Below are 57,671 nucleotides of genomic sequence, written 5' to 3' on the forward strand. Positions count from 1 at the left end.
AGACGTTCGTCCCCAAATTCGCCGATGCAATGCTCATCCCTGAGCAGTTCGAGAGAAGCCATGGCGACCTCCATTGAGTCCACACTTCAATGATTCAGCATACGCCAAATAAATGTTGAAGATGTAGGCTCAGCGTAGCGCGCAGGCGGGGACCCAAGTCTCATGCACTCCACTGAAGCAAACCTTAGTGGCTGCGCTGATTAACTTGGGTCCCCGCCTTCGCGGGGACGACGTTTTTGGGCCGACAATGTGAATCGCAGCCCTGGCTCGGCACGCTCCGCCGCGAGCCGCCAGCCGTGGGCCCGCGCCACCTCCTGGCAGATCGACAGCCCCAATCCCGCCCCAAGATCGCGCCGGTGCGGCCCACGCCAGAAGCGGTCGAACAGCAGCGCCAGCTGCGCCGCCTCGACACCCGGCCCGTGGTCGCGCACGCACAGGGTGTCGGCTGCGATCTCTACGCTGACGGCCGAACCGGCCGGCGCGTGCTCGATCGCATTCTCCAGCAGGTTCTTCAACAAGGTGAACAGGGCGCCGCGGTCGGCCCGCCACGCGAGCGAATCGTCCTCGGCCGACACTGCCAGTTCCACCCGCGCCCCTTCGGCCATGCGCTGCAGGTAGCCGACCGCCTCGTCGGCGGCCTCGCGCACCCGCACGGTGCCGAAGTCGTAGTTGGTCGCTTCGCTGGCCTCGGCCAGCAGCAGCAACTGCTGCACCTGGCGCGACATATAGGCGACGTCTTTCAACAGCGCGGCGCGGTCCGCTTCGCTGTCGACGCCCAGCTCCACCTGGGCCCGGATCATCGCCAGCGGCGTCTTGAGTTCGTGCGCCGCATTGCCCAGGAATTCCTGCTGCGCGCGGTAGGCCTGCTCCAGGCGCTCGAGGACACGGTTGAAGCTGCCGACCAGCGGCGCGATCTCGGTCGGCACCGCATCGGTGCGCAGGCGCGCATGCATCGAGTACAGCGAAATGCCGGCTGCCGAGGTCGACACGTCCTGCAGCGGCCGCAGGGTATAGCGCAGCGTGATCCAGGTGCACAGGCCGAAGGCGACCAGCAACACCAGCGTAAACAGGGCGATGCCGGCGCCCACCAGCGGCATCGCGACCCGGTGCAGCAGGTGCATCATGCGGTTGCTGACGGCCACCTGCACGAACCAGGTATTGTCGCTTGCGGCGATCGGCTCGGTGGCGGCGAAGAAGATTACCCCATCGCGCTCGAAATCGAAACGTTCGGCGCCATTCCCGCGCGGTAGCAGGCCGTCGGGCCAGAATTGCCTGCCGGCGTCGGACAACAGCGCCACGCTGCCGCTGCCATCGACGACCCGGTAGGCGACCTCGCGTCCCAGGCTCTCGAATGCCCAGTCGATGTCGGGATGATCCTCGGTTTCCAGGACCGGCCGGCCCTCGCGGTCGATCACGATCTTGGTTGACAGGTCCTGGGCCATGTCGGACATGTCCATCCGCGCCAGCACATCGCTGCGCAGCGCCAGGCACACGATGAGCACGATCAGCACCACGCTGAGCAGGGTGCCGGCGATGAAGGCCATGACGACCTTGATGCGGATGCTATTGAGCCGCATCGTCTTCGCGCAGGGCATAGCCCACGCCCCTCAGGTTGACGATGCGCTGGCGCGAACCGATCGCCGCCAGCTTGCGGCGCAGGCGGTGCAGGGCGACGTCGAGCGCGTTCGGGGTGACCGCCTCGTTCAGGCCCCAGGCCGCGGCTTCCAGCGCGCCGCGGCGCACGGTGGTATCGTGCTTGCGCAGCAGGAGCAGCATGATCTGCATTTCGGCCGGGGCCAGCGTGATGCGCTCTTTGCCGCAGCACAGCAGGTCGCCCTCGGGCAGCAGCGCCAGGTCGCCGTGGGCGTGTTCGATCGGACGGAACTGCGCCGGCCGGCGCAGCAGGGCGCGCACCCGCGCCACCATCTCGTCCATGGCGAAGGGCTTGGCGAGATAGTCGTCGGCGCCGGCCTCGAGGCCCTGGACGCGGTCGTGCAGGGCTTCGCGCGCCGTCAGCACCAGGCAGGGGATGCCCAGGCCGGCCGCGCGCATCCTGGCGAGAAGGGCCAGCCCATCGCCATCGGGCAGGCCGCGATCGAGGATCAGCGCCTGGTAGGGCATCTGCTGGAGCGAGGCCCAGGCGCCGTCGATGCGCGTGGCCACATCGGCGGCGATGCCGGCCGCAGCCAGGCCCTTGCAGACCAGCTGGGCCAGGCGTTCGTGGTCTTCGATCAGGAGGACGCGGCTCATTGTGTGCTCATCCCTGGCTCACTTGAAGCGGTACAGGTAGCCGACGAACACCCGGTTCTCGGTCGAGCGGTCGACCAGCGGGCTGTCCTTGATCTCCTTGGCCAGGCGCGACACCTCGAAGTCGACGAACATCGAATGGCGCTGGTCGAACATGTAGATGCCGCGGATGCCCACCTCGGCGTTCACCCCCGACTCGCCCTGGTAGGCGGCGCGGCCGGGGCGCGCCTCGTCGGCGCGCACGCCATAGTAGTAGTCGACGTATTTCTTGTCGTTCCAGCTCGCAGTCACGCGCGGCGTGATCATCACGCGCTCGCCGATATGCCATGTCTTCTCCACGCCGAGGTTGAAGCGCTTGCCCTTGCTGTTGCCGGAGGCGTCACCCAGCGCTTCGGCGCTGACGTCGACCCAGCCGGTTTTCCATTCGATTCTAGCACCGGCCCAGAAGCCGCCTTTCCGCTCGCGCATGCCGGCCAGGATCGGCGTGTCCTCGATGTCGTCGTCGTCGTAGCCGCTGCCGTCATAGCGGGCGATCAGGTCGAAGTTCAGGCTTTGCGTCGGTGTCACGTCGAGGCTGAGCAGCTTGAAGCCAACCTGCGGGCCGGCGATCGAGACCCAGCGATTCTCGTACTGGAAGAAGGGCAGGGCCATATTGTCGCGGTCGATGTCGGTATAGGCCCGGTCGCGCGAGATGGCGCCGACGCCCAGCGCCCAGGACGAAGACTGCGCGCCGTTGCCTGGCTGGGCCAGGGCGGGCAGGGAATACAACATGGCGGCGGCGATGACGGGGATGTGGACCAGGCTGGCGACGCGTGACAGGAAGTGGGAAGTAAAGCGTGGAGCAGGCATGGGGGACTCTCTCGAGGTTGTTGGAGACGCCATGCTCGGGCCTCTCGTCTTACGCAACACTTACCGTCGCGACGTCTCGACGACATCGTCTCAGTAAGTATTCGGAAAGACGACTGGCCCGATAGTCCAGGCATTCCAGACCACGATGAAGGTTCCTGTGTTCCCGATAAAACAATCCATCGCCCTTGCCGCAGCGCTGCTTGCAGCCGGTTGCGCCGCTCCGCTGCCGGCGCTGCCAGGACCGGATACGCAGCCGGCCGCCAGCTGGCACGCGCCGCTGCCCCACGGCGGCAGCGTCGCCGATCTGCGCCGGTGGTGGGAGCGCTTCGACGATCCACTGCTGCTGGCCCTGATCGACGCGGCCCAGGAAGCGAGTCCGACGCTGGCCCAGACCGGCGCCAACCTGGCCGATGCCCGCGCCGCCAGGGTGGCCGGCGGCGCTGCGCTGCTGCCGTCGCTCGATCTTGCCGCCAGCGCCAGCCGCGAACGCCCCGAGTCCACTGCTCCGGTCGCGCAAGTCTCGTCGCTGGGCCTGCAGGCGGCCTGGGAGCTCGACCTGTCCGGCGCCAACCGCGCCGGCCGGGATGCGTCCGCGGCGCGCCTGGACGGCGCCAGCGCGCTGTGGCACGAGGCGCGTGTTTCGGTGGCGGCCGAGACGGCGCGCCTGTACGTGGAACTGCGCTCCTGCGAAGCGCACCTCGCGCAGGCCGGCATCGATGCCCGTTCGCGCGGCGAGACCGCGCGCCTGACCGAAGCCGCCACCGCTGCCGGCGTCCAGGCGCCGTCGGCCACGCAACTGGCGCGCGCCAGCGCGGCCGAGGGCCAGGTGGCGCTGCTGCGCCAGCAGGCGCAGTGCGAATTGCTGGTCAAGGCGCTGGTGGCGCTGGCGGCGCAAGACGAACCGGCGTTGCGGCGCCAGCTCGAGGCCGCGACCGCGCGCCTGCCCGAGCCGGCCGCCATCGAGGTGCGCACGGTGCCGGCGCTGGCGCTGGCGCAGCGCCCCGACCTGCACGCCGCCGCGCGCGACGTCGAAGCCGCCGCCTTTGACGCCGCGCAGGCGCAGGCGCGGCGCTGGCCGCGCGTCACCCTGGCCGGCAGCATCGGCGCCTTGCGCTCGTCCAGCCTGGGTGTCAGCAGCGAGGGCGGCACCTGGAGCGTGGGACCGGTCGCGGTGACTTTTCCCCTGTTCGACGGCGGCGTGCGGCGCGCCGACGCCGCCGCCGCGCGCGAGCGCTATCGCGCGGCCACGGCCGTGTATGCGGGCCGCCTGCGCACCGCGGTCCAGGAAGTCGAGGGCGCCATGGTGACCCTGGACAGCAGCGCGCGGCGCGGCTCGGTCGCCGTCGCCGCGGTCGATGGCTACGGGCGCGCTTACGCGGCCACTTTCGCCAGCTACCAGGTCGGCGCATCGAGCCTGTTCGACCTGGAAGACGCGCGCCGCAGCCTGCGCGCGGCCAACAGCGCCCTGGTCGACCAGCGCAGCGAGCGCCTGCTGGCCTGGATCGCGCTCTACCGTGCACTCGGCGGCGGCTGGTCGCCGACCGACGCCATCGCATCTTCAGTTTCCCCATCCGACGCACCGACCGACCCGAGGAACCCATGATGAAGACATCCCGCAAGCTGGCGCTGGTCGCCGCTACCGCACTGGCCGGCGCCGCCTTCGTGGCCGTCTTGAGCCCGGCCAACGACGCGTCGTCGGCCGTGACCGACGCCACCCGCGGCCCCGGCCAGCCGGCCCTGGCCGTGGCCGTGACCACGCTCAGCCAGCTCACCATCCCGACCCGCATCGCCGCCAGCGGCAATATCCAGCCGTGGCAAGAGGCCAGCATCGGCGCCGAAGCCAACGGCCTGCGCCTGGTCGAGGTCAAGGTCAATGTCGGCGACCGGGTGCGCCGCGGCCAGCTACTGGCGCGCTTCGCGGCCGAGACCGTCGAAGCCGAACTGGCGCAGGCACGCGCCGCGCTGGCCGAGGCCGAAGTCATGCTTGGCGAAGCGGCCGGCAACGCACGCCGCGCCAGACTGCTGGCCGAGAGCGGCGCGATGGCGGCGCAACAGATCGAGCAGCAGGTGAGCGCCGAACGCGCTGCCGGGGCGCGGCTCGAGGCGGCGCGCGCCGTACTGGCGACCCAGTCCCTGCGCCTGGCCCAGACCCGCATCGTGGCGCCGGACGACGGCATCGTCTCGCTGCGCGCGGCCACGGTCGGCGCGGTGGCGTCGGCCGGGCAAGAACTGTTTCGCCTGATCCGCGGCGGCCGGCTCGAATGGCGCGCCGAGGTGGCTGGCCGCGACCTGGACCTGCTGCGGCCAGGGCAGCGGGTGACGATCGCGCTCGCGGGCGGCCAGCACATCGCCGGCGAACTGCGCATGCTGGCCCCGGCGATCGACCTGCAGACCCGCAACGGCATGGCCTATGTCGACCTGGCGCCGCATCCGGCCGCGCGCGCCGGCATGTTCGCGCGCGGCGAGTTCGACCTGGGCGAGCGCGCGGCCGAGACCCTGCCGCAAAGCGCGACCCTGTTGCGCGAAGGTTTCAGCTACGTGATGCGGGTGGGCGACGATTCGCGCGTGGAGCAGACCCGGGTGAGCCTGGGCCGGCGCAGCGGCGACCGGGTCGAAATCCTGCAGGGCATCAAGGCCCAGGACCGGGTGGTGGCCGCGGGCGTCGCCTTCCTCGGCGACGGCGACCTGGTGCACGTCACCAGTGACACCGACAATATCGATGCAAACAAACAGGCCAGCCGATGAAACTGAACGTCTCCACCTGGTCGATCCACAATCCGATCCCCGTCATCCTGCTGTTCGTCCTCATGACCCTGGCCGGCCTGATGGCCTTCGCCGGCATGAAGGTGCAAAACTTTCCCGACCTCGACCTGCCCACGGTGACGGTGTCGGCTTCCTGGCCCGGCGCTTCTCCATCGCAGGTCGAGACCGAGGTGGCGCGCCGCATCGAGAATGCGCTGGCCACCATGCAGGGCGTCAAGCACATCCAGACCAGCGTGACCGATGGCGAGGCCAATATCACGATCGAGTTCAGGCTCGACAAGCCGGTACAGCTGGCGGTGGACGACGTGCGCGACGCCATCTCGCGCGTGCGCGCCGACCTGCCCCCGGACCTGCGCGATCCCATCGTCAGGAAGGTCGAGCTGGCGGGCACGCCGATCGTCAGCTATGCGATCGCGTCGACGCGCATGGATGCCGAAGGACTGTCCTGGTTCGTCGACGATACCGTCGCCCGCACCTTGCTGGGCGTGCCCGGCGTGGGCAGCGTCGCCCGCGTCGGCGGCGCCAGCCGTGAAGTGCGGGTCGAACTCGATCCCGATCGCCTGCTGGCCCTCGGCGCCACGGCGGCCGACATCTCGCGCCAGTTGCGCCAGGTGCAGCAGGAAGCATCCGGCGGGCGAGTAGGCTTCGGCGGCGCCGAGCAATCGGTGCGCACCATCGCCACGGTCCAGACGGCGGCCCAGATCGGCGCCATCGAGCTGGCGCTGGCCGACGGCCGCCGCATCCGCTTGGGCGAGGTCGCCAGCGTCAGCGACACCGTGGCCGAGCCGCGCGCGGCAGCCTTCCTCGATGGCGCGCCCAGCGTCGGCTTTGAAATCGTGCGCGCCCGTGGCGCCGGCGAACTCGAGGTCGCAGAAGGCGTGCGCGCGGCGCTCGATGGCCTGCGCGCGCGCCACCCCGACGTGACGATTTCCGAGGCCTACAACTTCATCGACCAGGTCGAGGAGAGCTATTCCAGCTCGCTGCGCATGCTGGTCGAAGGCGGCCTGCTGGCGGTGCTGGTGGTGTTCGCCTTCCTGCGCGACTGGCGCGCCACCCTGGTCGCGGCGGTGGCGCTGCCGCTGTCGGTGATCCCGACCTTCGCCCTGATGCAGGCGATGGGATTCACGCTCAATATCGTCACCCTGCTGTCGCTGGTGGTCGGGGTGCTGGTCGACGACGCCATTGTCGAGGTAGAGAACATCGAGCGCCACCTCTTGATGGGCAAGGACCCGATGCAGGCGGCGATCGATGCCTCGCTCGAAATCGGCCTGGCGGTGGTCGCCACTACCTTCACCCTGATCGCGGTGTTCCTGCCGACCGCCTTCATGAGCGGCACCGCCGGCAAGTTCTTCGTGCAGTTCGGCTGGACCGCCGCCGGCGCCGTGTTCTTCTCGCTGGTGGTGGCGCGCATGCTCACGCCGATGATGGCCGCCTGGCTGCTGCGCGCGCCAAAGCAGCATGCACGGCGCGAACCGGCCTGGATGTCGCGCTATCTTGCCTGGGCCGGCTGGTGCCTGCGCCACCGCCGCGCCACCGTCGGCGCCGCCGCCATCCTGTTCGCCGCCGGCATCGGCCTGGCGGCCATCCTGCCATCCACTTTCATCCCGGCCGACGACGACGCCCAGACCCGGGTGACCCTCGATATGCCGCCGGGGAGCGAGCTGCGCGCGACGGTCGCCATGGCCGAACGCGCGCGGGTGGCGCTGGCGCGGCATCGCCACGTGCGCCAGGTGTACACGGCGATCGGCGGCGGTGGCGGCGGTGGCGATCCGACCGATATGCAGGCGGCCGCCGCGGCCGATGTGCGTACCGCGCAGCTCACCCTGACGCTGACCCCGCGTCCCGAACGCGACGGCATGCGCAAGCAGCAGATCGAACGCGAGCTGCGCGCGCTGCTGGCCGAACTGCCCGGGGTGCGGATCCAGGTCGGCGCCGGCGGGTCCGAGGTGTACACGCTGGTGCTGTCGGGCGAGGACGGCCAGGCGCTGGCGCGCCACGCGCCGCTGGTCGAGCGCGAACTGCGCAGCGTCAAAGGCATCGGCGCCGTGACCTCCAGCGCCAGTCTGCTGCGGCCCGAACTGGTGGTGACGCCGGACTTCGCGCGCGCGGCCGACCTGGGCGTGACGTCAGGCAGCATCGCCGAAACCTTGCGCATCGCCACCGTCGGCGACTACCAGGAAAACCTGCCGAAACTGAACCTGGAACAGCGCCAGGTGCCCGTGCTGGTGCGCCTGGGCGAGGCCGCGCGCGGCGACCTCGATACGCTCAAGCGCCTGCCTGTACCGGGTGCGCGCGGGCCGGTGCCGCTGGAAAACGTCGCCACGCTGGAACACGGCAGCGGCCCGGTCGAGATCGCGCGCCTGGACCGCCGGCGCAATATCAGCTTCGACATCCAGCTCGACGGCCTGGCGCTGGGCGACGTCGAGCAGGCGGTGCTGGCGCTGCCCAGCGTGCGCGACCTGCCGCCCGGGATCGAGCGCACGGCGGTGGGCGATGCCGAGGAGATGGGCGAGATGGCGGCCGGCTTCGGCATGGCCATGCTGACCGGCGTGCTGTGCATCTACATGGTGCTGGTGCTGTTGCTGCGAGGCTTCATGCAGCCGCTCACCATCCTTGCGGCGCTGGTGCTGTCGGTGCCGGGCGCCTTCCTGGCGCTGTTCGTGACCGGCTCGGCGCTGTCGATGCCGTCGATGATCGGCCTGATCATGCTGATGGGGATCGCGACCAAGAACTCGATCCTGCTGGTCGACTACATCGTGATCGCGCGCCAGGAGCACGGCCTGGGGCGGCACGAGGCCATCCTCGACGCCTGCCGCAAGCGCGCCCGGCCCATCGTGATGACGACGATCGCCATGGGCGCCGGCATGCTGCCGGTGGCGCTGGGCTGGCTGGGCGATCCGAGCTTCAGGTCGCCGATGGCGATCGTCGTGATCGGGGGCTTGCTGACCTCGACTTTCCTCAGCCTGCTGGTGATTCCGGTGGTCTACAGCTATGTGGACGATTGCGTGCGCTGGCTGCGGCCGGGCAAGGCTACCCTCACGCAGCCCGCTTGAGCGCCGCCCCGACCCGCTCCAGCAAATCCTGGTGCTGATAGGGCTTGGACAGCACGTCGAGCGTGCCGCTGGGCTTGCCGCGGCCGGGCAGTTCGTCCATATAGCCGGTGGTGACCAGCACCGGCAGGCCGGGACGCTTGGCGTGCACGCGTTCGATCAGTTCCAGCCCGTTCATCCCGCCCGGCATGATCACGTCGGTGAACAGCAGGTCGGCCTGTTCGCCGCTTTCCAGCAGGCCGAGCGCGCGCTCGCCGCTGGGGGCCGACAGCACCTCGTAGCCGGCCATTTCGAGCATGCTCTCGGCCAGCTCGCGCACGTCGTCATTGTCTTCGACCACCAGGATGCGGCAGCGCCGCTGTTGCGGTTCGGCGGGCGTGCCGCCGCGCCGTTTGGCCTGCGAAGCATCGTCGCTGGCGGCCTGCTCGGCGACCCGGAACACCATGCGCACCAGGGTGCCCCGGCCCGGCTCGCTTTCGATGTCGAGCTTGCCGTGCGATTGCTGGACGAAGCCGTGCACCATCGCCAGGCCCAGGCCGGTGCCCGGCCCCTTGGTGGTGAAGAACGGTTCGGTGGCGCGGCGCCTGACCTCGGGCGTCATGCCTTCGCCCTCGTCCTGCACGCAGATGCAGACGTAGTCGCCCGGGGAGAGGCCCAGCAGGCGGCGGCGCTCCTCGCCCAGCACGGCGGTGCCGACGGTGACCGCACCGCCGCCCGGCATCGCGTCGCGCGCATTGAGCACGACGTTCAGGAGCGCCATCTCTAGATAGGTCGGGTCGATCGTGCTGGCCGGCAGGCCGGGCTTGAGGTCGAGCCGCAGGTCGATCTTGTCGCCCAGGGTGCGCACCAGCATGTCGGAAAACTCGACCACCAGGCTGTTCAGGCTCAGGCGCTTCGGTTCCAGGCGCTGCTTGCGCGCGAAGGTCAGTAGCTGCTGGGTCAGCTTGCCGGCCTGCATGGTGGCGCGCTGGGCGCGCCGGATCGGCTCGGCCGCCTTGTGCTGGGGCCCGGCGCCGAGCAGGGCGACTTCGAGGTTGCCATTGATGACCTGCAGCAGGTTGTTGAAATCGTGGGCCATGCCGGCCGAGAGCTGGCCGATGGCTTCCATCTTTTGCGCCTGCAGCCAGGATTCCTGGTTGTTGCGGCGCTCGGTGATGTCCATCTGCGAGGCGAAGAAGTACAGCAGCTTGCCGTCCTGGTCGAAGATGGGGCCGAAAAACAGGGCGTTCCAGAACGGCGTGCCGTCGGCCTTGTAGTTCAGGATGTCGACCGCCACCGCGCGCTCTTCGTCGACCGCGCGGCGCAGCTCGGCCACGGTGGCGCGGTCGGTGTCGGCTCCCTGCAGGAAGCGGCAGTTGCGGCCCAGGATCTGTTCTTCGCCATAGCCGGTCAGGTCGGTGAAGGCGCCGTTGGCGAACACGATCGGGTTGTCGTTCTGGCGCGGATCGGTGATCAGCATCGGCATACGGGTCATCTCGACCGCGGCAAAGAAAATATTGCCGCGCTCGTCCAGGCCACCGTGCTCGATGTAGCCGGATTGCCAGTGGTGGACGCCGGGATTGTCCTCGGGCGGACCCATCGGGTGGACGGCATTGCCTTCGACTTCGGCGTTCGCCGGCACGCCGCGGCTCTGGCCGCCGCCCTGCACGTCCAGCGCTTTCTTGAGTGAATCGTCCTTTGGCGGTCCGAGTACCATGGGGTGTCCTGGGGGAAGTCTGGCATGGCGGCATTGCCATGCACCGGCATGTGGACTCCACTGTAACGGGACGGGCCGTCAGGACTCCGTTAATGCGCGCACAGAAGCGCTCACGGCGTTGCCGCCGCGCTGCGCGGAGCCATGCGCAGCAGGGTGAACTCGTCGGTCCGGCGCACCGCGGTTGCAAACGGCGCGGGGTGCACTCCCATGATCAGCAACCAGGTATGGCCCGGTGGCAATTGGTGTTCGGATACCGGTGCGCCTTCTCCAAGGGTCAGCGCGACGCTGTCGGCATGGTCGATATGAAATTGTGCGCGCATCAGTTGCGGCAGGTCCTGCGCGCGGCCGACCAGGGTCACCCTGCCTCGCTCCGCCGCAGGTACCGTGTCCAGCACCAGTGCGCCGGCGCGATCCCCCGGATTGCCGTCGCGGTGGCCCGCGGCGAAGCTGCCGATGCGGTCCTGGGCGACGAGGATGGTGACCGGGAGCAGGCACAGCACGAACAGGCGGGCCGCGTTGCCGCGTCCGGCCGCCCAGGCAAGCAGCAGAGCCGCCTGCAGCACGACCGTCACGTGGCCCGCGGTCCTGCGCATGTTCATGGCGGCGATGTCGGGGCCGTCCACGACCGACAGCGAATAGGTCGGCAGAGAAACGGCCGCCGCGATGACGAGCATCAGGACGGGCACCGCGACCGTCCAGCGCAGCCAGCGCGCGCCGCCGTCGGGCACCATGCCGTGCGGGGCCGCGCTGACGGCGGTGACCAGCCACAGCAGGGGGAAGACGAAGCTGTAATAGCGCAGGTGCAGGCGCACGCCTTCGCTGGCCTCGCCCGCTGCCAGCGAGGCGGTATAGGCGACGGCCAAGCCGGCAGCCGAGCCCAGCATCAGGAAGGTCCAGGCCAGCAGGCGGCCGGTCGGCGCACTGCGCCGCGCCAGCGCGCCGCTGGCCAGGCAGTGCAGCAGGATCGCCAACGGCAGGCCGAGCAGTACCGCCAGCGCCATCAGGTGCCCCATGGCGCTGACGGCGACGGGTCCCAGCAGCGCCAGGCGCGGGCTGGTGCTGCCCGAGTCGACGTTGCCCTGGTAAAAAGGTCCCAGCAGGCTGAGTCCGGCGTCGCCGGCCAGCAGCCAGCCCAGTCCAAATTTGACCGCCAGCAGCGCCAGTGTGGCGATGATGGCGGACGCCAGGCCGCGCCCAAGCCAGGCGGCGCCCTGCAGCCAGGCGGCGACGAGCAGGTACAGGCACAGCGCCGGAAGCAGGAACAGGGCGTGCACCTTGACCAGGCTCATGGCGCCGAGCACGAGGCCGCTGGCGACGGCCTGCTGCGACAGGCGCCAGTGGTCCTGGGCCAGCACGATCCAGCTCAGCACGCAGAAACCGAACCAGTAGCTGGCTTCCGGCATGAAGTACATGGTGTAGGCATTGAGCGGCGCCGCCGCCGCGAACAGCGTCAGTAGCTGGGCCAGCGCCTGGGTCGTATGGCGCCGCGCGGTCAGGTAGAAGAACGGAAGGGCGGCGAAGTAGAGGGCGAGATTGCCGATGCGCACGCAAGCCAGGAAGGCGGCGCCGCAGGCGTTGCTGGCGCTAAACAGCCATAGGTACAGGTAGGAAGGCAACAGCGCCTCGCCCAGCGGCGCCAGGCGCGCCATCTTGCTGTAGTACCACTCGTCGGCGAACACCGCCGGATACAGCCCGTGGCCGCGCAGGTACAGCCAGGCGAAGACGCCGCCCAGCGCCAGCACGAAGGCGGCGCGCCAGGCGCCGGGCGAGCGCTCGAAGGTCGAAGGCATGGCCGGCTGCATGGATGCCGCCCGTCTTACTGGACGGCCTGCTTGCGCGCGTCCACCGCGCCGTTCCCGGAAAGGGCGGCAGGTGCATGCGGCGTAGCCAGCGCGATATCGGTTATCCAGATGCCGAGCTTGCGCTCGTCGCCGGGCGTGCCCATCTCGGCAGGCGACATCGGACGCGGCACCTCGAAGGTGATGCTGTCGGCGCCGCCGTCGGTGTCGAAGGTCAGGCTGATGGGCTGCATGTGCCAGCCGATACGGAACTCGCGGCTGGTGTTGCCGGCCCGTACCGTGAACGGCACGTTGGCATTGTCGCCGAAGGCACGGCCGTTGAACGACAGGATGAAGCGGCGCGGCAGCGGCTGGGCGAGATGGAAGACGACCTGCTTGCTGTCCGACCAGCGGCCCGTCTGCTCGATGCCTGACAGTCCTTCGACGGACTTGATGAAGGCCGGGTCGAGCGGTGCGCCAAGCTCGGCGCGTCCGATCAGCGGCGGCGGTTCAGGCAGGCGCAGCAGCTTGAAGCCGTTGCCGGCATGGAACAGTTCGACATTCTCCGGCAGCGCAAAGTCGCCCAGCACGACCATCCATTTGTGGTCGACCGGCACCTGGTATGCAGGAATCTCGGTACCCGTTTCGATCTGCATCGGCATCGAGTCCGGATCGTCGATGTGGAACTGTACGCGCATGATTTGCGTCATATCATTTCCCACCACGACGACCTTCGCGCGATCGGCTGGAGGCACGGTGGCGTGCACCAGCCGGCCGGCGGTATCGCCCGCCTGGAGCGGAATGTGGCGCGCCAGGGCTTCGCCGACCCTGACCTGGCTCACCAGCAGCAGCAAGGGCAGGAACAGCACGACGAACAGCACCGCGCCGTAGCGCGCGCGCGCTGCCCACGCCGCGAGCGCGGCGGCCTGCAGCAGGAATACGGTGATGCCATAGCGCCAGCCCAGGTCGACGACGTGGATATCGGGCCCGTCGACGTGATTGGTCCAGTAGGTCGGCAGCTTGATCCAGGCAAACGCCATGACGGCCAACAGCAGCGCCGCGATGATCCAGCGCAGCACCGGCTTTGTTTCCAGCGCCGGGCGGCGCTCGAACATGGCCGCCGCCGCGACGATCCAGAGCAGCGGGAACACGAAGCTATAGTAGCGCAGGTGCAGGCGCACGCCCTCGCGATCGTGGCCGGCGAGGGAAGCGGTGTACATGACGGTCACGCCGGCCGCCGCGCCCAGCATCAGGAGCGCATACACGTGCAGGGGATTGGCGTCGGCGCCGCGCTCGCGCAGCATGCGCCTGAACAGGGAATGCAGCAGGATCGCCAGCGGCACGCCGAGCAGGATCGTCAATGCCATCAGGTGCCCGCGCGCGCTGATGAAGGCCGGCGCCAGCAGCGCCAGGCGCGCTTCGACGCTCCCCGAGTTGACCGCGCCCTGGTAGAACGGGCCGAGCAGGCTGAGGCCGGCGTCGCCGGCCAGCAGCCAGCCGAGTCCGAATTTGAGGCAGAGCGTCAGGATCGACGCGAGGGCGGCGTTGCCCAAACCACGCGGCAGCCATGCCTGCCAGGCGTCGCCACGGTGCCAGGACGCGTACACCAGATAGATGCACAGCGCGGGGAGCAGGAACAGGGCGTGCACTTTGACCTGGCTCATGATGCCGAGCACGGCACCCGCGGCCAGCGCCTGCAGCGCCGGACGCCAGGCCTGGCCGCACAAGGCGATCCAGCTGAGTACGCAGAAGCCGAAGTAATACGTCGCTTCGGGCATGAAATAGGCGGTGTAGATGTTCAGCGGCGTCAGCATGGACATCACGGCCAGCAGCAAGGCGACCGAAGCGTTGGTGTACCTGCGCGCGATCGCATGGACGAAGGGCGCGGCGGCGAGATAAAACGCCAGGTTGCCGACCCTGACGCAATCGAGGAAACCATCGCCGCAGGCGCTGCTGAAGCCGAACATCCACAGGTAGAGATAGGAGGGCACGATGGCTTCGGCAAGCGGCATCAGGCGCGCCATCTTGCTGTAGAACCACTCGTCAGCGAAGACGGTGGGCTGCAGCCCCAGGTTGCGTTGATACAGGTAAGCGGCGATGCAGGCCAGGACGAGGGCGAACGTGGCGTGCCAGGCGAGCCGGCGGTGGGCGGTTGGAAGAGCGTTCATGCGGTCGGTTGTGATTATCGTTGGATCGCGGGTTGCCTGGCCTGCCAGGTGGTCACGGCCTCGTGCAGTCGTTCCCAGGTGAAGAAACGACGCTTTTCGTAGTAGAGAGGGCCGGCGTGTGGACGCTGGTCCAGCCGCTCTGGCGCCACCGGCTGCAGGGTCTGCTCGCCACGTGACAGGTAATGCAGCAGCACCATCGGGAACAGTCCCACCCATGTCATGCGCTGGGATGGGTAGGAAAGGCACAGGCGCAGGTAGCGCCGGCGCGCGGACCAGCCGATCGGGCTGGCGCTGACCGGGCCGTTGGCCGGCAGCGGCGCCAGCACCCGGAACAGCGGGCCGGGCAGGCCGCTGGCCTGGTATAACGAGAATTGCCAGGTACGCGCGAGCAAGCCGCGCTGCGCCGCCAGCACGACCGTCAGGGCGTGCAGCGCGTCATGGTCGTGATGGCCGCCTTCCCATGCGGTGACGTGGATCGCGTCGATTGGAAAATGGCTGTCGATCCAGGCGCCGATCCAGTTCCCGGCCGCGTCCATGTGCAGCGCCAGGCGCGCGTCGCCGATGCCGAGCGACTGGCCGGCGAAGTGCACGTCCTCGGCCGCCACACCCAGGCTGGTGAGCGCCGCCAGCGATTCGGCGTTGCGCGTCGCTGCACTCGTATTCGCGGTCTGGCCGTCGGTGAGGTAGGCGCACACCACCCGCAGGCCCTGGCGGCGGCAGGCGGCGATGCGTTCGAATACCCCGAACTCGTCGTCCTGGTGGGCGAACAGGAACAGCGCGCTGGGCTCAATAGGCATCGAAGTCGAGGAAGCTGAACTGAATGCGGGATGGGTCGAGCTGCGTTACGCGCGGCACGAACGAACGGTAGATCAGGTTCAGCGGCGACGGACGCAGGCGCTGGGGGATGCTGGCGTAGTTCCACCAGCTGGCGTTGGCGTCCGGCGCGAGGCCGATCAGCAGGCGCGCGGGCGACAGCGGCGCCGCCGCGGCGCTGCTTTGTGCTGCGCCTTGTGTTCCACCTTGGGCGCCGAGGCCGGCATCGAGTTCGGCATAGGCCGGCAGGCGCAGGCCGAATGCGGCGGCGTAGAACTGCTGGCGCTTGCCATCGGCGCGGCGGTGCACCGGATTGTGCGGATTGGCGCAGCGCCAGGCCAGCGACGCGGCGCTCCAGCTGCGCTCGAACGACAGCTGCGCCGGCGCCGTTTTCGGGCCGTGCGACAGCGTGCCCAGGCCGACGCGCGCCTCGAGCGGGCGCACCAGCTGGAAGCCGAGCTTGCGCACGAAGCCTGGGGTGCTGTTGGCATTGGCCACGCCATACACGCCATCGAAACCGGCCGCGGCGCCGGCCTCGAAGGTGGCGGCGGCGAGCTTGGTGAACAGCCCCTTGCCCTGGTAGTCGGGATGGGTGGCGGTGTTCAGCGACAGCAGCACCTGCACCTCGCTGCCCTCGACCCAGGCGCGCGCCGGGACGCACACGTAATGGGCCGCCAGGCGTTCGCCGTCCCAGGCATCCATGCCGACCGCGAGGCCGTCCGGATTGGCCGTGTACAGCCAGGCGAGGTAGTCGGGCGTGAATTTGTCGGTGCCCGGGAAGCAGGCTGCGAACAGGGCGCCATACCGTTCCAGGGTGGCGCCGTCGTATTGGATGGGAGCGATGCGCATCACTTGAAGATCCAGAAGCGGCTGAGCAGGTATCCGTTCACCGCCACCAGGGGCAGCGACAGGATCTTCCCGGCCAGCGGGTTATCGGCAAGGCCCACGGCCAGCGCGACGCAGCCGAGGGTCAACACGTAGTTCAAGCCCACCACGCACATATAGCGGGCAAAGCTGGCCTTCGACGCCGCCTGGTCGAAAGTGACCCGGCTATGAAAGGCGTAATTGACCATGAGGCCGGCCACGAAGCCCGCGCTGGCGGCGGTCGTGTGGTGGAAGCCCTGCACGATCAGGAGCTGCATCAGGCCGACGTCGATCCCGGCGCACAACAGGCCGCCGGCCACGAACACGCCAAACTGGCGCAGGCGTGCGGAATCAATCATCGCGGCGGCGCCGGAACAGCGTCTTCTTGTGCAGTGGCCGGCTCGGCACCGACGCGATGTCGTAATTCAGGAAGGCCAGGATCAGCTGCACCCCCATGATCACCGGCAGCGCGGCCAGCATCACGCTGCCGGCCGGGGTCGCGACGTCGTGCTGGTCCGAGACGATCCATTGCACGGTGCCGTAGACCACGCCGAAGGTGGTCAGGAGCACGCCGATCGGCAGCTCGAGCGAGGCCACCGACAGGTTGCGCAGGTAGTAGTTGTAGAACAGGCGCTTGAAGAAGTTGCGCACGTTCTTGGCGGCGAACTCGGTGATCACTTGCGAGACCTTCAGGTTGCTCACTTCGTCGCCGTACACCGCGTCCATCGGCACGTCGACCGCCACCGCGCCCAGCGTGTTCAGGCGGAACAGCATGTCGCTCTCGAAGAAGTAGCGCTTGCTGATCTTGTCGAAGGGCAGGTAGCGCGCGGCGTCGGCGTGGATCGCCGTGTAGCCGTTGGTCGGGTCGAACAGGTGCCAGTAGCCCGACGACAGCTTGGTCATGAACGACAGCATGGCGTTGCCGAACAGGCGCACCGGCGGCATCGCGCTCAGGCGTTCCAGGTTGAAGAAGCGGTTGCCCTTGGTGTAGTCGGCTTCGCCGGCCAGGATCGGCGCGACGAACACCGGGATCAGGGAGGCATCCATCTGGCCGTCGCCGTCGATCTTGACGATCACCGTAGCGCCGTCCGCGATGGCGGCGCGATAGCCGGTCATGACGGCGCCGCCCACGCCCTGGTTCTCGGCATGCTCGAGCACGGTCACGCGCGCATCCTGGCAGTTGGCGCGCACGAAAGCGCCGCTGCCGTCGGGACAGCGGTCGTCGACCACGTACACGTGCGCGACTTCGGGGCCGATGCCGGCGATGACGCCGAGGATGTGGCGGGTCACGCGGTAGCTCGGGATGACCACCGCGATCCTCTCGGTCGGCGCGGCGGGAGTCTTGTTGTCGGGGGCGTTCATGGCGGGTGCGTCGGTAGCGTTCATGGTTTGGTGAACAGGTGCGTCATCAGTTCGGCGGCGTTGTCGGCCCAGGTGCGGCCGGCGATGCCCTCGGGACGCGGCGCCTGGCCGGCGCCGCGCAGGCGCAGCCAGTCCTGCACGGCGGCGGCCAGCGCCGCGCCGTCGGCGCCGCTGAAGTAATGGGCGTGCTCGCCGGCCACCTCGCGGAACACCGGCAGGTCGCGCGCCAGCAGCGGCACGCCATGGCGCGCGGCCTCGATCAGCGGCAGGCCGAAGCCTTCGCCTTCGCTGGCGAACAGCAGGCAGGTGCTGGCCGCGTACACGCGGTCAAGGTATTCATCGCTGATGCCCTGCAGCCAGTGCAGGCGGCGGCCCAGCTCGGGGTGCTTGGAGAGACGCGCCACCAGCTGCGGGATGGTACGGCGCGCGCCGTCCGGCAAGCCCTTCCAGCCTTCGGCGCCGACGATCACCAGGCGCAGGTCCAGGTCTGGGTCCTGGGCCCACAGGCGCTCGAAGGCGTCGAGGGTTTGCAGGTGGCCCTTGCGCGGCTCGATGGTGCCGACCATCACGAAGGTCGATGCGGCCTGCAGGCCGGCCAGCAGCGCTTCGGCGCCGTCCGGCAGTCCGGTGCTCGGCTGCGAGGCGCTGATGTCGGCGCCGTGGTGCAGCACCAGGTAGTCGCCTGGCGCCGCCTGGGGCGCATTGGCCGCCAGCCATTCGCGGGTCTCGTCGGCCACGGCGGCGCTGATGCATACCAGGCCGTCGGCGGCGGCGCCGATGGCGCGCAGCCAGTCGCCGAACTCGCGCTCGGCGCCGGGCGGGAAGAATTCGGGACGCAGCACCGGCAGGATGTCGTGCACCATGAAGTGCACGCGCACGCCGGCCGCGAGCCAGCGCGCATACAGGCCGTGGCGCGCCGCTTCGATCACCGCGCGCGGGAACACGTCGGGGCTGTAGAACACGTCGCCCGTGGCGACGTGCACCTCGTCGTCCTGCACGCCGTCGCCGACGGTGCCCATCAGCTCATGCAGGTAGCGCCGTGCGTAGCGGTAGTGCCAGGTGCCGCCCTCGTCGCTCAGGTACACCGGCAGCACCTGCACGTGGCGGCCCTGGGCGCGCAGCAGCTCGAGCAGCTGCGCGCGCACCACGCGCTGGATGCCGGTGCGCAGGTCTTCGCGCACCATGGCCGAGACGTCGACCAGCAGTTGCGGGGCCAGGTCTTCGGCCGACAGCCTGGCATGGTGGCGCCCGTCAACCACGGCTTCCATCAGCTGCTGTGCGCTCTGGCGCCAGGTCAGCCACGGCATGCCGGACGACGGCGGCGCGCTGCCGGCCGCGTGCAGATCCAGCCAGGCCGCGATGGCGGCGGCCAGGTCTTCCGGCTTGCCGCCCTCGAAGTAATAGGCGTGTTCGCCCGCCACTTCGCGAAATACCGGGATGCCGCGCGCGATGATCGGCAAGCCCTTCTGGGCCGCTTCGATCAGCGGCAGGCCGAAGCCTTCACCTTCGGAGGCCGCCAGCAGCGCCGAGCTGTGCTCATAGAGCTGCACCAGCATCTCGTCCGAGACGCCGTTGAACCAGAACAGGCGTTTTTCGCGCTCCGGATGCGCCTGCAGGCGCTCGGCCAGGGCGTCGACCAGCCAGCCGTTCTTGCCGACGATGACGAGGTTGACCTCGATCCCGCGCGCCCACAGCAGCTCGCAGGCGGCCAGCGCCTGGGCCTGGCCCTTGCGCGGCTCGAGCGTGCCCACCATCAGGAGGGTCGGCGTGCGGCGCAGCGCTTCCATGGCCTGGGCCGCGTTGTCAGGCAGGCCGCGGCTCGGCGCGCTGGCGTCGATGTCGGCGCCCAGGTGGAAGTGCGACAGCTTGAGCGGCGACAGGCGCCGGTTCGGACGCCCGGCCAGCCATTCAGCCAGCTCGTCGGCCACGGCGCGCGAAATGGTCACGATGCCGTCCGCCACCAGCGAGATGGTGTCGATGAAGTCGCCGTAGTATTTCTCGGCGCCGAACGGGAAGCAGTCGGGCCGCAGCAGCGGCAGCAGGTCGTACACGGTGAACCAGACCGCCACGCCGCGGCGGCGCAGCGCCAGCAGTTGCGGCTGGTTCTGGGTGGTCATATTGGTGGCCAGGTCCAGGCCCAGGAACACGTCGCCGGGCCGCGCCTCGATCGGCGCATCCTCGAGCGCCAGCGGCGGCGTGCCGAGCATGGGCGCCGTGAAGGCGCGCGCATAGCGGTAGCTGCGGTTGCCGCCTTCGCTGTACACCGGTTCGATGCGGTAGCCGGCCGGCGGTTCCTGCACCAGCGCCAGCACGATGCTGCGCACCACGCGCTGGATGCCGGTCTTGTGGTCGGCCTGGACCAGCGCCGAGATATCGACCAGCAGCTGGCGCGGCGCCGTCGGCAGGACATTGGCGGCGATCATGGACGCGGTCTCGACCAGCGCCGCCTCGCCCGGCGGGCGCGGCGTGCCGGGCGCGCTGAGCGCGGCGACCAGCTGCCGCCGCAGCGCAGGTGCGCTGTCGCGTGCAAAGGCTTCGATCGCCTCCACGTACAGGGCGCCGACGGCGCCTGGGGCGTGGTGGCGCGCGATGTGGGCGCGGCCGGCCTGGGCCAGCGCGGCGCGGCGCGCCGGCGTGGCGAACAAATCGGCCAGCGCCGCCGTCAGTGCGCTATCTTCGAACAGGTCGGGCAGCATGCACAGGGCGTCGGGCGGCAGGTCGGCCGCGCCGCCGTGGGCGTTGACGATGGCCGGCAGGCCGTGCATCAGGCAGTCGAGCACCGATGCCGAGGTCTCGCCGCGGGTCTGGGTGCGCAGCTGCACCGCGCAATCGCTGGCGGCTAGCCAGTCCTGGTAGGCTTCGGCGCTGACGAAGCCGGTGATGTCGATGCGCGCGGCGGCGCCGCGTTCGGCGATCGCGCGCAGCAGCTCGATGCCGTAGGGGCCGGGATCGTTGGCGCCGACGAACACCAGGCGGCAGCGCGGGTCGGCTGCCAGCGGCGACGCCAGGTACGCATCCAACAGGCGGTCATTGAGCTTGGTCGAGCCGAGCATGCCGAAGCTGCTGACGACGTAGTCGTCGGCGCCCAGGCCCAGGCGCACGCGCGCTGCGGCGCGGGCAGCGGCAGGGTCGGCGTCGTGCGCGACCTGGCCGCGCAGCAGCGGGATGGTGCGCCAGCCGTCGGCGGCGCCCGGTCCATACCACTGCTCGGCCAGGCGGCGCGAAAAGTCGCCATGGACGATGATGCCGGCGGCCCGGTCCAGCACTTCCTTATTGCACGGGAATTGCCAGATCGACGGATTGCGGCCGTGTTCGCGGTGGTATTGCAGGCCGCTGTGGCCGTGCGAGGCGTACAGCGCCTGCAGGAAAGCCTCGGGCACGTCGCCGTCGCGTTCCATATTGTCGAGCACACCGCTCAGGAAGAAGTCGTGCAGCACCACGGCGCCCGGATGGCGGCGCAGCAGCGCGAACATATGCTTGTGCGCGTTCGAGTTGCCGAAGTGGTAGAGCACGCGGTCGTAGCCGGCGCCATGGCGCATGAAGTAATCGACGTCGCGCTGTGCGAAGCGGGCCAGCGCGGCATCGGGCGTGGCGCCCGGCGTGAGCACCAGTTCGACCGCATAGTGTTTCTCGAGCTCGAGGACCAGTTCGGCGCTGTAGTCGGCGATGCCCGAGTGCTCGGGCGGCAGCGGCGAGACCAGCGCCAGGTTGGGTTTCGTCGACGGGGCGATGGCGGGCGCGGACTTGAACGCCGCCTTTTCCAGCGCACGGTACACGGCCTGCATGTCGTCGATGGCCAGCACCGGCGCCGGCGTCAGCACGGCGTCCAGCGTCAGCGCCGCATCGGAGTCAAAGGCCAGCACCAGCGCGGCGCCGCGCAGCAGGTCTTGCTGCGCGCGCGGCGCGGCCAGCACGCTCGCCAGGTCGGCCGCGCCCAATACCTGCGGCACGTCCGTGGTCCAGTAGCCGGCCCAGGCCGGGTCGGCGTCCGCCTGCCACATGGACAGCACCAGGTCGGGCGCCAGCGACGCCAGGAAACCGGCGCGCAGCGCGTGCGCGCCGTGGCGGCGCCAGGCGTCGTCGCCGTTCGGCTGGGCGTAGACGTGGAAGCGCCCCTCTGGCAGCAGGCCGTCGAAGGCATGGAGCAGCACGTCGACGTCGGTCGGATGGCGGCCGCTGACGGCCACGTGGATGTCCCATTGCTGCTGTTGCTGCGGCTGCGCGCGTGCGTCGAGCAGGGACAGCGCCAGGCTGCGCAGCATGGCCGTGTCCTGGGCGGGGGCCGCCTGCGGGGCGTGGAAGTCGATGATCAGGCGCATGGTCAGTCTTTGTTCGGTTCGTAGGCGCGGCGCAGCTGCTCGAGGGCGTCGCGCGCCGATTGCGGCAATTCACGCTGTGCGTGCGGCACGGCCGCGCCATGGGCGGCCTGCTCCTGGGTGGCCTGCTTGGCGGCGGTGAGCAGCCGCGACAGCAGCGCCTGCAGCTTGGGCGAACGCATCACCAGCGGCAGCACCGTGCGGCGCAACGCTTCGCGCGAGGTCAGCCAGCGCAGCGCACGGCGGGCGGCGCCGCGCGCCTTGCGTTTGGTGAGTCCGACCAGGCCGTCCGGGCCGCGGCGCGCGATGAAGCGCAGCGGGGCGGTGATGCGCCATGAGGTGCTCGACAGGGTGACCAGCAAACGCAGTTCCAGGTCCTTGCCCCAGGCCGCGGTCTCGTGCAGCTGGGCGGTGAGGGTCTGGGCCTGCAGCTCGACCTGCTGCAGCTGGGCTTCGCTGGCGCGCAGTTCCTGGCGCACGGTGGCCAGTTCCTGGCGCAGGCGCTCGCTGCGCTGCGCCAGCTCGGCCGCGGTGCGGGCGTCGAATTCGGCGCGCTCCTGGTAATCGAGCACATGGCGTTCGAGTTCGGCCGCGCGCTGCCAGCCGTGGTCGGACTGCGCGCGCAGCGCGTCGATCTGCTGCCAGGCGCTGTCCAGGTGGTGGGTGATGTAGTCGTCGAACACGTTCGGCTGGATGTCCAGCCGCGCCAGCAGGTCGGGATGTTCGGCCGCCACGTAGTAGCGGTTCAGGCCATCGAACCAGGCATAGGTGTAGCCCTGGCTGGTGACCAGGTGTTCCCAGGTCTCGTGGTTGGTGGCGCGGCTGTTGGGGAGCGTTGCCTCGATCACCAGCACCCACGGGCGCCAGCGCTGGAAATCCATCCCGCGCAGCACTTCGCCCTCGAAGCCTTCGACGTCGATCTTCAAAAAGTGAATGTCGCCCTGCACGTGCTCGGCGCAGATCGCGGCCAGGGTGCGCACCGGCACCTTGAGCTCGGCCACCACATGGCCTTCGCTGCGGTGCAGTTCGGCCACCGATGCGTCGGGCGAGGCCCAGCCGCGCACCGCCGGCACGTCGTACAGGGTCAGCTCACCGTCGACGGCGCCGGCCGCGATGGCCAGGTTGACGTCGCGCGGGCGCTGTTCTTCGAAGGCCTGGTGGAAGGAGGGGAGCGGCTCGATGCTGATGCCGCGCCAGCCGCGGTCATAAAAGGCCTTGGTGACCGAGTGCTCGACCGGGTCGTTGGCGCCGACGTCGATGTAGAAGCCGTCCTTGACGTGGCCCAGCGCGCGCCACAGGAGCACGTCCTCGCTGTTCTGGGAGTAGGAAACGAAAGTCATGTGCGTTGGATGTCGACGGCCGGATCGAGCCAGGCCGAGCCTTCGAAATGGGGACGGCGCATGTTCATCACGGTGAACACCAGCGCCAGGTCGCGCCATTCGTAGTTGTTGACCAGGTGGGTCTCGGTGCTGACGATCGCGGTCGCGACCGAATAGGTGCCGGGACCCAGGTTCATCGGGAAGGCGAAGCGGTAGACCACGTCCTCGCCGGCCTGGATGTCGGACAGCGGCAATTCCTTGAGATGGGTATTGGTGCCGTACATCGGCTGGCCCAGGCGGTCCTTGATCATATAGCCGAGCACCATGCGCGGGATCGGCGCATGGGCGCGCACCTTGACCTCGAGCGTGACCGGGCTGCCGACGTCGACCACTTCGACCCGCTCGCCGTTCTCATCAAACAGCGCGATGTCGGCCACCGTGGCCTCGCCGGTGCCGGACACGGTCTGCACCTTGCCGCCGGCCGCTTCCTGCAGGCGCACGGTCTCGTTCTCGCGCTCGGCGATCATGGCGTTGTAGTAGTCCATGATTTCCTCGGGCTTGCCCTCTCGCGCCAGGCGCCCGCCGTCGAGCAGGATGGCGCGGTCGCACACCGACTGGATCGCCTGCTTGTCGTGCGAGACCAGCAGCAGGGTCGTGCCCTGCTTGCGGAACTGGCGGATGCGGTCGAAGCTCTTGTGCTGGAAATAGGCGTCGCCCACCGACAGCGCTTCGTCGACGATCAGGATGTCGGGCCGGCGCGCGGTGGCGACCGAGAACGCGACGCGCATCTGCATCCCGCTCGAATACACCCGCACCGGCTGGTCCATGTACTCGCCGATGTCGGCGAAGGCTTCGATCTGCGGCATCAGCGCGGTGATCTCGTCGGCCGTCATGCCCAGCAGCTGGCCCGCCATATAGGCGTTCTGGCGGCCGGTGAAATCGGGATGGAAGCCCATGCCCAGTTCGAGCAGGGCGGCCACGCTGCCCTGCATGGCGACGCCGCCGGTGGTCGGCTGCGTGGTGCCGGTGATCAGCTTGAGCAGCGTGCTCTTGCCGGCGCCGTTGATGCCGATAAGGCCGACGGCCTCGCCGGGCGCCACCTGGAAGCTGACGTCGCGCAGCACCCACTTGAGCGTGTGGCGCGGCCCGCGCAGCGGCAGCATCCACTCCGCCAGGCGCGACAGGCGCGTCGGATAGGTTTTATAGGCCTTGCCCAGACCTGAAACGGTAATCGTGCCCATCAGAGTTCATCCACCATTTCGCCGGCGCGCTTGCGGAACAGGCGCATGCCGAACACGCACAGCAGCAGGGCCAGCAGCGTTACCGGCCAGATCGCGGCCCAGTCGGGCGCTGCGCCGTGCACCAGCACCGCCTGGTAGGCGCCGATCAGCGGCGCCATCGGATTGAACGCCATCAGCTCGCGCACTTCGGGCGGCAGGATGGTGGCCGGATAGACGATCGGGGTCAGCCAGAACCAGAACTGCATCGCGATCGTCACGAACTGGCCAACGTCGCGGAAGAAGACGTTGAGCACGCCGGCGATCATGGCCAGGCCGATCGCCAGCAGCACCTGCACCACCAGCACCGGCAGCAGGGAGAAGAACATCAGGCCGGGGAAGTTGCCGGTGGCAATCAGGAACACCACGAACAAGCCAAAGATGATACCGAAATTGACCAGCGCATTGAGGACCACGATCAAGGGCAGGCAGATGCGCGGGAAGCTGATCTTCTTGATCAGGTTGGCTTGCTCGATAAACATGTTTTGCCCGCGCGCGACGATCTCGGCGAACAGGCCCCAGGTCAGGATGCCCGCGCACAGGTAGATCGAGTAGGCGAAGCCGGACTCGGCGCCGGGCAGCTTGGTGCGCATGACTTCGGAGAAGATCACGGTGTACACCAGGATCATGGCGAGCGGGCTGAGCACCGACCAGACGGCGCCCAGGATCGCATTCGCGTATTTCGACTGGAATTCGCGTTTCACGCTGCCCAGCACGAAACCGCGGTAGGCCCACAGGCCACGCAGCATCAGGGGGGAGATCATCGTGTCGTCGCGTCGGAGGGCGCCAGGGAGTGTGGCGGGAGGGTTGTCGTCATAGTAATGCTGGGTCGTTAACAGCGGAATTATACTCCACGGTCCAGCACACAAATTGTTCAATTGTAACGACGTGTCAGTGAACACTGACATCGGTGCGGGGGCGTGAAGGGTTAAAAAAACGCCATGGAGCAACCGTTAAACGGTTCTTTTGTTAGCCTCAAAACGTCGTTCCCGCGCAGGCGGGAACCTAATTTCGTCACGCCGCCAGTACTGCTTGATGCAGCGTCAACGCTGGCAAACTTGGGTTCCCGCCTGCGCGGGAACGACGTGCTGGGGGTGGTGGGTGAAGCGTGTGCTAACTTCGCTCAGCCGCTCAACCGCTCAACCGCCCTGCGCCAACCTCTGCAGCGCATCCGGATCCAGGATCACCAGCCGATGCGCCTCCTTCTGCACCACACCCTGTTGTACCAGCGTCAGCAGCGCCCGGGTGACGGTCTCGCGGCTGGTATTGATCATATTGGCGATGTCCTGGTGGGTCGGCAGGTTTTCGACCACCTGCTTGCCGTCCTTGTCCACCACCTGCGGCATCAGCGCGATATACGTAAAGATGCGGCGCGAGGTATTGTTGATGCTGAGCAGGGCGCGGAATTCCGAGTCGCGCTGGATTTTTTGCGCCAGGTGGCCCAGCATCTTGCGCGCCACCGAGGGCGAGTGCGAGAACAGGTGCAGGGCGGTGGACGCCGGCAGGAAGGCGACCAGCACCTCGGTGGTGGCCACCACCGACGCCGAGCGGGTCGAGCCGTTGATCAGGGCGATCTCGCCGAAGAAGTCGCCGGCCGCCAGCATGCGCAGGCCGACCGCGCGGCCGTCTTCGGTGACGTCGATCACCTGCAGCTGGCCCGACAGCAGGAACAGCAGCGCATCGGCGTTGCCGCCCTTGTGCAGCACCACCGAGCGCTTCGGAAAGTGGCGATAGCGCAGCTCGGTCTTGACGCGCGCGATGTCCTCGTCGCCCAGGTCGGCGAGCAAGGGAATCTTGCGCAGGTGAACCTGGATCTGGCGTTCCTGCAGCTGCGGGGCCGCGCCCGGCGCGGCTTCGGCATTCTGGGAAAGCTTGGTGGTGGAAGTCATCTGGGAGTTCAGTCTCTTACAAATCCGGCGCGACAAGGGAGCCGATAACTATCACCGCGTGGACGGCGAAGCCGGCTGCGCGCCCCGGCCGCACCCTACAGCATCAGGTGTTGCCTGACTGGCGAGCGCCACCACCAGCACGGCGCAGGCGATACCGGCGGTATTGGCGGCCATGTCACGCCAGCAAAAGCGGCGGTCGGGAACCAGGGTCTGCAGGCATTCGATCAGCCATCCCCCGACCAGCAAGCCGGCCAACCAGTATGCCGTCTCGAGCGCGCCGTCGGCGATACGCAGGGCCAGCACGGTCAGCACGGCAAAAGCGGCGAAATGCAGGAATTTATCGTTGGGCAGCGGTGGCAGCCAGCGGTTCGGCACCAGGCAGCCGATGCACACGGCGGCCGCAGCGCAGACAAACAAGATCGCTTCCAGCCCCATGCCGCCGACAACCCTACAGATTCACGAACCCGCGATTGTACAGCCCAAGTCAGGGGTAAAGCCACTGCCAGCTCAGCTGCAACTGGCGGTTATTGTACTGAAAGATCGAAATATTCTCGCGATTACGAACCGCCCGTGCCTCCAGCACAACGTTTTGGCGCTTGGCTACCTGGTAGGTGAGCGAAGCGCGCACCACCTGCGTGCGCTGGGCGCGCACCTGGTCGATCAGGAGTTCCGGCGAATAGGCGCTGGCACTGTCCCAGGTCTGGCGTGTATAAGCCAGCTCGGCCACCGTGTTCCAGCCGAGCGGCTGGCGCAGATTCAGGCTCAGGTAGCTGCCGTGGCGGTTGCCGCCGGGACGGTCGTCGCGCGCGCGGTCCGACAGCAGGCCGGCGGTGGCGTTGGCGCTGAAGGAGCCGGTGTGGTGGCTGAGCAATGCGCGCGCCTCGAACATCCCGGAATCGAAGGTCTCGAGCGTCGCGTACTTGGTAAGCGTGGCGGCGCCGATCAGGTGCAGCTGGGTGCGCGCCGGCAGCGGCAGCGGCGGCGTGACCCGCAGCTGGGCCTGGGCCTGGCGCTGGTACAGGTGGCCGCCCATGCCGGACACGCCCAGCGAGCCGGTGCCGCGCACCAGCCAGCGCCCGAAGCGCCACGGCGACTCGACGCCGGCGTACAGCGAGGCGGTGTCGTAGTCGCGCAGGCGGTCGTAGCGCCGGCCCTGGAATTGCACAAAGCCCATGGTGCCGTTGGCGGTCAGGTCGCGCACGTAATCGCCGCCGACCTGGGTGTACTGGTCGCGCTTGGGCAAAAAATCTTCCAGCAGCGGCAGTTCGAGCTGGCCGTCCGGGCCTTCGACGATGAAGGTCGAATTGCTGGCGCCCTGGTTGACATTGTCGTCCACGCCGCGCGTGACGCTCAGCGCGCCCGAGCTGGACGGGGTCCAGGCCACGCAGCCGGTGTCGCGCGCCTCGGCGATCAGCTCCAGGATCTCGCGCGCCGGATCGAAGCGCGTCTCGACGGTGGCGAACAATCGCTCGGCCTCGTTGGTTTGCCCCAGGCTGCACTGGATCAGGGCCAGGTCGAGCCAGGCGCCGGCATGCTCCGGCACCATGTCGATCAGGCGCGTCATCTGGTCCGAGGCATCGCTCTTGCGGCCTTCGGCCAGCGATTCCAGGGCTTGCTGGTAGAGCCGTTCTTCGGCGGTCGGCGCCGGCTCGGCCGGCCCGGGCTGTGCCAACACCCAGGCGGGCGCCAGCAGCAGGGCCAGCGCGGCCATCGTGCGCACGGGACTCATGGCGCGCCTTTCGCGGGGTCGCGGGGCGCGCCATCGGCTTGCGGATCGCTTACGTCATCCGTGTTGGTGATATCGAGGGTAAACAGAGGAGTCGCTCTTTCTTTGCCACGTAGCAAACGCTCGCCAAGGGCGAGAAAACGGTGTCGTCGGCTGCGGGAAACCGTGCCCGGGCCGATGATGATGTCGTGCGGAAAGTCGCGCGCCACTTGTTCGAGGCGCGCCGCGGTGTTGACGCTGTCGCCGACCGCAGTATAGATGCTGCGGAACGAAGTACCAAAATCGCCTGCCATCGCATTGCCGCTCTCGACGCCGATCCGCACCCGCAGAGGCAGGTAGCCCTGGCGCACCCGCTCGGCGCTCAGCGCCGCCACGCGGCGCGTCATCTCGTGCGCGGCGTCCAGCGCCAGGTCGGCATGCTGTTCCAGGGGAAGGGGGGCGCCCCAGAACGCCATCATGCCGTCGCCCGTGTATTTATCCAGCGTGCCCTGGTGGGCGATCACCTGGCCGGTGAGGCAGTCGAGGAAGTCGCGCGTCAGTCTCGCCGCTTCTTCCACCGGCAGCGACTCGACCTGGGTCGTATAGCCTTCCATATCGGCCACCAGGGTGGTGACGTCGCGCTGGCGCGGGCGCAGCGGGTCTTCCTCTTCGCTGCGCAGCAATTGTTCGACCACGGCCGGCGCCACGTACTGGCGCAGGGTCTGCAGCAGGTGGCGCGAGCGGCGCTGGGCCTGGTGCCACTGGTAGGGCACAGCCACCGCGAGCAGGAACAGGTTGGTCGCGAGCGGGCCGATGGGGGCGAAATCGGGATCGTGGCGCACCAATACATAGGCGATGGCGAGCCACAGGGCCGAACTCAGGCCCAGCAGGGCCACGCCGGCGGCGGCCGACAGGCGCGGGAAGGCCAGCATGCAGCCGGCGATCGAGGCCAGCGCGAACAGGCAGGCGGCCAGGCGGCCGGGCCAGGGCGCGGGCAGCTTGCCTTCCTGGCGGTCGAGCAGGGCCGACAGGATGGTGGCCTGCACGCCCAGGCCGGGACGGCTGGCGGCGAGCGGGGTCGAGACGCGGTCGCCCATGCCGAGCGACGACGAGCCGACCAGCACCAGGCGTCCGCTGGCGCTGGACGGCACGATGCGCTGCGCCAGGATGTCGGCGGCGCTCACCACGGTGTAGGCGCGCCAGTCGCGGCGGTAGGGGATGCGCATCATGCCGTCGTCGGGCAGCGCCAGGGCCGGCTTGCCGCTGCAGCAGTCGAGCAGGGCCAGGCCGAGGGCGGGGTACTGCTTACCGGCGAACTGGGTTACCAGGGGAATGCGGCGCAGGGAGCCGTCGGGGTCGGGAATGAAGCCGATGGCGCCGATGTGCGGCGCTGCGGCCAGCGCTGGATAGTTGCCGACATAGCCGGTGGCCGGCACGCCGTCGCGATAGCGTGTGCTCGCTCCACCCAGGTTGCCGTCGCGCACTGGCTGCGGGCGGTTGCCGGCAAAATCGAAGTCGAAGGCCTGGGCCGGCACCAGCGGGCCGTGGGCTGCCAGCAGTGCCAGCCGGTCGTCACCTGCATCGTCGTCGCTGTTCGATGGCAGCACGATGTCGAGCGCGACGCCGCGCGCCGCGTAGTCGGCCAGCAGGATCTCGACCAGGTGGGCCAGGCGTTCGCGCGGCCATGGCCATGGGCCGAGTTCGGCCAGCGATGCCTCGTCGATGTCGACCACCAGGATGCGCGGCTCGGGATCGTCGCTCACCTGCAGGCGCAGGAAGGCGTCGCGTAACCATTCGTTGGGCAGGAAGGACACCTGGTTCAGGACGGTGCGGGTCCAGATGTTGTCAGCAAGCGACAATGGCGCGACGATCGCGTATTGCGACCACAGGGTAACCATGAAGGCCAGCGCGGCAATGATCCAGCGACCCCGGGGCCGCCGTGCTTGTGTTCTAGGTTGCGCCACGCACTACTCTTCGGTTGTAACGACAGTTGGATTAAGGCAGCAAGTATATCGTCAGGGTTGCTGAGATGCATTGTTTATCTGGAAATTGAACAAACTAAGTTGCAACTATTTGGTGTCGCCTTTCAGATAGAATGTGATGGTCATCACAGAGCCTTGTCTAGGCAACACGGTACAGTGGAAAGGAAAGGGGATCCATCTTGCATAAATTACTCATTACCGCAACGCTTGCATGCGCCGCGCAGTTCGCTCATGCTGCCGAGGCGGGCAAGATCATCTTTGTCGCCGGCGCCGCCAAGGCCGGCGATCGTCCCGCCGTGGAAGGTGCCCAGGTCGAGGAAGGGCAAATGCTCACGACCGGCGCCGACGGCTATATCTATGTGAAGACGGCCGACAACGGCCTGTTCATCCTGCGTCCGCAGACGCAGGCGCGCATCGTCACCTATCACATCGACAAGAACAATCCGGCCAATACCAAGGTCAAGTTCGAGCTGATCAGTGGTACCGCGCGCAGCCGGTCGGGCGAGGCGGTCAAGCATGCGCGGCAGAATTTCCGGTTCAATACGCCGGTTGCGGCCATTGGTGTGCGTGGCACTGATTTTACTGTGGTGACCGATAGCGATACGTCGCGTGTGTCGGTGTTCTCGGGCGGCGTGGTGGTGAGTGGCTTTGCGGGTGGCTGCCGTCCGGAAGGGGCGGGGCCGTGTGAGGGCGCGCTGAGCCGTGAACTCAGTGCCGCCCAGCGCGGGCAGTTGTTGCAGGTGACGCGTGGGCAGGCGGCGCCGCAGGTGGTTGAGGCCGGCTCGGATGGACCGAATCAGGCAGCGCCGCGTACCGACGAGCCGCTGAGTAAGAGTAATAGCGGCAGTGAGCCGAATGTCAGTGTCGAAGCCGCGAAGAATCTCGGCCTGGTCGCCGCCATCGATAAAGTTACCCCGCCTTCGCCTGGTCCTGCTCCTAGTCCTGCCCCTACTACTCCAGCGCCTGTGCCGCTTCCAGATCCGGGGGCGGGCGAGAAGCCGCCCGTAATCGAGGTGCCGGCCCAGCCTGAGCGCGTAGCGATCTGGGGCCGCTGGCAGCCGGTCGGCTCGTCGGCGCCGGCACTCGATTATTCCGCGCAAGGAGCTAGTAATCAATTGATTGCGTTGAATGGATATTTTGCGTTGTTCCGTTCAGCAGGGAAAGAATACATCGCGCCATCCAACGGCAGTATGGGCTTCCGCCTGCGTGGCAGCGAGGTGTATGTGATGACCGAATACGGCTCGGGCATTATCAGTTCTAGCAAGGCCAACTTGACGAATGGTGCACTGAATGTGGATTTCGCAAATCGCAGCTTTTCAACCAATATGGATCTTGCGACGAATAACGAAGTGGTGAAGCTGCGCGGCGAGGGTACGGTCACCGGCGATGGTCGTTTGTATGGCGATGCTGGCGGGCGCACGCGCTATTTGAACATCCAGGGCTTGCTTACGAATGAACGCGGAGCCTCGGCCACGGCCACGACTATTTTCGATGGTCGTATCGATGAGCGACGTCGGGTGAATGGTGGAGCCACTTGGAGATAACACTATCGATACCATGAGAACCCGGCCTGCGCCGGGTTTTTTATTTTCGCCACCTGTTATGCGAGCACGGGTTTGATGTTTCGAAATGTAACTAGGGACGATAAAAGGCAGGACCTCTAATTACTCCCTACATGAGAGAATTGTTGAGAATCTTGCGCTAAAGAAGAATTTTGAGATCGATTTTGTACAAATTCTGTAATTTTTCAGGGAAGTTTGTCGGTAATGTGATGACCGTCACACATGACCCTGCTTGGCATCTGTCATGATGCGGTCCGTTGGGCTTACAGGGGTGTCTTCCACCCCTGCTACATTGATTCAACATTCGATCGATCGATTTATTTTTTTTGGAGTTATACATGGCTATCGTCGCTACCCGCGTTGCAGCAGTGCAAGAACTGTACGTCGCTTACTTCGGCCGTCCGGCTGACACCGCTGGCCTGGACTACTGGACCAACGTCGTTGAAGCAAACAAAGGCGCTATCGCTGCCGTGTCCGCTGCTTTCGCTGCAGAAAAAGAGTACACCGACCTGTTCAAGGGCATGACCAATGCCCAGATCGTCGACAAGATCTACTCGAATATGTTCGGTCGCGGCACCTCGAGCACCGATGGCCGTGAGTACTGGGTCAACCTGCTGAATGACAAGAAAGTCACCGTTGACGTGATCGTTGCTGAAGTTGCTGGCGGTGCACTGACCACCGACGCTGAAGCTATCGAGAACAAGGTTGCTGCTGCCACCGCTTTCACCGCCGAGCTGAACACCACCGCAGAAAACACCGGCTACAACGGCCCTGCCGCCTTGGCTGCTGCTAAGGCATTCATCGCTGGCATCACCACCGACGCGAGCCTGAGTGCTGCGATCGCCCCTTCGGCCCTGGCAGCTACTGTTGCTAAAGTCGTCGAAGCTGGCACCCCATTCACCCTGGAAGCTGGCCTGAGCAATCTGGTTGCTGCTCAAGACGCAGTCGTCGACTTCCTGGCAGGCATCGATCTGGACAACAACGCGAACACCAAGACCACCGCTGTCCAGCTGACCACCGCTCTCAATGGCACTGAAACCGCAGGCGTGTGGACCGGCGGCGCTGTCACCCCTGTTGACGCTATTATCAGTGGCTTCCGTGCAGCTAACCCAGTCGTCCGTGACGCCCTGATTCAGGACCGTTCGGAAACGCTGGCTACCGCCCTGGAAACCGCACAAGCGAACCGCGAAAAGGCGCTGGTTGCCGCTGAAACCGCTGCTCCTGGCCTGTCGGACGCAATCGCTTCGCTGGCAGTTGTCACCGAATCGAAAACCGCAGCTGCTAATGCTGTTACCCTGGCACGCGCTTCCCAAGCTAACGCTGAAGTGGCATACGAAGTGGCATCGAACAGTACCATCACCATCGCTACTAATGGTGCTGTTACCGGCCTGATCAATGTCAACGCTGCTGGCACCGCTTCGCTGGCTCCTGGCGTGACCGAAGCCACCAACCCAGGCGTGACCGCTCTGCTGACCGCCGTGCGTGCAACCAACACCGCAGTTGCTCAAGACGGAGTTGCAGCGGACGCAGTCTACGCTGCTAAGCTGGAAGTTCACCTGCTGGACGCAGCGACCGCAGAAAACACCGCCCTGAGCGCGGTGACCGCTCTGCTGGTCCCAGCTCAAGTTGGCGAAATCGTCGGTCGTCCGACCGCTGCTCAGATCCTGACCCAGCAAGCGAACCTGGAAGTTGCTGCAGCCGCTGAAACTGCTAACGGCGGTACTGCTGGCGCTGCAACTACCGCGCTGACCAACTTCAACAATGCCCTGAAAGCATTCACTGATCTGGACGTCACCGCTAACAATCCGCTGACCAACGCTGTCACCATCCAGGACAACCTGATCACTTCGTATGAAGGTCAGATCAAGGCGCTGGATGCAGCAGTTGCTGGCTACGAAGTCGCTGCGGACCGCGTTGCTGAACTGACCACGCTGAACAACGCTGTTACGGCTGCTCGTGAGACCTTCGTCGCCAACGACTTCAAGCTGCCAGTGACTCTGGGTGCATCGGCTGTTGCCACTACCGGCTCGGACATCTTCGTCCTGGGCGAAGCGCTGACCACCACCATCGCTAGCTTCGGCCGCGCTGGTACCGATGCCCTGTACATTGGTAGCGACTTCACCCTGAACACCGGTGCCCTGAGCACTGGTGACAACACCAAGCTGGAAGTGTTCTTCATCGCTAACGCGACTGGCGTCCGCATCCACGTCGAAACCGAAGTTTATGGTTCGGACAGCACTTCGGTGCCAGAGCAAGTCATCACCCTGACCGGTGTTGCTGCTGCCGATCTGCAGTTCGACAATGGCATCATCACCCTGAAGGGTACTACCGTCTAATGCCCTGAGCCCGTTTTAACGGGCCTGGCATGACCGAAAGCCCGCTGCCGTAAGGTGGCGGGCTTTTTTCATGTGCGCCCAGCATGGGCGCACTCTTGTGGGTGAAAGTCCCGCCGCGAGCTGACCACAGTGAGCGAAGTGAAGCGCAACTGCGTGAGGGCGACCGAGCGTGGGGAGCCATCGCATGCGATGGCGCACGGAACGAAACTGCGAGCCGATGAACAAGAACTGGATATAAGGCGCTGCCAAGCAGGGCGAGCGGGCATGTAACCGCGAAGCTCTTTTGCTCAAGGCGAAGTGGTGTAAATCCGGCGGTTGTGTGAAGGAGTGCGTTCTTACCTGGGGAGATCTCGCCCTGCGCCTGAAAGGGCGACGGAAAAAAATCCGGAGCGAGAAGTCAGCAGAGGCCGTAGTAGCCGCGTCCCGGGCGAAGGGCCGAACGAGTAGGAGTGTCCAACAACTTGTCGATGAATTGTGTACGGCGTCAGATGCCCGCAGCAGCGGGGCGGGTCGCGGTAAGGCGGGGTGAAGCCTCGTCCAATGCGACCAGCGATGAAACACGAATCCCGCGACAAGAACTGGAAGACACAGGGCGAGACTTGCTCACGCAAGCGCTCGCGAGGGAGAACATGCAACACGCGTGGAAACGCGTGAAGGCGAACAAGGGAGCAGCAGGTGTCGATGGTCTCGATATAACGCAGACGGGATAACACCTGAAGCACGCGTGGCCTGCCATCAGGCAGCAGCTACTGGCAGGCACGTACCGGCCCATGCCGGTGCGGCGCGTGGGTATTCCGAAGCCGGATGGGAGCGAACGTGAACTGGGGATACCCACCGTGACCGACCGTCTGATTCAGCAGGCACTATGCAGGTGCTGCAACCGTTGATCGACCCCACCTTTAGTGAACACAGCCACGGGTTCCGGCCCGGCCGCCGTGCGCGTGACGCCGTGCTCGCAGCACAGCAGTACGTACAGGACGGCTACCGCATCGTGGTCGACGTCGATCTGTCGAAGTTCTTTGATCGGGTCAATCACGACATCCTGATGGACCGTTTCAAGAGACGCGTGAGCGATGCTGGAGTCATCCGGCTGATTCGCGCTTATTTGAACGCGGGGATCATGGATGGCGGCGTGGTGGTCGAACGGGCTGAGGGCACGCCGCAAGGCGGTCCGCTTTCACCGCTACTGGCCAACGTGCTTCTCGACGAGGTGGATCGTGAACTGGAACGAAGAGGCCATCGCTTCGCCCGCTATGCTGATGACTGCAATGTGTACGTGCGCAGCCGGAAGGCAGGTGAGCGGGTAATGGCTCTGCTCAAGCGCCGATACGACAAGCTGCATTTGAAGATCAATGAATCGAAAAGCGCAGCAAGCCAAGCATTTGGCCGAAAATTGTCAGCAGCGGTTGTAAACTGATACAGGCAGCGATTGAAAACTGATACACCAGTTTGAGAAGATGGCCGCTTTGCGGAGCGGCCTTGAAACCCCAAGAGGTGTACGTGGAAATTCAACTCCTGAAGAAGCATGGTTTAAGCCTTCGGCAGATCGCCGCCGAGGTAGGCTGCGCAGTAAACACGGTGCGCCGGCATCTGGCCCTGGAGGCCGTGCCGAAGTACGAACGCAAAGTCAAACGCCAGACGAAGCTGGCGCAGTTCGAGCAGTACCTGAGGGATCGGCAGCAAGCCGCTCAGCCCGACGTGATTCCGGCCACCGTGCTGTACCGCGAGATTGCCGCGCGCGGCTACGAGGGTGGGATGAGCCAGTTGAGGGCCTTCATGCGCACCTTGCGCCCGGCGCCTCCCGCTGACCCGGTGGTGCGTTTCGAGACGGCGATGGGCGAGCAGTTGCAGGTGGACTGGGTCGAATTCCGTAAAGGCAGCGCGCCACTGCACGCGTTCTGCGCCACGCTCGGCTTTAGCCGGGCCAGCTACGTGGAATTCGTCAGCAACATGAAGGTGGAAACCCTGATCGCCTGCCACGAGCGCGCGTTTGCGGCGTTCGGTGGCGTGACGCGGCGGGCCCTGTACGACAACATGAAGACGGTAGTACTGGAGCGCGATGCGTATGGCGAGGGCGAGCACCGCTTCCACGCTGGCTTCCTGGACTACGCCAGGCATAGCGGTTTCGTGATCAAGCTGTGCCAGCCGTACCGGGCCAAGACCAAGGGGAAAGTCGAACGCTTCAACGGCTACCTGCGCCGTTCGTTTTATGTGCCGCTGGTGAGCCGGCTGGCACAGAGCGGCCAGAAGCTCGACGTCGTGACGGCCAACGTGGAAGTGGCCCACTGGCTGCGCGAGGTGGCCAATGCGCGCATCCACGGCACCACCGGGGAGGCGCCAGCCGAAGCATTGAAGCGAGAGGCGCAGCACCTGCAACCGTTGCCGGCGCCATGGCGGGCGGACATCGCGGCAGCCAGGCCGCAACCGAGTACCGCAGCACCTGCGGTGCCGCGGCCGGCGGCGGTGGTGGAGCGAATCGCGCAACCGTCTCCAGTACAGCACCCGCTGCAGGTGTACGACGCGCTGCTGGTGCGGGTTACTGAAGGGGTGGCGGCATGAACCTGCAGCATGAGCGTATCGCGGCGTTGTGCGAGAGCCTGAACCTGCCGTTCGTGGCACAGGGTTACGGCGCCGCAACCCAGAAGGCGGCGAAGCAGGAGATGGCCTACAGCGACTTCCTGGAGGGGCTGCTGAGGGAGGAAGCCGCCGGGCGCAACGTGCGTAAGCAAAGCACGATGACCAGGTTGGCCGGGTTCCCGGTGGTGAAGACGCTGGAAGAGTTCAACTACGATTTCGCCAAAGGCGTGAAGCGCAGCCAGGTCGAGGAGCTGGCCGGCCTGGGATTCGTGGAGCGGCATGAGAACGTGGTGCTGGTGGGGCCGAGCGGAGTAGGCAAAACGCACCTGGCAATGGCATTGGGCTACAAGGCCACGCAGGCTGGCATCAAGACGCGCTTCACGACTGCGGCCGACCTGATGCTGGCTTTGACGACAGCGCATACCCAGAACAATCTGAAAGCGGTGATGCACCGCGCAATCAAGGCGTACCGGCTTTTGATCATCGACGAGATCGGCTACCTGCCGATGAACCGGGAGCAGGCCAACCTGTTCTTTCAGGTGATTGCGGCGCTGTACGAACGCAGCAGCCTGATCGTGACCAGCAACCTGCCGTTCGGGCAATGGGATACGACCTTCGCGCAGGATACGACGCTGACCGCGGCCTTGCTCGACCGGCTGCTGCACCATGCGCACATCGTGCCGATTGCAGGTGAAAGCTACCGGCTGAAGCACCAGCGTCAGGCTGGCATGATGAGGGGAAGTGATGTTGCAGAAATGGGCTGAACACGCACTGTGTTCGGTGACGGCGGTGTATCAGTTTTAAATCGCTGGCACGACGAAATCTGTATCAGTTTTCAATCGCCGTTGACAAAAATTCTAGGCTTCGCGTTATGGATGGCCCAGAAAGGCGAGGTAAGACGTGCGGTGGCGAAGACGGCGCTGGAGGTGTTTCCGCAAAAGATTCGGCAACTCACTCGCAGTCTGGTAGACGCAGCATTGCGCAAGTGATCGAGAGGCTACGCGGCTACGTACTAGGGTGGAAAGCATATTTCGTATTGGCTCAGACTTCTGGCGTTCTTCGTACTCTGGACGAGTGGATGCGTCACCGACTTCACGCCCTTCATCTCTAGCAATGGACGCGTGGCTCTACGATATGCCGGGAACTGTTGAAGCTAGGAGCAAAGCCTTAAGTCGCGGTGCTGGTGGGAAGGAACAGCCGCCGCTGGTGGCGTAACAGTCGCTTGGCTCTGAACAACGTGCTGACGATTGCCTACTTCGACCGCCTTGGCATGCCTCGCCTCACTTAACCTCAACTGCTCGAACCGCCCGGTGCGGACCCGCATGCCGGGTGTTGTGGGAGGGGATCGATCAGCATGCTGCCTATCCCGATTCGAAACTAAATCCGACAGTTTTCATGTCCGCGGCAGTTTGAGTCACGACCCCGGTGGCATTTCCTCCGAAAGTACTGTGGATGTAGAGCAACCATATAGTGGTAAGAGTGGCAATGATTTGTGACGAATATCACAAATTTTAGCTGAGTTCGGGCATAATACGTTCGATGAGCAATCTTCATCCTTGGGATGATTGCGCAAGCAGGTTGTGATTGACTCTTATCGTCAAGACGGCGTTCACCTATGAAAAAATTGATCAACGAAAAAAACGAAATCCAACGAGCGTTGCTTACGTTCAAGAACACCTTTTGGACTGTCGGTGTCTTCAGCGCCATCATTAACATCCTGATGCTGACGCCTTCTATTTACATGCTGCAGGTCTATGACCGTGTGCTTGCCAGCCGTAACGAAATCACGCTCCTGATGCTCACGCTCTTAATGCTGGGCGCATTTCTGTTCATCGGCGCGCTTGAGGTCGTGCGCTCGTTCGTTCTGGTACGGGTTGGCGCCAAGTTCGATATGGTGCTCAACAAGCGCATCTATACTGCTGCGTTCGAGCAAAATCTTAAGCTCTCCGGCGGTAACGCTGGTCAGGCACTGAGCGACCTGACGAGTTTGCGCCAGTTTCTTACTGGGAATGCGCTGTTCGCCTTCTTTGATGCGCCATGGTTTCCGATCTATCTGGCCGTCATCTTCCTGTTTGAACCGTCGCTTGGCTTTTTCGCGCTCGGCGGTACCGTAATTTTGGTCATCCTGGCCATCGTCAACGAACGCATCACGCGCGAGCCGCTGGGTGAAGCCAACACGATGGCCATCAGCGCCAGCACGATGGCTACTAACAACCTGCGCAATGCCGAGGTGATCGAATCGATGGGGATGCTTCCAAATCTGATCGGTCGTTGGTTCAAGACCCATGGCAAATTCCTATCGCTGCAAGCTGATGCTAGCCAGAAGGCCGGTGTCATCGGTGCAACGACTAAGTTCGTGCAGACTGCGCTAACGTCTCTGGTGCTCGGTTTCGGCGCGCTGCTGGTGCTCGAGAATAAGATTACCCCAGGTATGATGATCGCTGCATCGATTTTGCTCGGACGCACTCTGCAGCCAGTGCAGCAAGTCATTGGTGTATGGAAGAGTTGGAGTAGCACCCGTAGTGCGTACGATCGACTGACGCGCCTGCTTGAGTCAAACCCAATTCGTCCGTCTGGCATGGCGCTGCCGAAGCCGCAGGGTGCGTTGAGCGTGGAAGGGGTGACTGCCGCTCCTCCCGGTGTGAACTCTCCAGTCGTTCGCAGTGTTAGCTTCAGTATTTCTCCGGGTGAGGTCCTGGGCGTGGTCGGGCCAAGCGGTTCGGGCAAGTCGACGCTGGCCCGACTGCTTGTCGGTGTGTGGCCGACTATGATGGGGAAAGTGCGTCTTGATGGGGCTGACATCTACCAGTGGAACAAGGCTGAGCTTGGTCCGAATATTGGCTATCTTCCGCAATCAATCGAGCTATTCAGCGGCACTGTTAGCGAGAATATCGCCCGCTTTGGTGCAGTTGATTCAGAGAAAGTTGTACTGGCGTCCAAACGGGCCGGTGTGCATGAAATGATTCTTCGTCTTCCCAAGGGCTACGACACGCAGTTGGGCGACGGTGGAGCCGGCCTGTCTGGCGGTCAAAAACAGCGCTTGGGACTGGCGCGCGCCATGTATGACGACCCCGCGCTTATCGTCCTCGACGAGCCAAATTCGAACTTGGATGAGGCGGGTGAGCATGCTTTGGTTAATGCTGTGATGGACCTGCGTACGCGGGGCAAGACGATCATATTGATCACGCACCGCCCAAGCGTGCTTGGCGTGACGACGAAGCTGCTTGTGATGAACGATGGCGCCGTGCAGGCGTTCGGACCGACCCAGCAAGTTCTCGCCGCATTGCAAGAAGCAAACAAGAAAGCCCTTGAGGCAGCGGCACAACAGCGTCTGGCCCGGGCTAGCGCCATCCCTCCTCAATCTTCGCCTGCTGCTGGTACGACGCCAGCAACCACTGGAGAAACGAACTGATGAAGCTGATAAAAAAAGAAGCGGACGACGTCATCACCCACGACGTGACGCCGCTCGAAGTAAATACCGACGCCCGTGCGTTCAGCCGGATCGGCTGGATCGTCGTCCTGCTTGGGTTTGGCGGCTTCCTGCTGTGGGCGCTGCTGGCGCCGCTTGACAAGGGCGTGCCGCTGTCGGGCACCGTGGCCACCGAATCGAACCGGCAGGCCGTGCAGCATCAGGCCGGCGGCACGGTCCAGGAGCTGCTGGTGCGTGATGGCGACGTGGTCAAGAAAGGCCAGGTGCTGGTGCGCATGAATCCCATCATCGCACGCTCTGCGTACGAAGTGACCGATGCACAGTACCTGTCGGCGCTGGCCACCGTGGCACGCCTGACGGCTGAGCGCGATGGCGCCCGTACGATCAAGTTCCCGGAAGAGCTGGAGAAGCGCCGTAACGAGCCGCGCGTGATGGAGCTGATGAGTACCCAGAACCAGCTCCTGATGTCGCGCACGAATGCGCTGCAAAGCGAACTGGCCGGCGTCGACGCCAGTATCGAAGGTCTCAAGATGCAGATCAGCGGCCTGCAGGAATCGCGCGACAGCAAGAAGGAGCAGGTCGAATTCCTGAAGGAGCAGCTGGGCGGTATGCGTGATCTGGCGAAAGAGGGCTATGTTGCCCGTAACCGCCTGCTCGACCTGGAGCGCACGTATGCCCAGCTTGGCGGCGCCATCTCGGAAGACATCGGTAATATCGGCCGCTCGCAGCGCCAGGTGATCGAGCTGACGATGCGTCGCACGCAGCGCGTCCAGGAATTCCAGAAAGAGGTACGTTCCCAGCTGACCGACTACCAGCGCGAAGTCGACGCCCAGGGTGCACGCCTGCAGGCGCAGAACTTCGAGCTGTCGAACGTCGAAGTCCGCTCGCCGGCCGACGGCACCGTGGTGGGTCTCGCGGTGTTCACCAACGGCGGCGTAGTGCCGGCCGGCTTCAAGATGATGGACATCGTTCCAAGCAATGCGCCGCTGATCGTCGACGGCCAGCTGCCGACCAATCTGGTCGACAAGGTGCATTCGGGCCTGCCGGTCGAACTGATCTTCTCGGCGTTCAATACCAACAAGACGCCGCACATTGACGGCGAGCTGCTGTACATCTCGGCCGACCGCAGCGTCGACGAGCGTACCGGTGCGCCATACTACAAAGTGCATGTGAAAGTGACGCCTGCCGGCGAGAAGAAGATCGCCGCCCACAAGATGGACATCCGCTCCGGCATGCCGGTCGAGCTGTTCGTCAAGACCGGCGAGCGCACCATGATGAGCTACCTGCTCAAGCCAATCATGGACCGCGCCCACTCGGCGCTGAGCGAGGAGTAAGCCATGGCGTCGATCAACAAGTTTCGCCTGCGTGGCCTGGCGGCAGGTACGCTGCTGGCCGCCGGTCTGGGCGGCGCCGGCAGCGCCGGCGCGGTTACCCTGGAAGAGGCGTACCAGGCCGCTCTCAAGCACGATCCGGTATTCCGCATGCGTTACTACGAGAACGAGAGCGGCAAGGAAAGTCGGATTCTCGGCCGCTCGCAGTTGCTGCCGCAGGTGTCGGCCAGCCATACGGTCAACCAGAACCGGGTGGACCGCGAGCTCATCAGGAACGGCCGCTTAGAGGAGGATTACCCGAAATACCTGAGCCGCTCCTCGGTCGTGCAGCTGCGCCAGCCTCTGTTCAATATGGACGCGATCCAGCGCTACCGCCAGGGCAAGGTGCAGAGCGCCCAGGCCCAGGAAGCCTATGAGGCGGGCGCCGACGAGGTGTCGGTGCGCCTGGTCACCACCTATATGGATGCCTTGTTCGCTGAGGACCAGCTGGCGCTCGCGCGTGCCCAGCGCGACATGCACATCGAGCAGCAGAAGGTGAACCAGTTCCTGTTCGAGAAAGGCGAGGGCACCCGCACCGATATGCTGGAAACCCAGGCCCGGCTCGACGTGGCCGAAGCCGCGCTGGTGGAAGCCCAGGACCATGTGACCGCGGCCCGCAACACGCTGGCCGGCGTGATCGGCATGGATCCGGGTACGCTCGACCAGATCGGCGCCAATTTCCGTCCTGTCACATTGGATGTCACCACGTACGAGGAGTGGCAGCAGCTGGCGCTGCGCCAGAACAATACGCTGGCGGCGGGGCGGCTGGCGGTGGAAAACTCGCGGCTCGAGATTGGCCGCAACAAGGCGGGCCACCTGCCGCGCGTCGACATGGTCGCTTCCTACGGCAAGAACCTGAGCGAGACCTTGACCGTGGCAGGCCAGGAAACGCTCAACCGCTCGATCGGCCTTCAGGTGAATATACCGATTTATTCGGGCGGCGCAATCAGCGCGCAGACGCGCCAGGCCGCGGCCAACCACGGACGTGCCCAGGCCGAACTGGACGCGCGCATTAATGAAGCCATGGTCGAACTGCGCCGTTCCTACGATCTCGTGCAAAGCAGCGGTCGCAAGATCGACGCGCTGGTCAAGGCGGTCGATTCGGGCAAGGAACTCGTCAAGGCTACCGAGCAGAGCATCAAGGGCGGGATGCGCATCAATCTCGACCTGCTCAATGCTCAGTCGCAGCTGATTACCACCCAGCGCGACCTGGCCCAGGCCCGCTATTCCTACCTCGTGGGCCTCATGCGCCTGCGCGCCGCCTCTGGCACCATGGCGCCAGACGCCGTCCGCGAAATCGGCGCTTTCTTCCGCTGATCGTCACTCCGGCCGCCCCGACTGGCGGCCGGATTCTCTGTCTCGAGCATCGACTCGGGCAAAGCAATTTCACGTAACTCGCAGCAATCATCGTTATCTCGCGCTCAAAAGACACGATTCGACGGAATCTGTTCAACTTGTGCGCCGCAAATTATTCGTTTTGAGTAATATCGAATTACTAATTATTTGCGGAGGTAACCATGGCAATTGCCGAACTCGATATCCAGGAACTGTACGTGGCGTATTTCAACCGTCCGGCCGATGTCGCCGGGCTGGAATACTGGAAGGACGCCCTCGACGCGAACTCAGATGCGCTGAATGACATGTCGCGCAACTTCTCGACGTCGCAGGAATACCGCGACACCTTTGCTGGCATGGACAACCGCGCCGTGGTCAATGAGGTCTACACGAACCTGTTCGGCCGCGCAGCCGAAGCCGCCGGGGTTGATTACTGGGCTAACCTGCTCGACAACAAGATGATCACCATCGACAACGTGGTCACCCAGATCGCCGATGGTGCCGAGGGGCAGGATGAAGTCGCCTTCATGGGTAAGATTGCCGCGGCAACCTTGTTTACCGACCGCCTGGACGAGCCGAATGAAATGGCCGCCTATAAAGGCGACGCCGCCAACGACATCGCGGCCGAATTCCTGGCCACGATCAAGGATCTGTCGTCGGCCGCCGATGCGCTCGACACCGACGTGGTCGATGCGTGGATCGACCGCATCGTGGACGCGCATGCGGCCGCCGAAACCGCGCTGGTGGGTGTGCAGACCGGCGTCGATCTGCCGGTGACATGAGGCTGGCGTGGCATCGATGCCGCGCAGTAGGAATGAAAGCCGGCGCAGTATCGCGCCGGCAACAAGGTAATCAGGCCGCCGCTTGGCCGGATGCCTGTTCGTCGGCCGCGCCCTGCGCCGACGTGCCCGCGCAATGCGGGCACGACACGCCCACGACGTAATCGGACGACAGCTGCTGGCGCGGCGTCACCACGGCGCGGCAGGCGAAGCACTGCACGGTCTCGGTCGGTTCCAGTTTCGGATTGAGCGCGGTGCGGTAGTCGAACACGAAGCAATCGCCCGTGTAGTGATCCCCACCGACTTCCTCGAAGTATTTGAGAATGCCGCCCTCGAGCTGGAACACGCGGTCGTAGCCGATCTCTTTCATGTGGATCGCGGCTTTTTCGCAGCGGATGCCGCCGGTGCAGAAGGTCACCACGGTCTTGCCGGCCAGCTCGTCCTTGTGCTCGGCCGCCACGGCCGGGAATTCGGTGAACTTGTCGATGCGGTAGTCGAGCGTGTTGTTGAACGTGCCGACATCCACCTCGAAGGCGTTGCGGGTTTCCATCATCACTACCGGCACGCCGTCGTCGTCATGGCCCTGGTCGAGCCAACGCTTGAGCGTTTTCGCTTCGACCACCGGCGCGCGGCCCAGTTCGGGCTTGATCAGCGGCATGCGCATGGTGATGATCTCTTGCTTGATCTTGACCAGCATGCGCTTGTGCGACTGCTCGGCCGACAGGCTTTCTTTCCACTGCAAGTCCGCCAGGCGCGCATCGCTGCGCACCCACGCCAGGAAACGGTCGATGTTCTCGCGGGTGCCGGACAGGAACATATTGATGCCTTCCGGGGTCAGCAGGATCGTGCCTTTCAGCGCCAGCTCGTTGCACTGCGCCTGGTATTGCGGGCGCAGCTCCTCCAATCCCTCGAGGGTGACGAATTTATAAGCAGCGATATTGACGTACTGTGGTGCGGAGGACATGGCGGAAGAGAGGAAGGAAGAGAGGAAGAACAGGGCGATATTATAAGTCAGCCGGGCGGGACGACCGCAAATACCCGACTATTTCAGGGCAGTACCGTTACAATGTTTGTCTCTGACAACGGGGTAAGGCATGCAGTCGCTGAACATCCAATACAACCCGCGGATCGACCAACTGCGCTGGCTTGCCGCCACGCTCGTGTTCCTGTTTCACTTTCACCTTGAATACCGCGGCCTGGGCGGTACTGGCCTGAGCTCGCCATGGGCGGCCCTGATCATTGAAGGGCATACCGGGGTGGGACTGTTCTTCACCTTGTCGGGCTTCCTGTTCATGCTGATCGCGCTGCACCAGCGCCAGATCGTGTATGCCGACTTCTTGCGCAACCGCATCCTGCGCATCATGCCGCTATACCTGCTGATTTTCCTGGTCGCCACCTCGATCGGGCGCGACAAGTTCCAGCCAGCCGACCTGCTATACCTGTTCGCGACCAACCTCGGCCTGGCGCCGACGTCCGGCACGCCGATCACCGGGGCGGCCTGGACCATCTCGCTCGAATTCCTGTTTTACCTGGTGTTCCCGTTCCTGGCGCGCTTCGCGATGGAGAGCGGTATCCGTTATCTGGCGGGCTGGCTGGTGCTGCTGCTGTTCTTCAAGGCGGCCGCGTTTACCGTCAACACCAACAGCACGCTGATGTATTTCAGTACCTTCGTCGGCCGCTTCGACCAGTTCATCATCGGCATGATCGCCGCCATGGTGTACGCGCGCCATGGCGCGCTGCTGCAGCGTGTCGCGCCCTTGCTGGTGCCGGCCAGTATCGCGCTGGTGATGTGGGATACGGCGCTGATGAACCGGCTGGCGAGTTTCGGCAGCGTGCCGCATTCGCCGTTCTGGATCGTGTGGTCCCTGATCGAAAGCGCGGGCTGGGCGCTCTTGATCCTTGGCTGGACCGCGTTCAGGCCGCGCCTGCCGGCGATCGTCGAGCGGGTGCTGACGCATGGCGGCAAGATCAGTTTTTCCTTCTATCTGCTGCACATGGCGCTATTGCATTTGCTGGCCACCCAGGTAGGGACGGTACGGCCGTTCGAGATCGGCTGGTCGGATGCCTTGTTCATGATCGTCGTGACCTATGCCGCGACCTGGGCGCTGGCGACCCTCAGTTACCACATCGTCGAAGAGCCGTTCTTGCGTATGCGCCGCCGCTATGGGGCGACGGCAGCGAAAACGGCTGCACAGGTAGGTTGATCCGCGCGTGCCAGCAGGCCGGCAACGCTGTTGACTTGCCTCGCTTCATCTCAATTGATGTCGGGAAATTTTACAGTATGTACAGAATGGTATTGATTAAAATCAAATAAGTTGTTGATTATTAATGAACAGGCTAGGCTGGCATTGAAATTGCTTAGGTAGGGTTGTCAAACAACTCCATCCATAACTAGGGAATGACCATGCTTCGTAATATCGCCTTTCTGACGCTCGCACTGACCACCGGTTTCGCTTCGGCTGCGCCAATCGCAGCACCGTTGTCCTTCACCTCGGATAACAACGTCGCCTACCATCAATCGCTCGGCAAGGCCGAGAAGGACAGCGTGATTGTCGGCTTCAATTTCAACTACACCGGCAAGGTGGGTGACAACAATTTCCTGGGCCTGTGGTTTGGCAATGCCAGCAACCTGACCGAGGCCTACAAGGGCCCGAGCTTCGGCTTCAAGTCGAATTGCGGCACCGACAAATGCGGCACTGACGACCTGTTCGTCCGCAGCGGTGGTACCGGCGGTACCTTCCTGAAGAACAGCAATCTGGTGGCAGGTACCGATTACTATCTGTTCGCCCACCTGTACAAGAGCGGCGCGTCGGACTATTTCGACCGCCTGGACATGTGGCTGAACCCAACCTCGTATGAAATGCAGATGCTGACCGGCGCCGATGCGAAAGCCACCGATCGCACCAACCTGAAATCGGTCGACACTATCGGTTTCCGCACTGCCTTCGTCGGCAGCGGCGTTACCCTGAACGTGAACGACCTGCGCGTGGGCGAAGTGCCGGAACCAGGCAGCGTTGCGCTGATGGGCCTGGCGCTGGCTGGCCTGGCGCTTACCCGCCGCAACAAGCGCGGCTGATTCATATTTACTTTCCGATCACGGCCGGGTGTCCCCGGTCGTTGATCGCTCAGCTTTCATGAAAGTCGCTGTCCCTGGGCAGCGGCTTTTTATTAATGAGCTGCAGAAATCTATTGCCGTCCTCGTTTTTACAGGCTGATCCGTATCATGTGGGGGTGAGCGTGCGTTAATTTGACGCCCAGCACAAAGGTGCCCAGCATTACGATTGCGTCGCGCCTGCAGGAGTTTGAGACAGCGATTCCGCTTCGTGAGACAGGGGAGCCGACATAATGGAGTCATGACTGCCGGGCGTCAGTCGCGAAACGCACGATCGAACCGGCGCGGAAAAAATCAGGGCCGGGTCCTGTCATAACAGGACCCGGCCCCTCTTGATGCAGGCCGGCCAACGTGCTCGGCCAGCCGTCGACCAGCCGCTACCGGCAGGGACGTATTGCCCTGCCAGCGGCGCGCCTTACAGCGTGAATTCCCAATCGGTTTTCGCGTTGTACTGCCCGGTCAGTTCGGTCGATTCCATGAACCCCGAGACGACGTTTTCCATCGACATGCCGCCTTCCAGCTGCGACATCCAGTAATCGTGTCCTGCCTGGTCGGCATCGCGATTCAGGATGGCGCGGTACAGCATGTCGACTTGTTCCTTCTGTCCCAGGCTGGAGAACTGCACGCCCTGCTTGGCAGTGAACTCTTCCGATTCGAGCATGAACAGAGCCACCCGGCCCGACGTGACGCTGCCGGCATCCAGGTTGGCAGCCCAGAACTGGAAGCCGCCGAGGTCGGCTTGACGGTCGAGGATCTCGCCATAAGCGGTAGCCAGCATGCTCATGTTCACCGAATTCTCGACGGTGTAGGTCTGGTCGCTGAAGCGAATCGTCTCCACATTGACCAGCGTGTCGATATCGTCGATCCGATCGAGCGATCGTACGATCGTCTTGCCGTTGTCGCGGGTAATGCTGTAGCGGTCCATATTGCCTTCATAGACTGCAACGTCATTGTCCTTGCCGCCATGCAGGATATCGAGTCCGGCGCCGCCGAACAGTACATCGTCGCCGGCATTACCGAAGATCATGTCGCTGCCGCCGCCGCTGCCGATCGTATCGTCGCCATCGCCACCGTACAGAAAGTCGTCGCCGGCGCCGAGCATGATGTCCTGCGAGCCTGCGCCGCCGTACACGATGTTCGCGCCTTCACCGCCGCGGATCTTGATGCCGTCTCCGATGACAACGGCGAAGTCGACGTTCTGCAGGTTGAGCGTGGAGCCGGGCTTGAGGCTGGACGCATCGATCACGATGCCTTCGAGCTTGTCGCCGGTGGCGACACTCTGCGAATTGTTGGCAGCGCCGTCCACCGTGACCACGGCTGGCGCGGTGCCGGTGCCGGCATCGTTCAACACGATCTTGTTCACCCACAGCGTGGACGAAGCCGGGCGGGTATCCAGGAAGTTCTGTCCGCCGGAGACCATGCCCTCCAGTAGGCTGTCGGCATCGCTTACGGTGGTCTTGATCAGCTGGATCAGGTCGAGCGAACCCGGCGTCCCCACTGGCGTGCGGGCGCCAACCGAGGTCAGGCCCACACCCTCCGACAGCGATACCGTCGTACTGCTGGCGCTCGTGCCACCCGCTTCATACAGCAGGGGCAGGACCAGCGTGCCGCCGCCATTCATGCTTGGGCTGACGGTCATCGATTTCTCGGTAGTGCCGTTCGTGTGCACGTACACGGTTTCCACGACGCGCACGGTACCGATCGAACCGGTATTGGTGGTGATCGTCTCGCCGTTGCCGCCCTTGGTGACCACCGTGGTCACGTTGGTGATCTCGCCCGGCGCGCGGCCTGGCGTGACCGGCGGGGTGACTGGCGGAGTGACCGGAGGCGTACCGCCGCCACCGCCACCGCTACCGCCGCCGACGCTCGGCGTCAGGTTGCTGACGAGCGTGGCGCCGAGGCTGGCCGCATCGTTGCCGCTGATGTCCTGCAGCGCCGCGACGTCGTTACCCGTGCTCGGGTCTGTGTAGGCGACCGTCACCACGGCGCCGTTCGACACCGCAGTGGCCAGGGTCAGCGTGACGGTCTTGGCCAGCGCATCCACGACGACCAACGTCACCGCGTTGGCACGGCCGCCGCTGACGACACTGAACGCGCCTGCTGCCGGGATATTGGTCGCATCGAGGGCCGACTGGTCGGTATAGGTCATGACCAGGCGGTTGCCGTTGACGGTGGCGAAGCCGAATGCCGGAGCGGCATCGTCCTGCGCCGACTCGTCGACGACGTCGACCAGGTTCACCGCCAGTTCGGCTTCGCTGTACGAACCTTCGTCGTTGGTCGCACGTACCTTGACGTTGTATACGTTATCGGCGCCCGCGTCGGTTGGGCGTTCGTAGTCCGGCGCCTGGGCGAAGCGCAGCGCACCGGTGGTCGGATTGATGACGAACTTTTCCGCATCCGGGCCGCCGCTGATGCTGTAGGTGACCGGACGGCCATGCGGATCGGTTGCCGCCATCACCGTGACCGCGGTGGTGTTCTCGGCTACGTAGAAGCCGGTGCCGTTCAGGATGATCGGCTTGGTGTCGTTCGTCAGCACCATGTTGACACTGCTGGTTTGCGACACGCCGCCATCGCCGTCGAGCAGCGTGAAGCCGATGCTGCGCAACGGCTGGGCCGGATTGGCATCGCTGTTGCTGAACTGTACTGCACGGATCAGCGCCTCGGTCGCAGCCGGAGTCGCCTGGTCGTTAAGCGTGATCACCAGGTCGTTGGCGCCGCTGCCGCCGGCGACGGTGCCGATGACGACGCCGCCGAAGGTGACATTGCTGCCGCTGGTGCCGATCTGGCCGGCGCCGGTACCCGCATTGTGCAGGCTCAGGACGTCCTTGGCGGCGTCGTTGTGCGACTGGATGCTCACCCGCAGCTGGCCTCCGTCGAAGTTGGTCGAGTCGCTGTCGGAAACAGTGACGACACCGTTCTTGTCGATCGGTTTCGCGCCCGAATCGGCTGGATAGCCGACCGTGGCGCCATCCAGGCCAACCAGCACAGGCGCATCGTTTACCGGCGTGCGGTTGACATTCACCGTGACCGGCCCCGAGCTGGCGCTGCCGTCGCTGACGCTGATGCCGAAGCTGTCGCCATCTTCGCTGCCGTCATGCTGGTAACGCACGCGGCCGCCAACCAGGTCGGCATGGCTGAAGCTGTCGTTGGCGGCAAGCTCTTCACCGCTGTCGAGTACGCCATCACCGTCACGGTCGATGAACAGGACGCCAGCGCTCGGTGCGCTAGCGAGCTGGTAGGTCAGGCTCGACAGTGGGGAGTCGGGATCGACCGCCTCGAACTGGGTCGTGGTCATGGTCAGCGAACCGCCTTCCAGCACCGTGATGCCAGGGCTCGACAGGGTAGGCGCGGTATCGACCGCATGGACCGTTACGTTGCTCGTGAGGTCGAGCGCGGCCTTGTCCTGGCCGCCATGCAGCGTGCCGCTGTTGTCGCTCAGCTCGGTCAGCGTGATTTCACGCTTGCCTTCGCTCGGATTGGCGCTGATGTTCTGGTAGCGCAGGTTGTTCACCAGCTCTAGCAGATCGGCTTCGACGATGCCACCAGTCGCGCTCAGGCGCACTGTTGCGGTGCCGCCGGAGACGCTCACGCTGTAGCTCGTGGCCACGCCATCGACGTCGCCCAGCGAGCCCGAGGCGACCGCGCCCGAGAGCTCGACCACCCGGCCGTTGATCACCAGTTGCTCGTCCGCGCCATCGCGCAGATGGGCTACGGTCAGCGTCAGGCCGGTCACGCGCTGGCCCGCTTCGATTCCTGCTGCTGCTGCCGAATCGAACAGTGGGGCCGGGGCGCCGCCTTCGGTGAAGGCCGGATTGCGGGCGCTCACCGTCAGGGTCGGCGCATCGTTGACCGGCGTGATATCGAAGACCAGGCTTCCTGCCGGGCTGGAGACGATGCCATCGCTGACGCTGATCTCCAGGCCGTCGGTGGCGCCTTCGCTGCCATCGTGCGCGTATTTGATGCGTCCCGCCACCAGGTCGGCCTGGGTGAAGGTCATGCCTTTCTTCAGGATTTCGCCGGTGTTCACCAGGTCATTGCGATTGATGTCGCGGAACAGCACGCCATGGGCTGGGGCTTCTTCAAGCCTGAACAGCAGGCTGCCGCCGGATTGCTCGCTGTCGGTCGCCGACAGGTCGGCCACCTTCAGCGTCGCGACGCCGCCTTCGAATACGCTGGTCGCGGGGCCAACCTTGAGTTCAGGTGCGTGGTTGTCGCTCACCGGCGTGACGGTTCCGCCAATGTCGGTGAGATCGACCACCGTCTTGACCGGCGGCGTGGCGCCGCTGGCCTCGGTCTGGCTTGTCAGGGTGACTTCACGCGGGGCGCCTGTCGGCGGCACCGCGTTGTTGACGTAGGTGGCGTTCCTGACGATCGTCTCGGCTTCGCTCTCGCTGAAGCCCGGCAGCTTGCTGTCGGTGACCTTGATGGTCGCCTTGCCTTCGGCATCGACGGTGACCGTATAGACGATATCGCCGTCGGTCGCGGTATAGCCATCCTTCAGCGGCAAGTCGCGGCCATTGACCTTGAAAACTTCCTTGTCGCCATCAAGGACTGGGCTGACGTTGAAGGTCAGGGTCTCGATCGTGTTGCCTGCGGCGGGGGCCGGCAGATCGGCGCCGGTGAACGGGGCCGAGGTCGGGTTGATCGTGATCGAGCCGTCGAAGGCGACCGGATGGGTGCCGGTCGGGGTCCCATCCTTGTCGATCGTGGTTACCTCGAGATGCACCGGGCGGACGCCGGGGGTCGGCGGTACTGCGTTGTTGGTGTAGCGCACGTCGGCGATGATGTCCTCGGCCTGCTCGGCGCTGAAGCCGGGCGGGTTGGGGGCGGTCATGGACACGGTCACCTTGCCATCCGGAGCGACGCTGACGGTGTATTCGATGCCGCCGACCGTCCTGGTGCCTGGCACCAGGGGCAGGTCGACGCCATTCAGGGTCAGCACTTCATCTTCGCCGTCTTCGACATCGCCGATAGTGAAGGTCAGCGTACCGACGCTATCGTCCGGCCTGGTGTTGACATCGACGCCGGCGAACAGCGGACTGCGGCCGTCGGTCGATGGCGTATTGGTGCCACCGCCTTCCACGCCGACATCGCGTGGCGCGGCGCCGATATCGAATCGGAACGTCGCTTCCGGCAAGGTGGTCTTGGCGTCGCCCGCGGTGAACTTGAAGGATGCGCTGGTGTCGGGTTCGCCGTCATGCATGTACTTGATGCGACCGTCAATGATGTCCTGCTGGGTGAAGCGCGCACCCTCGCCGAGCACTTCGGATGCATCGACCTTGCCGTTGCCGTTCAGGTCACGGAACAGCACGCCGTTGGCTGGTGCGGTCGTGATGGTGTATTTCAACGCCGCAGGGTTGCTGTCGCTATCGACCAGCGACAGGTGGCTCGTAGCGAGGGTCACGACGCCGCCATTGGCAACGCTCGCGATGGTGTTGGCGCCCATGGTCGGTGCGCTGTCGAATGCTTCGATCGCCACGCTGCTCGAAATATTGAGCTTGGTGGTGTTAATGCCACCATTGGCGGTGCCGCCATCATCCTTGACCTGGGTCAGTGTGACAGTGCGTGCGGTGCCGGTTGGCGCGTTGCTGGAATTGCGGTACGCGATGTTGTCGAGCAGGGCGGTCCATTCCGACGCGCTGGCGCCGACCTTGGAAACCACGACGGTGGCGACGCCTTTATCGACGATGACCGAGTAGCCGAAGCTGCCGTTGGCGGTCGTGCCGGATCCTTCGACCAGGGCGATCTCACGATTGTCGATGCGGATCTTCTCGGCATTAACGTCGGCCAGGCCGGCCACGGTGAATTGCACTTCGGTGACATGCTGGGCGTTCTCGACCGGGTTGACCGACACGCCATGGAACAGCGCTGCCCAGCCGCCCTGGAGCGGATCGGTAGCGTTCTCGGTGAAGGTCGGGTTGCTGGCCACGGCCGACAGCGTCGGCGCGTCGTTGACCGGAGTGATGGTCAGGTCGAACTTGCCGGTCGGCGCCTTGACCCCGTTCTCCATACCGTCCCGGACCTCGAAGCCGAAGCTGTCGATGCCGTATGGCGTGGCGCTGCCGCCGATGGTATCGGCCTGCGCATACTTGATGATGCCGGCGTCAAGTTCACCCTGGGTGAACCTGGCGCCGGTCGCCACCGTTTCACCGGCGTCGACCTGGTTGTTGTTGTTCAGGTCGCGGAACAGCGTGCCCTTGGTCGGCGCGCTGTTGACTACGTAGTCGAGCGTGGCGGCCGCGTCGTCGACATCGGTGCTGGCCAGCTGCGCGGTGCTGAGCGTGACGATGCCGCCTTCAAGCACGGTGGCGCCGGTATTCGTGGCGATGACCGGAGCGTCGTTGACCGGGATCACGTTGATGGTGGCCTTCGCATCGACACCGGTATTGTCGTCCTGGTCGGTCACAGCGACGTTCACGATGCGCGGCGTCACGCCCGGGTTTTCCGAGCTGTTCTGATATTGCACGCCGCGCAGGCCGAGCTGGTAGTAAGTGGCGTCGCGGTCGCCGCTGAAGGTAACCGTATGATTATCCGGCGAGATCGTGGTGGTGATGCCGAGCGCCTTCAGGTTGTCCTTCAATGCCTGGGCGACGAACAGCTTTTCGGCGCTGCCATCGACCGGATTGGTCAGCGTGACAACGACCGATTTCAGGTTGCCGTCCTGGTCGGTGATGCTGGCTTCGGAGGTGGCGATCGCCACGCCGGCCTGGCCTTCGGTGAAGGTCGTGGCGCGGTCGCGGCCATTCGATGTGTTGCCGTCCAGGTCGACCACCGGGGTCCAAGGGGTCTTGATGGTGGTGGTGGCGGCCAGTGGCGCGGAATTGATCGCGCTGGTGACCAAAGCGCCATCGAGGTAGAAGCCCAGGGCCGAGGTAGGGCTCAGGTCCTTCAGCGGACCGCTGGCGACAAAGTGCTTGCCGTCCAGCACGGCCGCCACGGTATAGCCGCTGTCGGCGCCATCGACATGGATCTTCTGGCCCACGGCGATCAGCTTGTTGTCGGCCGCAGTGGTGAAGGAACCGGTATTCGATTCCAGGCCGGAGGTGACGGCAACGGCGCTGGTGTGGAACGACAGCGCGGCATCGGCCGCCAGCGTGAGTTCACCGCTGGCGGTGATCAGGGAGCCGGCGATGGCCGTCACGGTCAGGCCGGTGTCGGCGCCATCCACGTGGATGCGCTGGCCGATTGCGATTGCCTCGTTCAGTTCCACGGTCGAGAACTGGTTGACGGCCGCGGCGTCCGCAGCGGCCGTTGCCTTGGTCGCGAACGACAGGGCGGTGGCCGTTGCCAGGCCTTCGATCAGCGCGCTGGTGACGAAATGCGTTCCATCGATCACCTGGGTGATGCTGGCGCCGGTGTCGACGCCGTCGAGCAGCACCGACATGCCATTGCCCAACATGCTGGATGGGGAGGCCAGGCTGACCAGCTTCGAGGTCGAGATGTCGGTCACCGAGATGGTGATGGTACGGTCGCCCGCGAACGCATTCGGGTTCGCATTGTCATAACGCACCGTCTTGAGCGCATTCTGGTAATCGGCCATGGTGCCGGTGCCGCTCAGGACGACGGTCGTGGTGCCGTTGCCGCTGATGGTGATCGGGCCCTTGCTGCCGTTGTAGGAGTTGCCGGCGGTCGAGGACAGCGTTTCGTGGGTGGTGCCGAAATCATTGTCCCATGCGCCGCCCGTGATGGCGACACGCGCGCCGGCCATCAGTGCGCCGGCATCGACGTCGGTGATGGTGACGTCGGTGTCGACCACGGCTACCGACTCGCCGCGAGGACGGAAGGTCGTGATGAAATCATTGCCTTCGGCTTTCGAGGAATTGTCGCCGTCCAGGTCCAGTACCGCCGCGTCGTTGGTGGCGGTAATATCGACCTTGATCGGGCTGCCCATCGGCTTGTAGCCCGAACCGTCGTTGGCCATGATGGCGATGGTGGCGGCAGCGTCGCCATTGGCGTTCGGCGCGCTGGTGTAGAACGCATTGCCCGCGACTTTGAGCCAGGCATTGACTTCGCCGAGCGTACCGGTCAGGGTCAGCACGCTGCTGTCGTTGCCGCTCACGACGACACCCGCATTGGAGATGCCCGAAAGTTTGCCGGCGCTGGCCACGAGCTGCACCGAGAACGATTCGCCGCCGTCCACATCGGACAGGTTGAACATGCTCGGCATGGCGAAACCGGTCTTCAGGTCTTCCACGGCGACGATGTTTTCCGGGGCGAAGATCACGGTCGGCGCATCGTTGGCGCCATTGATGGTGACGGTCAGGACGGCGTTGCCGGACAGCGCACTGCTGTCGGTCACGGTGTAATTGAAGCTTTCGCGCAGGTTCTGGCCGACGTTGAGCGCATTGACCTCGAAGTTGGTCTGGTCGACCTCATAGGTATAGCTGCCGTCGGCCTTGACCGTCAGCGTGCCGTACTGGCCGGTGATGACAAAGCCTGCTGCGCCGCTTTCCGCACTCTCGCCCAGGCCCGCCACCGCACCGGAGCGCACGGCAGTCACGCTGAGCGTGTCATCCTTGTTGGCATCGGTATCGTTGGCGAGCAGGTTACCTTTCGCATTGTCGCCACCTTCCTTGTTGTCGGTACCTCCGGCTTCGAAGGCAGTGGCAACGTCGTTCGCGCCCACCGGCGCGACCATGCCCAGCTCGAGTTGCTTGGTCGGCGCGCTGAAGATGTTTTCCGCGCTGACTTCATCGTCCGAGTAGTTGACATTGACCCGCACGTACTTGCCGCCATCCTCGTTACGCAGCGTATAGGCACTATAGGTCGCGCCGGGAATATCGACGAAGGTGTCGCCATCCGTCGATACCTGCCACTGGTAGCGTGGCTCGGCCGATGCCAGGCCGTTCTGGTCGCTGACCACGGCGGTCAGGATCTGACCAGGCGCCTGGGTGCCTGCGAGGGTCACGGTGCCATCCACGTTGAACTTCGGCACGGCGATCACGTTCGATTCCGGAGATTCGGCCACGCCGCCGTTGTCGTTGTAAAACGATACGGCGCGCACATGCTTGCCGGACTCAGTCACAGCAAGCACGAAGTTCTTGCTCGCACCGCGCGCACCGGCGATGTCGTTCCATGTAGCACCGTTATCGCTCGATACTTGCCACTGGTAGACCGGGCTGCTTGCCACGCCGTCGGCGTCGAGCGGGTCACCCGCGATCAGCACGCTGCCGATCGCGCTGGCCGTACCGGTGATCGTCAGGCTGCCTTCGCTGTTGGTGGCCGCCGCGGCGTCATCGTCGGTGGTCAGGCTCAGGGTGAAGCTGGTCGAGGCAGTGTTGCCGTCGGCAGTGCCGCTGACCACCAGGTTCAGGTAAGGGGTACCGGCCGGCGGATTGCCGCTGAAGACGCCGGTCGCCGGGCTGAAGGACAGCCACGATGGCAGCGGATCGCCGTTCGCCAGCGTTGCCGCGTAGACGATACCGGACGTGGTCGCGCTACCGTCCGCGGCGCCGTCCGGGTCGCTGAACAGCGCCTTTCCGATATTGATGCTCCAGTTGGCGCTCGGATCGTCGACCACGACGTCGCCAAGGTGCGAGACGACCACCGGTGCGTCGTCCGGATCGGCGACGACCAGGGTGAAGGTTTGTGTCGCGTCAGATGGCGCGCCGGTGCTTTCGCTGGCGTTGACGCGCACGGAATACGAGCCGGCCGCGCCGGCCGGTGGATTGCCGCTGAACGTGGCCGTGCTTGGATCGAACTTGAGCCAGGCCGGCAGATCGTCGCCGTTGCCGAGGGTTGCGCTCAGGGTGAGCGCGCCGCCGTCGGCGAAGGCGAACGCGTTGCTGGGCAGGTGATAGCTGTGCTGGCCGGCGCCGGTCCAGCTGACGCTGCCCAGCGCACCGGCGGCGCTGAGGCCGTCGTCCAGGTCGTTGGCCAGGGTCAGATCGAACGAGGCGGTTGCCGTATTGCCTTGGGTATCCGTCGCCGTAATGGTGATCGTGCCGGTCGGCAAGGCATCGCCGTTGCCGGAGAAAGTCAGCGTGGCCGGGTCGAAGCTCAGGGCCGCGGTCCCATCGGCGGCCAGGTCGGCTCCGTCGATCGTGGCGGTATACGACAAGTCGTCGCCATCGCTATCAATGAAGGTGTCCTTGGCCAGGGTGTGGGTCCAGCCGGCGCCGTCGGCGATCTTGTCGACCTTGACGTCGTTGCCGTCAAATGCATCGGCGGCAATAGCCGCCTTGTTGCCGTTCGAGTTGGCGGTGTAGACGACCTTGCCCGGGTTGGCGGTGGTGGTCGCGACGTTCCAGTTGTCGGTTTCACCGGCGGCGGCGACTTCTTCGGCCACCTCGGCGGCCGTAAGGCCGCTGCCGGCAGTGACGGTGACGCCGTCGAACACGAGGGTACTGCCGCCCAGTCCGCCCGAATACACGACTTCGAACACTTCGGCCTTGCCCGGAGTGCCGTCGCCGCCATTGACGTTGTTTGAGATATTGATGGAGGGATTTTTGTCGATGTAGTTACCAGTGAACTCGCCCTTGACGACGTTATCTTGATTGCCACTCTCCTTGTGCGTGAACGTCACGGTGTCACCGTTGGCGGCAGCGGTCCAGTGAGTGAACGTGGTGTCTTCAAGCAGGGCGGCGATATCGGCCGCGCTGCCTTCGAGCGGGATTGGCACGGTGACGCCGTCGAACGACATCGAGTTGCCGCCATTGGCGTCGGTCAGGTTCAGGACGAAGCTTTCATGCGCGCCTTCAGCGTCCGCAGTGCCGTCGGTGACCTTGGTGACGACGGCCGTGCCGTCGAAGGTGCCGGCGCCGATCACGTCGGCGATATCGACGACCGTGCCCGGCGTCCTGGCGGTGAACACCACGGTATTGTCGGCGCCATCCTTGAGCTGCGCGACCCAATTGTCATACTCGACGCCGGCGACCGCGCTGGCCACAGTGGTGGGCTTAGCGGCGTTGCCCAAGGACACGGTCTTGCCGTCGAAGGTCACCTCGGTGCCGCCCAGTGCCGCATCGAATTCGACGCTGAACTGTTCGCGTACGGCCTGCACGGCCGCGGGCAGCGGCGCCTTGTTCAGGAACGGCGCCTGGTTACCGGTGTCGGTCAGATCCAGCTTGAAGATGTCGCTGACCGACGCCTT

General features: G+C 65.3%; 34 protein-coding genes and 1 pseudogene (1 of these 35 running past the window's edge). 15 read left to right on the forward strand and 20 right to left on the reverse strand.

Features of this window, described 5'->3' with window-relative positions:
• Positions 1 to 200: 200 nt before the first annotated feature.
• Genes FVD38_RS18230 through FVD38_RS18240 form a run of 3 tightly spaced genes read right to left on the reverse strand, consistent with a single transcriptional unit; the run spans position 201 to position 3,096 of the window.
• Positions 201 to 1,577: a sensor histidine kinase gene (locus FVD38_RS18230; RefSeq protein ID WP_229493793.1), complete on the reverse strand. Its 1,377-nt coding sequence runs from the start codon at positions 1,575 to 1,577 to the stop codon at positions 201 to 203.
• On the reverse strand, positions 1,564 to 2,250 hold the full coding sequence (locus FVD38_RS18235) for a response regulator transcription factor (protein WP_147936139.1): 687 nt from the start codon (positions 2,248 to 2,250) through the stop codon (positions 1,564 to 1,566). The genes FVD38_RS18230 and FVD38_RS18235 overlap by 14 nt, the downstream gene beginning before the upstream one ends.
• Before the next feature lie 18 nt (positions 2,251 to 2,268).
• Entirely contained in the window at positions 2,269 to 3,096 is an 828-nt protein-coding gene (locus tag FVD38_RS18240; RefSeq protein ID WP_147936140.1) for a MipA/OmpV family protein, read from the reverse strand.
• Between the two features lie 157 nt (positions 3,097 to 3,253).
• On the opposite strand from FVD38_RS18240, the gene FVD38_RS18245 reads away from it, so the two are divergent.
• The 3 genes from FVD38_RS18245 to FVD38_RS18255 are packed head-to-tail and all read left to right on the forward strand — an operon-like array spanning position 3,254 to position 8,912.
• Positions 3,254 to 4,699 (forward strand): efflux transporter outer membrane subunit, encoded by a 1,446-nt coding sequence (locus FVD38_RS18245; protein WP_229493795.1) that lies wholly within the window; start codon positions 3,254 to 3,256, stop codon positions 4,697 to 4,699.
• A complete protein-coding gene (locus tag FVD38_RS18250; protein WP_187271643.1) occupies positions 4,696 to 5,841 on the forward strand; it encodes an efflux RND transporter periplasmic adaptor subunit in 1,146 nt (381 codons plus the stop codon). The genes FVD38_RS18245 and FVD38_RS18250 overlap by 4 nt, the downstream gene beginning before the upstream one ends.
• Complete coding sequence (locus tag FVD38_RS18255) at positions 5,838 to 8,912, forward strand: efflux RND transporter permease subunit (protein WP_147936142.1); 3,075 nt, start codon at positions 5,838 to 5,840, stop codon at positions 8,910 to 8,912. Before FVD38_RS18250 ends, FVD38_RS18255 begins: the two co-directional genes overlap by 4 nt.
• Here FVD38_RS18255 and FVD38_RS18260 read toward each other — a convergent pair.
• The 15 genes from FVD38_RS18260 to FVD38_RS18330 all read right to left on the reverse strand — a co-directional run bounded on the left by FVD38_RS18260 (position 8,896) and on the right by FVD38_RS18330 (position 29,994).
• The gene (locus tag FVD38_RS18260; protein WP_147936143.1) at positions 8,896 to 10,605 is read right to left on the reverse strand and encodes a response regulator; all 1,710 of its coding nucleotides are present in this window, start codon (positions 10,603 to 10,605) and stop codon (positions 8,896 to 8,898) included. The two genes, FVD38_RS18255 and FVD38_RS18260, sit on opposite strands and share 17 nt — an antisense overlap.
• 110 nt (positions 10,606 to 10,715) lie before the next feature.
• Positions 10,716 to 12,395, reverse strand: a complete 1,680-nt coding sequence (locus FVD38_RS18265) for a hypothetical protein (protein ID WP_147936144.1) — start codon at positions 12,393 to 12,395, stop codon at positions 10,716 to 10,718.
• Between the two features lie 26 nt (positions 12,396 to 12,421).
• Positions 12,422 to 14,551, reverse strand: a complete 2,130-nt coding sequence (locus FVD38_RS18270) for an ArnT family glycosyltransferase (protein WP_147936145.1) — start codon at positions 14,549 to 14,551, stop codon at positions 12,422 to 12,424.
• Positions 14,552 to 14,565: 14 nt separating this feature from the next.
• Complete coding sequence (locus FVD38_RS18275) at positions 14,566 to 15,348, reverse strand: PIG-L deacetylase family protein (RefSeq protein ID WP_147936146.1); 783 nt, start codon at positions 15,346 to 15,348, stop codon at positions 14,566 to 14,568.
• Positions 15,338 to 16,213 (reverse strand): GNAT family N-acetyltransferase, encoded by an 876-nt coding sequence (locus FVD38_RS18280; protein ID WP_147936147.1) that lies wholly within the window; start codon positions 16,211 to 16,213, stop codon positions 15,338 to 15,340. The genes FVD38_RS18275 and FVD38_RS18280 overlap by 11 nt, the downstream gene beginning before the upstream one ends.
• Positions 16,213 to 16,587, reverse strand: a complete 375-nt coding sequence (locus FVD38_RS18285; protein WP_147936148.1) for a GtrA family protein — start codon at positions 16,585 to 16,587, stop codon at positions 16,213 to 16,215. The genes FVD38_RS18280 and FVD38_RS18285 overlap by 1 nt, the downstream gene beginning before the upstream one ends.
• Entirely contained in the window at positions 16,580 to 17,614 is a 1,035-nt protein-coding gene (locus FVD38_RS18290; RefSeq protein WP_370660648.1) for a glycosyltransferase family 2 protein, read from the reverse strand. Before FVD38_RS18290 ends, FVD38_RS18285 begins: the two co-directional genes overlap by 8 nt.
• Positions 17,611 to 21,909: a glycosyltransferase gene (locus FVD38_RS18295; RefSeq protein ID WP_229493797.1), complete on the reverse strand. Its 4,299-nt coding sequence runs from the start codon at positions 21,907 to 21,909 to the stop codon at positions 17,611 to 17,613. Before FVD38_RS18295 ends, FVD38_RS18290 begins: the two co-directional genes overlap by 4 nt.
• A 2-nt stretch (positions 21,910 to 21,911) precedes the next feature.
• Entirely contained in the window at positions 21,912 to 23,246 is a 1,335-nt protein-coding gene (locus tag FVD38_RS18300; protein WP_147936149.1) for an FkbM family methyltransferase, read from the reverse strand.
• Positions 23,243 to 24,466, reverse strand: coding sequence for an ABC transporter ATP-binding protein (locus FVD38_RS18305; protein ID WP_147936150.1), 1,224 nt, complete (start codon positions 24,464 to 24,466; stop codon positions 23,243 to 23,245). Before FVD38_RS18305 ends, FVD38_RS18300 begins: the two co-directional genes overlap by 4 nt.
• On the reverse strand, positions 24,466 to 25,266 hold the full coding sequence (locus tag FVD38_RS18310) for an ABC transporter permease (RefSeq protein ID WP_147936151.1): 801 nt from the start codon (positions 25,264 to 25,266) through the stop codon (positions 24,466 to 24,468). Before FVD38_RS18310 ends, FVD38_RS18305 begins: the two co-directional genes overlap by 1 nt.
• Before the next feature lie 375 nt (positions 25,267 to 25,641).
• On the reverse strand, positions 25,642 to 26,391 hold the full coding sequence (locus tag FVD38_RS18315) for a Crp/Fnr family transcriptional regulator (RefSeq protein WP_229493799.1): 750 nt from the start codon (positions 26,389 to 26,391) through the stop codon (positions 25,642 to 25,644).
• Between the two features lie 51 nt (positions 26,392 to 26,442).
• Positions 26,443 to 26,808 (reverse strand): VanZ family protein, encoded by a 366-nt coding sequence (locus tag FVD38_RS18320; protein ID WP_229493801.1) that lies wholly within the window; start codon positions 26,806 to 26,808, stop codon positions 26,443 to 26,445.
• A 67-nt stretch (positions 26,809 to 26,875) separates the two neighbouring features.
• Positions 26,876 to 28,120: a tetratricopeptide repeat protein gene (locus FVD38_RS18325; protein WP_147936153.1), complete on the reverse strand. Its 1,245-nt coding sequence runs from the start codon at positions 28,118 to 28,120 to the stop codon at positions 26,876 to 26,878.
• Positions 28,117 to 29,994 carry a CHASE2 domain-containing protein gene (locus FVD38_RS18330; protein WP_147936154.1) on the reverse strand — a complete coding sequence of 626 codons (1,878 nt, stop codon included), beginning with the start codon at positions 29,992 to 29,994 and terminating at the stop codon, positions 28,117 to 28,119. Before FVD38_RS18330 ends, FVD38_RS18325 begins: the two co-directional genes overlap by 4 nt.
• Before the next feature lie 263 nt (positions 29,995 to 30,257).
• Between FVD38_RS18330 and FVD38_RS18335 the strand changes: the two genes are divergently transcribed.
• The 10 genes and pseudogenes from FVD38_RS18335 to FVD38_RS18385 all read left to right on the forward strand — a co-directional run bounded on the left by FVD38_RS18335 (position 30,258) and on the right by FVD38_RS18385 (position 43,470).
• Entirely contained in the window at positions 30,258 to 31,622 is a 1,365-nt protein-coding gene (locus FVD38_RS18335; protein ID WP_147936155.1) for a FecR family protein, read from the forward strand.
• Positions 31,623 to 31,978: 356 nt separating this feature from the next.
• On the forward strand, positions 31,979 to 33,976 hold the full coding sequence (locus FVD38_RS18340) for a DUF4214 domain-containing protein (protein WP_147936156.1): 1,998 nt from the start codon (positions 31,979 to 31,981) through the stop codon (positions 33,974 to 33,976).
• A 467-nt stretch (positions 33,977 to 34,443) separates the two neighbouring features.
• Positions 34,444 to 35,369 (forward strand): annotated as a pseudogene (gene ltrA / locus FVD38_RS18350) (group II intron reverse transcriptase/maturase); the annotation flags it as partial.
• Between the two features lie 86 nt (positions 35,370 to 35,455).
• Complete coding sequence (gene istA / locus FVD38_RS18355; protein ID WP_147936157.1) at positions 35,456 to 36,535, forward strand: IS21 family transposase; 1,080 nt, start codon at positions 35,456 to 35,458, stop codon at positions 36,533 to 36,535.
• On the forward strand, positions 36,532 to 37,317 hold the full coding sequence (istB, locus tag FVD38_RS18360) for an IS21-like element helper ATPase IstB (protein WP_147936158.1): 786 nt from the start codon (positions 36,532 to 36,534) through the stop codon (positions 37,315 to 37,317). The genes istA and istB overlap by 4 nt, the downstream gene beginning before the upstream one ends.
• Positions 37,318 to 37,424: 107 nt before the next feature.
• Positions 37,425 to 37,664 carry a group II intron maturase-specific domain-containing protein gene (locus FVD38_RS26945; protein WP_229493803.1) on the forward strand — a complete coding sequence of 80 codons (240 nt, stop codon included), beginning with the start codon at positions 37,425 to 37,427 and terminating at the stop codon, positions 37,662 to 37,664.
• 504 nt (positions 37,665 to 38,168) lie between these two features.
• Positions 38,169 to 39,965 (forward strand): type I secretion system permease/ATPase, encoded by a 1,797-nt coding sequence (locus tag FVD38_RS18370; RefSeq protein ID WP_147936159.1) that lies wholly within the window; start codon positions 38,169 to 38,171, stop codon positions 39,963 to 39,965.
• A complete protein-coding gene (locus FVD38_RS18375) occupies positions 39,965 to 41,317 on the forward strand; it encodes an HlyD family type I secretion periplasmic adaptor subunit (protein ID WP_147936160.1) in 1,353 nt (450 codons plus the stop codon). Before FVD38_RS18370 ends, FVD38_RS18375 begins: the two co-directional genes overlap by 1 nt.
• 3 nt (positions 41,318 to 41,320) lie before the next feature.
• Positions 41,321 to 42,670, forward strand: coding sequence for a TolC family outer membrane protein (locus FVD38_RS18380; protein WP_147936161.1), 1,350 nt, complete (start codon positions 41,321 to 41,323; stop codon positions 42,668 to 42,670).
• A gap of 200 nt (positions 42,671 to 42,870) precedes the next feature.
• Positions 42,871 to 43,470, forward strand: a complete 600-nt coding sequence (locus FVD38_RS18385; protein WP_147936162.1) for a DUF4214 domain-containing protein — start codon at positions 42,871 to 42,873, stop codon at positions 43,468 to 43,470.
• A gap of 70 nt (positions 43,471 to 43,540) precedes the next feature.
• On the opposite strand, the gene FVD38_RS18390 is transcribed toward FVD38_RS18385, so the two are convergent.
• Positions 43,541 to 44,431: a sulfurtransferase gene (locus FVD38_RS18390; protein ID WP_147936163.1), complete on the reverse strand. Its 891-nt coding sequence runs from the start codon at positions 44,429 to 44,431 to the stop codon at positions 43,541 to 43,543.
• 130 nt (positions 44,432 to 44,561) lie between these two features.
• On the opposite strand from FVD38_RS18390, the gene FVD38_RS18395 reads away from it, so the two are divergent.
• Both FVD38_RS18395 and FVD38_RS26950 read left to right on the forward strand, forming a co-directional pair.
• Positions 44,562 to 45,671, forward strand: a complete 1,110-nt coding sequence (locus tag FVD38_RS18395) for an acyltransferase family protein (protein ID WP_147936164.1) — start codon at positions 44,562 to 44,564, stop codon at positions 45,669 to 45,671.
• Between the two features lie 200 nt (positions 45,672 to 45,871).
• Positions 45,872 to 46,543 carry a PEP-CTERM sorting domain-containing protein gene (locus FVD38_RS26950; protein ID WP_229493805.1) on the forward strand — a complete coding sequence of 224 codons (672 nt, stop codon included), beginning with the start codon at positions 45,872 to 45,874 and terminating at the stop codon, positions 46,541 to 46,543.
• Between the two features lie 451 nt (positions 46,544 to 46,994).
• Here FVD38_RS26950 and FVD38_RS18405 read toward each other — a convergent pair whose 3' ends face one another.
• Positions 46,995 to 57,671 carry the 3' portion of a cadherin-like domain-containing protein gene (locus tag FVD38_RS18405; protein ID WP_308617034.1) on the reverse strand. 543 nt of this gene lie beyond the right edge of the window, so 10,677 of the gene's 11,220 nt are visible here — the last part of the coding sequence; the start codon falls outside the window, past its right edge; the stop codon is at positions 46,995 to 46,997.

It is taken from the genome of Massilia arenae (genome assembly GCF_008014745.1).
Lineage (GTDB): Bacteria > Pseudomonadota > Gammaproteobacteria > Burkholderiales > Burkholderiaceae_D > Telluria > Telluria arenae.

Excerpts from the sequence above, each read along its gene's own strand:
- FVD38_RS18230 (WP_229493793.1), bottom strand. The coding sequence starts at position 1,577 with ATGCGGCTCAATAGCATCCGCATCAAGGTCGTCATGGCCTTCATCGCC.
- FVD38_RS18235 (WP_147936139.1), bottom strand. The coding sequence starts at position 2,250 with ATGAGCCGCGTCCTCCTGATCGAAGACCACGAACGCCTGGCCCAGCTG.
- FVD38_RS18240 (WP_147936140.1), bottom strand. The coding sequence starts at position 3,096 with ATGCCTGCTCCACGCTTTACTTCCCACTTCCTGTCACGCGTCGCCAGC.
- FVD38_RS18250 (WP_187271643.1), top strand. The coding sequence starts at position 4,696 with ATGATGAAGACATCCCGCAAGCTGGCGCTGGTCGCCGCTACCGCACTG.
- FVD38_RS18255 (WP_147936142.1), top strand. The coding sequence starts at position 5,838 with ATGAAACTGAACGTCTCCACCTGGTCGATCCACAATCCGATCCCCGTC.
- FVD38_RS18260 (WP_147936143.1), bottom strand. The coding sequence starts at position 10,605 with ATGGTACTCGGACCGCCAAAGGACGATTCACTCAAGAAAGCGCTGGAC.
- FVD38_RS18265 (WP_147936144.1), bottom strand. The coding sequence starts at position 12,395 with ATGCCTTCGACCTTCGAGCGCTCGCCCGGCGCCTGGCGCGCCGCCTTC.
- FVD38_RS18270 (WP_147936145.1), bottom strand. The coding sequence starts at position 14,551 with ATGAACGCTCTTCCAACCGCCCACCGCCGGCTCGCCTGGCACGCCACG.
- FVD38_RS18275 (WP_147936146.1), bottom strand. The coding sequence starts at position 15,348 with ATGCCTATTGAGCCCAGCGCGCTGTTCCTGTTCGCCCACCAGGACGAC.
- FVD38_RS18280 (WP_147936147.1), bottom strand. The coding sequence starts at position 16,213 with ATGCGCATCGCTCCCATCCAATACGACGGCGCCACCCTGGAACGGTAT.
- FVD38_RS18285 (WP_147936148.1), bottom strand. The coding sequence starts at position 16,587 with ATGATTGATTCCGCACGCCTGCGCCAGTTTGGCGTGTTCGTGGCCGGC.
- FVD38_RS18290 (WP_370660648.1), bottom strand. The coding sequence starts at position 17,614 with ATGAACGCTACCGACGCACCCGCCATGAACGCCCCCGACAACAAGACT.
- FVD38_RS18295 (WP_229493797.1), bottom strand. The coding sequence starts at position 21,909 with ATGCGCCTGATCATCGACTTCCACGCCCCGCAGGCGGCCCCCGCCCAG.
- FVD38_RS18300 (WP_147936149.1), bottom strand. The coding sequence starts at position 23,246 with ATGACTTTCGTTTCCTACTCCCAGAACAGCGAGGACGTGCTCCTGTGG.
- FVD38_RS18305 (WP_147936150.1), bottom strand. The coding sequence starts at position 24,466 with ATGGGCACGATTACCGTTTCAGGTCTGGGCAAGGCCTATAAAACCTAT.
- FVD38_RS18310 (WP_147936151.1), bottom strand. The coding sequence starts at position 25,266 with ATGATCTCCCCCCTGATGCTGCGTGGCCTGTGGGCCTACCGCGGTTTC.
- FVD38_RS18315 (WP_229493799.1), bottom strand. The coding sequence starts at position 26,391 with ATGACTTCCACCACCAAGCTTTCCCAGAATGCCGAAGCCGCGCCGGGC.
- FVD38_RS18325 (WP_147936153.1), bottom strand. The coding sequence starts at position 28,120 with ATGAGTCCCGTGCGCACGATGGCCGCGCTGGCCCTGCTGCTGGCGCCC.
- FVD38_RS18330 (WP_147936154.1), bottom strand. The coding sequence starts at position 29,994 with ATGGTTACCCTGTGGTCGCAATACGCGATCGTCGCGCCATTGTCGCTT.
- FVD38_RS18340 (WP_147936156.1), top strand. The coding sequence starts at position 31,979 with ATGGCTATCGTCGCTACCCGCGTTGCAGCAGTGCAAGAACTGTACGTC.
- istB (WP_147936158.1), top strand. The coding sequence starts at position 36,532 with ATGAACCTGCAGCATGAGCGTATCGCGGCGTTGTGCGAGAGCCTGAAC.
- FVD38_RS26945 (WP_229493803.1), top strand. The coding sequence starts at position 37,425 with ATGGATGGCCCAGAAAGGCGAGGTAAGACGTGCGGTGGCGAAGACGGC.
- FVD38_RS18370 (WP_147936159.1), top strand. The coding sequence starts at position 38,169 with ATGAAAAAATTGATCAACGAAAAAAACGAAATCCAACGAGCGTTGCTT.
- FVD38_RS18375 (WP_147936160.1), top strand. The coding sequence starts at position 39,965 with ATGAAGCTGATAAAAAAAGAAGCGGACGACGTCATCACCCACGACGTG.
- FVD38_RS18380 (WP_147936161.1), top strand. The coding sequence starts at position 41,321 with ATGGCGTCGATCAACAAGTTTCGCCTGCGTGGCCTGGCGGCAGGTACG.
- FVD38_RS18385 (WP_147936162.1), top strand. The coding sequence starts at position 42,871 with ATGGCAATTGCCGAACTCGATATCCAGGAACTGTACGTGGCGTATTTC.
- FVD38_RS18390 (WP_147936163.1), bottom strand. The coding sequence starts at position 44,431 with ATGTCCTCCGCACCACAGTACGTCAATATCGCTGCTTATAAATTCGTC.
- FVD38_RS18395 (WP_147936164.1), top strand. The coding sequence starts at position 44,562 with ATGCAGTCGCTGAACATCCAATACAACCCGCGGATCGACCAACTGCGC.
- FVD38_RS26950 (WP_229493805.1), top strand. The coding sequence starts at position 45,872 with ATGCTTCGTAATATCGCCTTTCTGACGCTCGCACTGACCACCGGTTTC.